50 protein-coding genes, 1 rRNA gene and 2 pseudogenes are annotated in these 48,124 nt (G+C 41.5%); 32 read left to right on the plus strand and 21 right to left on the minus strand.

The window, feature by feature from the left end; genetic code table 11:
- Positions 1–47: 47 nt before the first annotated feature.
- Positions 48–1,589: ribosomal RNA gene (locus CDZ78_RS02595) — 16S ribosomal RNA — on the minus strand.
- 481 nt (positions 1,590–2,070) lie between these two features.
- Positions 2,071–3,267, minus strand: coding sequence for a tyrosine--tRNA ligase (gene tyrS, locus CDZ78_RS02600; RefSeq protein ID WP_087868612.1), 1,197 nt, complete (start codon positions 3,265–3,267; stop codon positions 2,071–2,073).
- 134 nt (positions 3,268–3,401) lie between these two features.
- On the opposite strand from tyrS, the gene CDZ78_RS02605 reads away from it, so the two are divergent.
- Together CDZ78_RS02605 and CDZ78_RS02610 are read left to right on the plus strand one after the other, a co-directional pair.
- Positions 3,402–4,820, plus strand: coding sequence for a peptidoglycan DD-metalloendopeptidase family protein (locus tag CDZ78_RS02605; RefSeq protein ID WP_087868567.1), 1,419 nt, complete (start codon positions 3,402–3,404; stop codon positions 4,818–4,820).
- A complete protein-coding gene (locus CDZ78_RS02610) occupies positions 4,817–5,929 on the plus strand; it encodes an anhydro-N-acetylmuramic acid kinase (RefSeq protein ID WP_087868568.1) in 1,113 nt (370 codons plus the stop codon). The genes CDZ78_RS02605 and CDZ78_RS02610 overlap by 4 nt, the downstream gene beginning before the upstream one ends.
- Before the next feature lie 179 nt (positions 5,930–6,108).
- Here CDZ78_RS02610 and erpA read toward each other — a convergent pair whose 3' ends face one another.
- The 7 genes and pseudogenes from erpA to argC all read right to left on the minus strand — a co-directional run bounded on the left by erpA (position 6,109) and on the right by argC (position 10,019).
- Positions 6,109–6,441 (minus strand): iron-sulfur cluster insertion protein ErpA, encoded by a 333-nt coding sequence (gene erpA / locus CDZ78_RS02615; protein WP_087868569.1) that lies wholly within the window; start codon positions 6,439–6,441, stop codon positions 6,109–6,111.
- A 65-nt stretch (positions 6,442–6,506) separates the two neighbouring features.
- A complete protein-coding gene (locus CDZ78_RS02620) occupies positions 6,507–6,737 on the minus strand; it encodes a GIY-YIG nuclease family protein (protein ID WP_087868570.1) in 231 nt (76 codons plus the stop codon).
- Positions 6,738–7,044: 307 nt separating this feature from the next.
- Positions 7,045–7,203 (minus strand): annotated as a pseudogene (locus tag CDZ78_RS02625) (transposase); the annotation flags it as partial.
- A gap of 399 nt (positions 7,204–7,602) precedes the next feature.
- Positions 7,603–8,037, minus strand: a complete 435-nt coding sequence (locus CDZ78_RS02630; protein WP_087868571.1) for a type II toxin-antitoxin system VapC family toxin — start codon at positions 8,035–8,037, stop codon at positions 7,603–7,605.
- Positions 8,024–8,320: a FitA-like ribbon-helix-helix domain-containing protein gene (locus CDZ78_RS02635; RefSeq protein ID WP_307190447.1), complete on the minus strand. Its 297-nt coding sequence runs from the start codon at positions 8,318–8,320 to the stop codon at positions 8,024–8,026. Before CDZ78_RS02635 ends, CDZ78_RS02630 begins: the two co-directional genes overlap by 14 nt.
- A 248-nt stretch (positions 8,321–8,568) precedes the next feature.
- A pseudogene (locus CDZ78_RS02640) lies at positions 8,569–8,823 on the minus strand (N-acetyl-gamma-glutamyl-phosphate reductase); the annotation flags it as partial.
- Between the two features lie 161 nt (positions 8,824–8,984).
- Entirely contained in the window at positions 8,985–10,019 is a 1,035-nt protein-coding gene (argC, locus tag CDZ78_RS02645; protein ID WP_087868572.1) for an N-acetyl-gamma-glutamyl-phosphate reductase, read from the minus strand.
- Between the two features lie 245 nt (positions 10,020–10,264).
- On the opposite strand from argC, the gene CDZ78_RS02650 reads away from it, so the two are divergent.
- A complete protein-coding gene (locus CDZ78_RS02650; protein ID WP_087868573.1) occupies positions 10,265–11,263 on the plus strand; it encodes a DUF3300 domain-containing protein in 999 nt (332 codons plus the stop codon).
- Here CDZ78_RS02650 and CDZ78_RS02655 read toward each other — a convergent pair.
- Complete coding sequence (locus tag CDZ78_RS02655; RefSeq protein WP_087868574.1) at positions 11,249–12,481, minus strand: ISL3 family transposase; 1,233 nt, start codon at positions 12,479–12,481, stop codon at positions 11,249–11,251. The two genes, CDZ78_RS02650 and CDZ78_RS02655, sit on opposite strands and share 15 nt — an antisense overlap.
- A gap of 83 nt (positions 12,482–12,564) precedes the next feature.
- Between CDZ78_RS02655 and CDZ78_RS21010 the strand changes: the two genes are divergently transcribed.
- The 3 genes from CDZ78_RS21010 to CDZ78_RS02665 all read left to right on the plus strand — a co-directional run bounded on the left by CDZ78_RS21010 (position 12,565) and on the right by CDZ78_RS02665 (position 14,529).
- Complete coding sequence (locus CDZ78_RS21010; protein WP_140413850.1) at positions 12,565–12,795, plus strand: hypothetical protein; 231 nt, start codon at positions 12,565–12,567, stop codon at positions 12,793–12,795.
- Positions 12,796–12,857: 62 nt separating this feature from the next.
- Positions 12,858–13,787 (plus strand): DUF2950 domain-containing protein, encoded by a 930-nt coding sequence (locus CDZ78_RS02660; protein WP_087868575.1) that lies wholly within the window; start codon positions 12,858–12,860, stop codon positions 13,785–13,787.
- Positions 13,788–14,217: 430 nt separating this feature from the next.
- On the plus strand, positions 14,218–14,529 hold the full coding sequence (locus CDZ78_RS02665; RefSeq protein ID WP_087868576.1) for an FCSD flavin-binding domain-containing protein: 312 nt from the start codon (positions 14,218–14,220) through the stop codon (positions 14,527–14,529).
- 3 nt (positions 14,530–14,532) lie between these two features.
- On the opposite strand, the gene CDZ78_RS21625 is transcribed toward CDZ78_RS02665, so the two are convergent.
- Positions 14,533–14,805, minus strand: coding sequence for a hypothetical protein (locus CDZ78_RS21625; protein ID WP_147883736.1), 273 nt, complete (start codon positions 14,803–14,805; stop codon positions 14,533–14,535).
- On the opposite strand from CDZ78_RS21625, the gene CDZ78_RS02675 reads away from it, so the two are divergent.
- From CDZ78_RS02675 to CDZ78_RS02690, 4 genes are read left to right on the plus strand one after another with little or no spacing between them, the layout of a single operon-like run.
- Positions 14,795–15,592 carry an ABC transporter ATP-binding protein gene (locus CDZ78_RS02675; RefSeq protein ID WP_087868578.1) on the plus strand — a complete coding sequence of 266 codons (798 nt, stop codon included), beginning with the start codon at positions 14,795–14,797 and terminating at the stop codon, positions 15,590–15,592. The genes CDZ78_RS21625 and CDZ78_RS02675 overlap by 11 nt on opposite strands.
- Positions 15,589–16,368: a lipid asymmetry maintenance ABC transporter permease subunit MlaE gene (gene mlaE / locus CDZ78_RS02680; protein WP_087868579.1), complete on the plus strand. Its 780-nt coding sequence runs from the start codon at positions 15,589–15,591 to the stop codon at positions 16,366–16,368. Before CDZ78_RS02675 ends, mlaE begins: the two co-directional genes overlap by 4 nt.
- A 2-nt stretch (positions 16,369–16,370) precedes the next feature.
- Complete coding sequence (gene mlaD / locus CDZ78_RS02685) at positions 16,371–16,835, plus strand: outer membrane lipid asymmetry maintenance protein MlaD (RefSeq protein ID WP_087868580.1); 465 nt, start codon at positions 16,371–16,373, stop codon at positions 16,833–16,835.
- The gene (locus CDZ78_RS02690) at positions 16,828–17,142 is read left to right on the plus strand and encodes an STAS domain-containing protein (protein ID WP_087868581.1); all 315 of its coding nucleotides are present in this window, start codon (positions 16,828–16,830) and stop codon (positions 17,140–17,142) included. Before mlaD ends, CDZ78_RS02690 begins: the two co-directional genes overlap by 8 nt.
- A 19-nt stretch (positions 17,143–17,161) precedes the next feature.
- Here CDZ78_RS02690 and CDZ78_RS02695 read toward each other — a convergent pair whose 3' ends face one another.
- The gene (locus CDZ78_RS02695) at positions 17,162–18,442 is read right to left on the minus strand and encodes a DUF3344 domain-containing protein (protein ID WP_087868582.1); all 1,281 of its coding nucleotides are present in this window, start codon (positions 18,440–18,442) and stop codon (positions 17,162–17,164) included.
- Positions 18,443–18,482: 40 nt separating this feature from the next.
- Complete coding sequence (locus tag CDZ78_RS02700; protein ID WP_087868583.1) at positions 18,483–19,241, minus strand: IS1 family transposase; 759 nt, start codon at positions 19,239–19,241, stop codon at positions 18,483–18,485.
- A gap of 287 nt (positions 19,242–19,528) precedes the next feature.
- Between CDZ78_RS02700 and murA the strand changes: the two genes are divergently transcribed.
- The 11 genes from murA to CDZ78_RS02755 all read left to right on the plus strand — a co-directional run bounded on the left by murA (position 19,529) and on the right by CDZ78_RS02755 (position 28,450).
- Positions 19,529–20,794, plus strand: a complete 1,266-nt coding sequence (gene murA / locus CDZ78_RS02705; RefSeq protein ID WP_087868584.1) for a UDP-N-acetylglucosamine 1-carboxyvinyltransferase — start codon at positions 19,529–19,531, stop codon at positions 20,792–20,794.
- A 15-nt stretch (positions 20,795–20,809) separates the two neighbouring features.
- Entirely contained in the window at positions 20,810–21,436 is a 627-nt protein-coding gene (gene hisG / locus CDZ78_RS02710; protein WP_087868585.1) for an ATP phosphoribosyltransferase, read from the plus strand.
- Between the two features lie 6 nt (positions 21,437–21,442).
- Entirely contained in the window at positions 21,443–22,744 is a 1,302-nt protein-coding gene (gene hisD / locus CDZ78_RS02715; protein WP_087868586.1) for a histidinol dehydrogenase, read from the plus strand.
- Positions 22,745–22,987: 243 nt separating this feature from the next.
- On the plus strand, positions 22,988–23,182 hold the full coding sequence (locus CDZ78_RS02720) for a type II toxin-antitoxin system VapB family antitoxin (RefSeq protein ID WP_087868615.1): 195 nt from the start codon (positions 22,988–22,990) through the stop codon (positions 23,180–23,182).
- Positions 23,179–23,586, plus strand: a complete 408-nt coding sequence (locus CDZ78_RS02725) for a PIN domain-containing protein (protein ID WP_087868587.1) — start codon at positions 23,179–23,181, stop codon at positions 23,584–23,586. Before CDZ78_RS02720 ends, CDZ78_RS02725 begins: the two co-directional genes overlap by 4 nt.
- Before the next feature lie 37 nt (positions 23,587–23,623).
- Positions 23,624–23,953, plus strand: coding sequence for an ASCH domain-containing protein (locus CDZ78_RS02730; RefSeq protein ID WP_087868588.1), 330 nt, complete (start codon positions 23,624–23,626; stop codon positions 23,951–23,953).
- Positions 23,954–23,962: 9 nt separating this feature from the next.
- Positions 23,963–25,045, plus strand: a complete 1,083-nt coding sequence (gene hisC / locus CDZ78_RS02735) for a histidinol-phosphate transaminase (protein ID WP_087868589.1) — start codon at positions 23,963–23,965, stop codon at positions 25,043–25,045.
- Between the two features lie 193 nt (positions 25,046–25,238).
- The gene (gene petA, locus CDZ78_RS02740; RefSeq protein WP_087868590.1) at positions 25,239–25,838 is read left to right on the plus strand and encodes a ubiquinol-cytochrome c reductase iron-sulfur subunit; all 600 of its coding nucleotides are present in this window, start codon (positions 25,239–25,241) and stop codon (positions 25,836–25,838) included.
- Complete coding sequence (locus CDZ78_RS02745; protein ID WP_087868591.1) at positions 25,835–27,232, plus strand: cytochrome b; 1,398 nt, start codon at positions 25,835–25,837, stop codon at positions 27,230–27,232. Before petA ends, CDZ78_RS02745 begins: the two co-directional genes overlap by 4 nt.
- A gap of 1 nt (position 27,233) precedes the next feature.
- Complete coding sequence (locus CDZ78_RS02750) at positions 27,234–27,956, plus strand: cytochrome c1 (RefSeq protein ID WP_087868592.1); 723 nt, start codon at positions 27,234–27,236, stop codon at positions 27,954–27,956.
- Positions 27,957–28,099: 143 nt separating this feature from the next.
- A complete protein-coding gene (locus tag CDZ78_RS02755; protein ID WP_087868593.1) occupies positions 28,100–28,450 on the plus strand; it encodes a hypothetical protein in 351 nt (116 codons plus the stop codon).
- Between the two features lie 49 nt (positions 28,451–28,499).
- Here CDZ78_RS02755 and CDZ78_RS02760 read toward each other — a convergent pair whose 3' ends face one another.
- A complete protein-coding gene (locus tag CDZ78_RS02760) occupies positions 28,500–29,057 on the minus strand; it encodes a thioredoxin family protein (RefSeq protein ID WP_087868594.1) in 558 nt (185 codons plus the stop codon).
- A 157-nt stretch (positions 29,058–29,214) separates the two neighbouring features.
- Between CDZ78_RS02760 and CDZ78_RS02765 the strand changes: the two genes are divergently transcribed.
- Positions 29,215–29,415: a hypothetical protein gene (locus CDZ78_RS02765; RefSeq protein ID WP_087868595.1), complete on the plus strand. Its 201-nt coding sequence runs from the start codon at positions 29,215–29,217 to the stop codon at positions 29,413–29,415.
- On the opposite strand, the gene CDZ78_RS02770 is transcribed toward CDZ78_RS02765, so the two are convergent.
- The 5 genes from CDZ78_RS02770 to CDZ78_RS02790 all read right to left on the minus strand — a co-directional run bounded on the left by CDZ78_RS02770 (position 29,412) and on the right by CDZ78_RS02790 (position 32,350).
- Positions 29,412–30,086 (minus strand): Crp/Fnr family transcriptional regulator, encoded by a 675-nt coding sequence (locus tag CDZ78_RS02770; protein ID WP_087868596.1) that lies wholly within the window; start codon positions 30,084–30,086, stop codon positions 29,412–29,414. The genes CDZ78_RS02765 and CDZ78_RS02770 overlap by 4 nt on opposite strands.
- The gene (gene dnaQ / locus CDZ78_RS02775; RefSeq protein WP_087868597.1) at positions 30,074–30,784 is read right to left on the minus strand and encodes a DNA polymerase III subunit epsilon; all 711 of its coding nucleotides are present in this window, start codon (positions 30,782–30,784) and stop codon (positions 30,074–30,076) included. Before dnaQ ends, CDZ78_RS02770 begins: the two co-directional genes overlap by 13 nt.
- 56 nt (positions 30,785–30,840) lie before the next feature.
- Positions 30,841–31,317 carry an REP-associated tyrosine transposase gene (locus CDZ78_RS02780; protein ID WP_087868598.1) on the minus strand — a complete coding sequence of 159 codons (477 nt, stop codon included), beginning with the start codon at positions 31,315–31,317 and terminating at the stop codon, positions 30,841–30,843.
- A gap of 101 nt (positions 31,318–31,418) precedes the next feature.
- Positions 31,419–31,982, minus strand: coding sequence for a DNA-3-methyladenine glycosylase I (locus CDZ78_RS02785; RefSeq protein WP_087868599.1), 564 nt, complete (start codon positions 31,980–31,982; stop codon positions 31,419–31,421).
- Positions 31,979–32,350, minus strand: a complete 372-nt coding sequence (locus tag CDZ78_RS02790) for a YajD family HNH nuclease (RefSeq protein ID WP_087868600.1) — start codon at positions 32,348–32,350, stop codon at positions 31,979–31,981. Before CDZ78_RS02790 ends, CDZ78_RS02785 begins: the two co-directional genes overlap by 4 nt.
- Positions 32,351–32,724: 374 nt before the next feature.
- Here CDZ78_RS02790 and CDZ78_RS21630 point away from each other — a divergent pair, with 374 nt between their 5' ends.
- From CDZ78_RS21630 to CDZ78_RS02835, 10 genes are all read left to right on the plus strand, one after another.
- A complete protein-coding gene (locus tag CDZ78_RS21630) occupies positions 32,725–32,877 on the plus strand; it encodes a hypothetical protein (RefSeq protein ID WP_167374145.1) in 153 nt (50 codons plus the stop codon).
- Between the two features lie 2 nt (positions 32,878–32,879).
- The gene (rlmH, locus tag CDZ78_RS02795) at positions 32,880–33,347 is read left to right on the plus strand and encodes a 23S rRNA (pseudouridine(1915)-N(3))-methyltransferase RlmH (RefSeq protein WP_087868601.1); all 468 of its coding nucleotides are present in this window, start codon (positions 32,880–32,882) and stop codon (positions 33,345–33,347) included.
- Positions 33,348–33,349: 2 nt separating this feature from the next.
- Positions 33,350–33,925 carry a Maf family protein gene (locus CDZ78_RS02800; protein ID WP_307190448.1) on the plus strand — a complete coding sequence of 192 codons (576 nt, stop codon included), beginning with the start codon at positions 33,350–33,352 and terminating at the stop codon, positions 33,923–33,925.
- Entirely contained in the window at positions 33,918–35,372 is a 1,455-nt protein-coding gene (gene rng / locus CDZ78_RS02805; RefSeq protein WP_087868603.1) for a ribonuclease G, read from the plus strand. Before CDZ78_RS02800 ends, rng begins: the two co-directional genes overlap by 8 nt.
- A 245-nt stretch (positions 35,373–35,617) precedes the next feature.
- Positions 35,618–39,181 carry a YhdP family phospholipid transporter gene (locus CDZ78_RS02810; RefSeq protein WP_087868604.1) on the plus strand — a complete coding sequence of 1,188 codons (3,564 nt, stop codon included), beginning with the start codon at positions 35,618–35,620 and terminating at the stop codon, positions 39,179–39,181.
- Positions 39,174–39,995: a carbon-nitrogen hydrolase family protein gene (locus CDZ78_RS02815; RefSeq protein WP_087868605.1), complete on the plus strand. Its 822-nt coding sequence runs from the start codon at positions 39,174–39,176 to the stop codon at positions 39,993–39,995. The genes CDZ78_RS02810 and CDZ78_RS02815 overlap by 8 nt, the downstream gene beginning before the upstream one ends.
- A gap of 3 nt (positions 39,996–39,998) precedes the next feature.
- Positions 39,999–41,444, plus strand: coding sequence for a metalloprotease TldD (tldD, locus tag CDZ78_RS02820; protein ID WP_087868606.1), 1,446 nt, complete (start codon positions 39,999–40,001; stop codon positions 41,442–41,444).
- A 236-nt stretch (positions 41,445–41,680) separates the two neighbouring features.
- Entirely contained in the window at positions 41,681–43,012 is a 1,332-nt protein-coding gene (gene pmbA / locus CDZ78_RS02825) for a metalloprotease PmbA (RefSeq protein WP_087868607.1), read from the plus strand.
- Positions 43,013–43,622: 610 nt separating this feature from the next.
- Positions 43,623–43,940, plus strand: coding sequence for a hypothetical protein (locus CDZ78_RS02830; protein ID WP_087868608.1), 318 nt, complete (start codon positions 43,623–43,625; stop codon positions 43,938–43,940).
- A gap of 718 nt (positions 43,941–44,658) precedes the next feature.
- On the plus strand, positions 44,659–45,942 hold the full coding sequence (locus CDZ78_RS02835) for a transposase (protein ID WP_087868609.1): 1,284 nt from the start codon (positions 44,659–44,661) through the stop codon (positions 45,940–45,942).
- 630 nt (positions 45,943–46,572) lie between these two features.
- Here CDZ78_RS02835 and CDZ78_RS02840 read toward each other — a convergent pair.
- Positions 46,573–46,923 carry a cupin domain-containing protein gene (locus CDZ78_RS02840; RefSeq protein WP_087868610.1) on the minus strand — a complete coding sequence of 117 codons (351 nt, stop codon included), beginning with the start codon at positions 46,921–46,923 and terminating at the stop codon, positions 46,573–46,575.
- Positions 46,924–47,311: 388 nt separating this feature from the next.
- Positions 47,312–48,124: DNA ligase (locus CDZ78_RS02845; protein WP_087868611.1), on the minus strand; the 813-nt coding region annotated here is incomplete at its 5' end.

The following is a 48,124-nucleotide window of genomic DNA, read 5'->3' on the forward strand; positions in this document are numbered from 1 at the left end:
AATCAAAATAATTTGTTGTGGATACTCATAAAGCATTGCATGCTTTGTAAGGAGGTGATCCAGCCCCAGGTTCCCCTAGGGCTACCTTGTTACGACTTCACCCCAGTCATGAATCACAAAGTGGTGAGCGCCCTCCCGAAGGTTAGACTACCCACTTCTTTTGCAACCCACTCCCATGGTGTGACGGGCGGTGTGTACAAGGCCCGGGAACGTATTCACCGCGACATTCTGATTCGCGATTACTAGCGATTCCAACTTCATGCAGTCGAGTTGCAGACTGCAATCCGGACTAAGATCGGCTTTCTGGGATTAGCTTACTCTCGCGAGTTTGCGGCCCTCTGTACCGACCATTGTAGCACGTGTGTAGCCCTACCCATAAGGGCCATGATGACTTGACGTCGTCCCCACCTTCCTCCGGTTTATCACCGGCAGTCTCCTTAGAGTTCCCGACATTACTCGCTGGCAACTAAGGATAGGGGTTGCGCTCGTTACGGGACTTAACCCAACATCTCACGACACGAGCTGACGACAGCCATGCAGCACCTGTCTCAGAGTTCCCGAAGGCACTCTACTATCTCTAACAGATTCTCTGGATGTCAAGGGTAGGTAAGGTTCTTCGCGTTGCATCGAATTAAACCACATGCTCCACCGCTTGTGCGGGCCCCCGTCAATTCATTTGAGTTTTAACCTTGCGGCCGTACTCCCCAGGCGGTCAACTTAATACGTTAGCTCCGCCACTAAACCTGTATATAGGCCCAACGGCTAGTTGACATCGTTTACGGCGTGGACTACCGGGGTATCTAATCCCGTTTGCTACCCACGCTTTCGTTCCTCAGCGTCAGTTTTAGTCCAGGAAGTCGCCTTCGCCACTGGTGTTCCTTCAGATCTCTACGCATTTCACTGCTACACCTGAAATTCCACTTCCCTCTCCTAAACTCTAGTTACCCAGTTTTAAATGCAGTTCCCAGGTTAAGCCCGGGGCTTTCACATCTAACTTAAATAACCGCCTACGAACGCTTTACGCCCAGTAATTCCGATTAACGCTTGCACCCTCCGTATTACCGCGGCTGCTGGCACGGAGTTAGCCGGTGCTTCTTCTAAAGGTAATGTCAAGAGACGAGATATTATCCTCGCCTGTTTTCCTCCCAATTGAAAGTGCTTTACAACCCTCAGGCCTTCTTCACACACGCGGTATTGCTGGATCAGGCTTTCGCCCATTGTCCAATATTCCCCACTGCTGCCTCCCGTAGGAGTCTGGGCCGTGTCTCAGTCCCAGTGTGGCTGATCGTCCTCTCAGACCAGCTATAGATCGTCGCCTTGGTGAGCCATTACCTCACCAACAAGCTAATCTAACGCAGGCTCATCTATTAGCGCGAGGTCCGAAGATCCCCCGCTTTCCCCCGTAGGGCGTATGCGGTATTAGCATGGGTTTCCCCATGTTGTCCCCCACTAATAGGCAGATTCCTACGCGTTACGCACCCGTCCGCCACTCGTCAGCCAAGAGCAAGCTCCTGCTGTTACCGTTCGACTTGCATGTGTTAAGCATACCGCCAGCGTTCAATCTGAGCCATGATCAAACTCTTCAGTTTAAAATCATTTTGTAACAACATCAGATATGTTACCAATCTTTGCTCGATTGTCAGAATTTACGTTTGTTAATCCGAAGATTAACGGCTGTAGATTCTTATATCGATTATCTTTATCATGCTAATAATCTCTACAAGTACCCACAACAAATTATTTTGATTGTGTTTTAAAGAGCTCAGGGAGGAAGCGAGAAGCAATCAACCCTGCTGAGTTCGACCATTATACTGAGTCAGAACTCGTTGTCAATGTTTATTTTCAGCGGTTATTTTCAGAAGCAAATCTAAAAACAAACCAGAAAATCCACATCAACCGAACCCGAAGGCCCAACCTCAACTCTCGTTAAGGAGCCGACCATTATAACGTGTAACTCATATTGGTCAAGCTTTTATTTTTCAAGTCAGTTCAGCATAAAACCGCTAAACCAACCCCTCTTCAGCACATTGCCCTGAAGAGCTGACCATTATACAACGACATCATTCAACGTCAAGACTTTATTTTTACTTTAGCGAATTTTCTTTTACCAACCTGGTATACATGCTCCGTACCTGCCGAAACAACTAACTTTCCATCCATTAATTTCTGACTATCAATCTTTACTGCCCCCTGTTTTATCATCCGGTTAGAATCCGAAGTACCTGAGGTTAAACCCGCATCTTTAAGTAATAAAGCAATAGCGTATCCCTCAGTACCAGCAGTTAATTCTATTTCGGGTATATTATCTGGTATTGCACCACGCTTAAACTGCGCCTCAAAGTTTTCCAGCGCCTTTACCGCTGCAGCTTCATCATGAAACCTGGCAATTATTTCCTGCGCCAGCTTTACTTTATAGTTTCGCGGGTTTGCCCCTTCCCTGCACTCTTTATTCCATTGTGCAATTTCATCCATCGGCCGGAAGCTTAGCAATTCAAAGTAACGCCACATCAACTCATCTGATATAGACATGATCTTACCGAACATATCATCAGGCGCATCCGCTATACCTGTATAGTTATTTAAAGACTTAGACATTTTCTGCACACCATCTAAACCCTCTAATATAGGCACAGTCATAACAACCTGAGGCTTTTGACCATGCATTTCCTGTAATTGCCTACCCATCAACAAATTAAATTTCTGATCGGTCCCACCCAGCTCTACATCAGCTTTCATCGCCACCGAATCATAGCCCTGAATTAATGGGTATAAAAACTCATGAATCGCAATAGGCTGCCCACCCTTATAGCGCTTACTAAAATCATCCCGCTCTAACATTCTTGCCACGGTACTTTTAGATGCCAACTGAATCAAATCCACCGGACTCATTGCATTCATCCAGCTGGAATTAAACATAACCAATGTTTTGACTGGATCTAAAATTTTAAAAATCTGCTGTTCATAAGATTTAGCATTTTCAATCACATCATCTCGAGTCAGTGGCTTTCTAGTGACATTTTTACCGGTAGGGTCACCAATCATCCCGGTAAAATCACCGATTAAAAACAGAACCTCATGCCCCAGATCCTGAAATTGCTTTAATTTATTAATTAAGACGGTATGCCCCAGGTGCAAATCTGGTGCTGTTGGATCAAACCCTGCCTTAATACGTAATGACCGCCCTTCTCCCAGCTTTTTTACCAGCTCTGCTTCTACCAGAATTTCGTCTGTTCCACGCTTTAGCAACTCCAACACATCTTCTTGCAATTTTTTCACCTTTTTTCTTTATCGTTGTAGACCTGTATATCCTGCCCCATGAGGGCAGTTACACTCTGTTTATTCTTAATTTGACGTAATATAATATTAGGCATTAGCAAAAAAAACACCTTATAATTGTAGAAATGCGCTATCGAAATGACTTATACCAATCCACTAACCCTCCCGAAGACAAAAAGAATAACACGCCAAAGCACCTGTTTATTGGTATTGCTTGCGCCGTACTTGCAACAGCAAGCTACGCTTTCTTTTCAGAAAAAACTGAACCACTTACCCCTGAAACTATCGCCTTAACCATCCCTGATCTTACTACAAAAATCGAACAAACCGGGAAAAGGGACTCTTTAATTACCGAACCTGACATACCAGCAATCAATCCCATTGCCCAAGGCTCTTCCAACATACCTACACAAAGTATGCAAAGCTTAACAACCATTTGGCGAGAACATAAAGTTAAGTCCGGAGAAAGCCTTTCTGCAATTTTTTCCAGCAATGAGCTAAGTAAACTTGATTTGCATAACATAGTTCACAGCAATGATATTAGTTCTCAATTCGCCTCCATAATACCAGGCAAATCATTAATGATAGGCCATGACCTTTCTGGTGAATTTAGTCATTTAATCTACAAAAAAAATGCCTACGCGGAGCTTAAAGCAACAAAGCTTGACGATGGTAGCTTTAAAGTTGAACTGCTAGAGAAAGAGTTAGACCAGCGCATTAACACGGCAACGGGCGTTATTCATACCTCACTATTTATTGATGGAAAAAATGCCGGTCTTTCTGACAATATTATTATGCAACTCGCTAATATTTTTGCCTGGGATATTGATTTTGCTTTAAACCTCCATGAAGGCGACCGGTTTTCTGTTATTTATGAAAACCTATATATAGGTAGTGAGTTCATTGGACCAGGCAAGATTTTAGCTGCGGAATTTATCAATCAAGGTAAATCTATAAAATCTGTTCGCTACCAGAACGCAGAAGGCAAAGTTAGTTATTACAACTCTGGCGGTAATAGTATGCGCAAAGCGTTTCTACGTACGCCTATTGACTTTGCTCGTATAAGCTCACGCTTTAACTTAAAGCGCAAACACCCAGTACTCAATCGCATCCGGGCGCATAAAGGAGTTGATTACGCAGCTAAAACAGGCACCCCCATCAAATCAGCAGGTGATGGTAAAATTACTTATCGCGGACGCAATGGCGGATATGGTCGAGTTGTTATCGTTCAGCATGGCCAGAAATACAGCACTCTTTATGCGCATATGTCTAAATATAGAAAAGGACAACGTGTAGGCTCACGAGTTAAACAGGGCCAGGTTATCGGTTATGTCGGAAGATCAGGCCTGGCATCAGGACCGCATTTGCATTACGAATTTCGCGTCAATGGCGTGCACCGTAATCCGCTTACAGTAACTTTACCTAATGCAAATCCTATTCAGGCAAAGTATAAAGCTGATTTTTTAGAAAAATCCAGGATTCTTTTCCAGCAATTAGAACAGCTTGGCTCAACTCAAGTTGCTGTGACTAACATCCCGAAATGAGCAAAGAGTATTATATTGGACTTATGTCTGGAACCAGCATTGATGGTATAGATGCCGGCTTATACGACTTTGCCAATAATAGTACTCAAGTAATAGATTTTTACTACCAGCCTTACACAAACGAAATAAAACAAAAAATTCACAGCCTTTGTAAAAATTATCAGTCCATATCCTTGTGCGACTATGGCGCACTAGACACTCAACTTGGCTTACTCTACGCAGAGGCCTGCCTTAATTTAATGCGCCAGGCACAAGTGAACGCAAAAGACATCAAGGCAATAGGCAGCCACGGACAAACGCTTTATCACTCGCCTAACTCAGCTCTTCCCTTCACAATTCAAATTGGCGATGCCAATATTATCAGCCAGAAAACAGGGATCACTACCATCGCTGATTTTCGCCGCAGAGACATTGCTGCCGGTGGCCAAGGCGCCCCCCTAGTTCCTGCATTCCATCAGGCACAGTTCCAGACTGAAAAAGAAAATAGAGTAATTGTGAATATAGGGGGAATTGCCAATCTAAGTATTCTGGCAAAAAATAAGGCAAGCAAAACCATCGGTTTTGATACAGGGCCGGGAAATACACTTATGGATTACTGGGTTTCCACCCATAAGAGTAACTCTTATGATAATAATGGCGATTGGGCAGCAACAGGACAGGTACAAACTGAACTGCTCAAACACCTAAAAGATGACCCATACTTTTCCACCCTTCCGCCAAAGAGTACTGGTACAGAGTATTTTTCAACTGACTGGCTTACCAAAAAACTGGCTTCACTACCGAATTTTAGCCCAGAAGATGTGCAACGTACCTTATGCCAATTAACTGCAGAAACAATTGCCGAGGCCATACAGAAATCCGCCCCGGAAACAGAGCAAGTATTTCTTTGTGGTGGCGGCACACACAATCAAACATTGTTTAAGTCACTAAAACAGTTACTCGACCTACCTATTGCATCAACGAACACACAGGGCGAGCATCCAGATCAAGTAGAAGCCATGGCTTTTGCATGGCTAGCAAAACAGACACTTCAAGGTCTAACAGGGAATTTGCCAGAAACTACCGGGGCTAAAGAAGCCGTTATTTTAGGTGGGATATATCAGGCATAAGCTTTGCAGCAGCCTGATAAAACCAAAGTTTTTGCTATACCTTTCATATTTCCAAGCTGACTGGATTAGCTTTTCCAGTAAAGAATAAATAGCGTAACTCAACTCATTGCGATATCTTGTCGGATAACGTTTTTTAATGCTGCGCAATAAAAAATCTAATCCAACCTACGTGAAAAAGATTAAACTGAAAACGAAGAGCCACAACCGCAAGTTGTAGATGCATTAGGGTTACGAATAACAAACTGAGCTCCAGATAAATCTTCTTTATAATCTATTTCCGCACCATTCAGATACTGAATACTCATCGCATCAACTAACACAGTCACACCGCCATTTTCTACCTGCGTATCATCGTCCGCCACTTCTTCATCAAAAGTAAAGCCATACTGAAATCCTGAACAACCCCCACCTGAAATATACACGCGTAATTTCAGGTTATCATTGCCTTCTTCAGCAATTAAGCTGCCTACTTTTTTCGCTGCGCTATCAGAAAAAATAATTGGATCTGCCATATAAATACACCATTTAAAATTTGTTAACTGTGGATTATGACTTTACCTAGTGTTTTAGTCAAGAATTACGTTTCTTTCTTTTTTCGGCTCCAGCCTTGTACTTGTTTTTCTCTAAAATAAGCCTCATCAATTCGAGAAAACTCTTCCAGGAAAACAAGCTTCACTGGTAACCGAGTGCGAGTATGTTTAGCCCCCTGCCCACTTCGATGCTGTGCAAGTCTTAACTCTATATTTTGGGTACTGCCTGCGTAGTAACTACCATCTGAGCACTCTAAGATATACATATAGCCATTCATATTATTCTCCTACCCTGCCTTCCCTTCGACTACGCTCAGGGAACGTTCGGGTGGATCCCGTACCCTGAGCGTAGTCGAAGGGAAGGGAAAGCGTTTTGCATCATCTGTTGTAGGACCTTTTAAACCATAGTGAATTTCTTCACGATAAACATCATAAATAATTCTCATACAATAGACCCGCACCCGTACATCTTGAATAGCGTTTTTCCTTAGCTATACCAGCAGAAAGTTGATTGAAATTGTATAATGAAAGGTTCGTACTAATTCATTGTGTCTGCGACTCTCGGGTAATTACAAAGTCTTGGCTCTATGTGAAATACAGTGGGTAGTCGAATTTTAACTTACCACAAAGAAAGTAAATCATATTGATAAAATTATTAATATTGCGATAACCTCTTGCTCGTCGTTTGGCCAGTTGGACCTTGCTATTAATTCCCTCAAGAATTCCATTTGTAATCTTTGTTTCAGCGAAGTTAACTGTGGATTATGACTTTACCTAGTGTTTTAGTCAAGAATTACGTTCCTTCCCTTCGACTACGCTCAGGGAACGGAAACCACTCAATCGTTCCCTGAGCGTAGTCGAAGGGAAGGGAAAGCGTTTTGCATCATCTGTTGTAGGACCTTTAAACCATAGTGAATTTCTTCACGATAAACATCATAAATAATTCTCATACAATAGACCCGCACCCGTACATCTTGAATAGCGTTTTTCCTTAGCTATACCAGCAGAAAGTTGATTGAAATTGTATAATGAAAGGTTCGTACTAATTCATTGTGCCTGCGACTCTCGGGTAATTACAAAGTCTTTAGATAATGAGTAGCACTTATTAATTGAATCTAAGTTATTTTCATTAACTGCAATCAGTTAATGAGTTTCATTTTGGCATTTGAAAGGGTTGATCAATTTGACGCCCGTTCCAATAAAATCATCAATATTTCTGGTTACAACTGTTAAATCATAAGTGAGAGCAGTTGCTGCAATTTGTTTATCCAGTGCATTTTCGTGATTTTGAACTCTTAATTGCCCCCATACCTGGGCCTCTATCACGGTAAACTCCAGAACATTATCAGAATATTCCTCAAGAATGAGTTCTAACCATTTTTCCAGGATATTCGCTTGACGTTTGTCCCCTCGATGCCTAATCAGATTTACACCGCGCCTAAGCTCTCCAACAGTGATAACACTAATAAATAAAGAGAGTTCCTGTTCAACTGCTCTTGCAAAAAAATCTCTTACTCCTGAATTTGCATTATTTTTCTTTCTGATTTCACTAAGAACATTTGTATCAATCAAATACATTTTCTATAGAGCCTGCTTGTTCACGCTTAAAATCAAGGTCATCTCCAACATTAGGCATTGTTAAAAGAACCTCAGTAAAACTCTTTTTTTTAGGCCGCAATAGAACAGACTCAAGTATTTTTCGATGCTCTGCTTCTGCGCTAACACCATGTAAACCAGCACGCGCCTTTAGTGCTTTTACAACATCAGCATCAATATCACGAACAACTAAACTTGCCATAACGATCACAAAATTATTATCACCTTCTGGCATAGTCCAAATACAGTGCAAATGATCAGACATTAAGACCCAGGCATCAATATCAAAAGGATGCGTTTTACGTGTTGTTGTAATCGCCTCTCGTAAAACAGGCCCAGATCATCATTACATAAAATTTTTTGTCGCCGATGCATAACCACCGTAAAAAAATAGATGTTGCCCCCTGTATAGAGTCTTCGGTAATCTGACATAGTAGGGTACGCTCCACACACCATCATTAATAATCGGCAACACGTAAAAAGGTGCGTACAACGCACCCTCCGCTGATTGATCTACGGGTATAAAGCCATTGTTTGCAATCCTTGCTTTTCATTAAAAGCAAACATTAAATTCATATTCTGCACTGCCTGTCCTGCTGCGCCTTTTACTAAATTATCAATGACCGACAAGATCACTACCGTGTTTCCACCCTGCGGCACGACTATAGAAACCTGACAATTATTACTTCCACGAACATTACGTGTATCAGGATGAACGCCTGCGGGTAAAACATCAACAAAAGGTTCTAGCGCATAGCGTTGCTCATAAGCATAGTTTCAATTTTACCATAAATAATTATTGGGAAACTTCAGTTTGTAATTTCATAAACCTTTTGGATTACAGTAATTTGAGCGCGGAATAAATATCTTTAGTTACTTTGTTATTTAAGCGAATGCCATTGCGTACAACGCTCCCTACGCTGATTGATCTACGGGTATAAAGCCATTGTTTGCAATCCTTGCTTTTCATTAAAAGCAAACATTAAATTCATATTCTGCACTGCCTGTCCTGCTGCGCCTTTTACTAAATTATCAATGACCGACAAGATCACTACCGTGTTTCCACCCTGCGGCACGACTATAGAAACCTGACAATTATTACTTCCACGAACATTACGTGTATCAGGATGAACGCCTGCGGGTAAAACATCAACAAAAGGTTCTAGCGCATAGCGTTGCTCATAGATAGACTGCAACTGTGTAACATCGCCGCCTTCAAGTTGAGCATATAAAGTTGCATGAATTCCCCGGATCATAGGAACCAGGTGTGGCACAAAGGTTAACCCTACTTGTTTCCCTGCCGCCATAGATAAGCCTTGAGTTATCTCGGGTAAATGCCGATGACCTGACGATGCATAGGCTTTAAAACTCTCCCCTGTTTCACTCATCAAGGTAGCAACACTCACTTTACGCCCTGCACCACTGACTCCTGACTTCACGTCCGCAATTAAATGGCTGCTGTCTATCAAGGCTTGCTCAATTAACGGTAAAAAACCTAGCTGCACAGCAGTCGGGTAGCACCCAGGGCAGGCTAATAAATTTGCATCAGCAATTTGAGCCCGATTAATTTCCGGTAGACCATAAACCGCTTCACTTATTAAATCAGGGCAAGCGTGTTCCATGCCATACCATTTTGCCCATTCTGCGGCGTCTTTAATTCTGAAATCAGCTGATAGGTCAATTACTTTCACATTACGCGCCAATAATTGTTCTGCCATTAGCATTGCCGTACCATTAGGTGTAGCAAAAAATACGACATCGCAGCCTGCCAAAGACTCCACATCCGGCTTGGTAAAACAAATATCTATATTGCCACGCAAACTTGGATACAAAGCATCTACTCGCATTCCGTCATCAGAGCGTGAAGTGACCACAGCAACTTCAACTTCTTCATGCAATGCCAATATACGAAGTAACTCTACCCCTGTATAACCTGTTCCTCCAACAATACCCGCGCGAATCATAAACCACCCTATTCTAAAATATAATAATTGCTCGCTATTTTAACCGAGAAAGACAATCAATTTTGGCTAAAACAGACATAACTTAGGAACCAGACAAAATAAAACCCGAAACTTTAGATCCTAGACTTACTGCACATAAATAACTGAATACGTAATTTCTCCAAAAATACAGTACTTCCACATTTGCTATCGTACAAGTACAATCTTACCAAGGCACCTTAAGTCCAAACCAAGGAGAATGACTTATGAGAAAACTGTTAGCAATTTTTGGCAACACCTTTCTTACAGTTCTGATTTGCGTAACATTTGCAACGGCACAAGCAGAGGACAAAATCTTCAGTGAAGCTGAACTCGATCAGATGATGGCTCCGATCGCATTGTATCCAGATTCATTGCTTTCCCAAATCCTGATGGCCTGCACCTACCCTGCTGACATAAACGACGCCATCCAATGGTCAAAGAACAACCCTAATCAAAAGGGTGACGCTGCTGTTAACGCAGTGCAGGATAAATCGTGGGACCCCAGCGTGATGTCCCTGGTTGCTTTTCCACAGGTATTAGCCATGATGGAAAAACAACCCAGCTGGATACAAAATGTAGGCGATGCATTTCTAGCGAATTCCGAAGGGGTGATGGATACTGTCCAGAAGTTACGTAATAAAGCGAAGGATGACGGGAACCTCAAAACAACAGAGCAACAAAAAGTAACCGTCGAGGAACAGCCCTCAGAAACCATTGTCATCATAGAACCAGCCGATCCCCAAATAGTTTATGTGCCAGTCTACAACACCACAGTCGTCTATGGCACCTGGTGGTGGCCACATTACAGACCCTGGTATTACTACCCACCAGGCTACAGGTATGGCTCTGCGGTAATGAGAGGAATAGGCTTTGGCATAGGTATCGGTATTACTCATGCTCTATGGGGCGGTTGCCACTGGGGACGTGGCCGCGGTAGCGTCAACATTAATGTTAATAAATATAATAATATCAACGTCAATCGCAATAAAATAAATTCTAATAACAAGAACTCTAACTGGAAACACAATGCAAATAATCGTCGTGGCACGCCTTATCGAGATAGCAAAAGTAGGGAACAGTTTGGAAATAAACGCAGCGGCGCAGATAAACGTCAGAATTATCGAGGCCGTGATACCCAGCGCGATAAAGCGCGCTCAACTTTAGACAAACGAGCTATCAGCCCTTCAGATGGCCGGAAACAATTGGCTCTATGTGAATCCTAATGGGTAGTCGAATTTTAACTTACCACAAAGAAAGTAAATCATATTGATAAAATTATTAATATTGCGATAACCTCTTGCTCGTCGTTTGGCCAGTTGGACCTTGCTATTAATTCCCTCAAGAATTCCATTTGTAATCTTTGTTTCAACGAAATGAATAATGCCAGACCAATGGCTCCGAACGGTCTTTACAAACTTCATAAATGCTGAGATTTTAGATTTTTCTACTTCTTCACACCACTGCTTTAGAAAGGCTTCAGCCGATACTTTATCGGGCATTGACCATAAGTCATTAAAAAGCTCTTTCAATCGATATGCCTGCCCTAACGTAGGATATAGGTCAATCATTTCAGCTAATGAAACTTCTTGTTTATTGGTTAAGTTTTCTCGGTTCCTTAAAAAAGTATATTTGTGTCCTTTGAGTGCATCATGCTCTTTACGCTCACTAATCCTGACTTGATTCATTGCTTCATTTAATAATTTGACAACATGAAACCGATCGAAGGTTATCTCTGCTGATGGAAAAGCCTCTGCGGCTCCAGCAATGAAGGATGGCGATAGATCCATACTTATTTGTTCAATTTGTTCTTTCTCTACCCCTTTGTTTTCAAGGTGTTCCTGAAGGTTATGCAAAGTGGCTTTACCTTTACCCTCAGTGACAAAAATAACACGAGACTCTTCTAAATCGACACCTAAAGTGACATATTTGTGACCTTTTTTTGAGGAGGTTTCATCTATACCAAGTTGAGTAATGGATGAAACATCATCCGCTATTTTAGCTTTGCCGATCCAGTGATTAAAGATCGTCCAGATTCGCTGTGGATTCACCTTTAACATTTCAGCAACCCGATTGACGGGCATTTCTCTTTCAATCAGTGCCCATGCCATGGCTTCAAATAGCAGAGTGAAACCACTGCCGGGGCGAGCCCAAGGGACTTCTACAGTACGAACTTTCCCGTCCGTTGTTGTGATGCGAGGAACAGAGCAATGTAGATAGCAAGAATGCTCAAAGAAGCTCAAGTGTTGCCATTGCCGATCGACTGTATCATGCACTGGGCAGAGAACCCCCGATTCATCAGCAAAACGGGCGCCTGGTTCAAAACCTATCTGCAAATGAAGTTCATTCTGTTCTAAAATATTGTCGTTTGAAAAGATAATTTCTTCCACTTTCCAAGGCGATTGTAAGCCTAAAGCCATACTAAATAAAGATTCATTATTCATGGTATTATTATCGCACTACCCACTAGGATTCACATAGAGCCAAACAATTACAGGGTTCAGATGGTTATAAAGCACGAGATTCGGTGAATAAGGCAAATCGAGATTTTTCTCAGAAAAATAACACCCGACAATCAAGTAACTATGGCAATAGATCTAATCGTTCACAAAATAATGCACTCAGAGGTGCTGGGAATGCAAACAGATCTCGCCAGAATATAAATCGTGGTAATTCAAGTAACCGATCAATGCAAAGACGTAGCAGTACTCACAGCTCAGGTGGTTCCCGTGGTGGTGGCGGTGGACGCAGGCGATAACTGGAGAAACATATGTATTACTTTAAAAAATTCAAATAACTATTGCCCGTCAGTTACCCACTATGACTAAATACTTTATTAACTTGCTTGCTATCAGTACACTATTATTCACTCTATCTTGTTCAATCCCCGGACGACCGGCTGCAGAACTAAAGATGGATCCCTTGCTTCATCAAGCTATCTTTAACAATCCGGAAGATGCGGCCGATGCTTTCGCACATGCTGTTAAAAACACTGATTCAGAGCAATTTAATAAATTGTTAGGTGCTGATTTTCGTGAACTCCTGCCTATAGACAAGGTGAGCTATGAAGATCTTGATAACTTCAATAATGCCTGGGAAAAGCATCACAGCTTATTACCAGAGGGCAATAAAAAAATGCTAATCGCTATCGGAGAGAACAACTGGACATTACCTATTCCTATTGTCTCTGGCACATCGGGTTGGTATTTTGATGTAGAAGAGGGTCATGAACGCATACGTATCAGGCGCATAGGTAGAAACGAACTGGCTACCATGCAAGCCGTACTTGCCTCTTGCGATGCACAAATGGAATATGCCATGCTAGATCATAGTAGTAACGGTGCATTAGAGTATGCACAAAAATTTATCAGCACACCCGATAATCATGACGGGCTATACTGGGATACTGCTCCGGGTGAAGCACTCAGCCCATTAGGTTCATTACTAGCCGACCGTTCACCAGAAGGTGGTTATCATGGCTATTTCTTCCGCATATTAAAGGCGCAAGGTAAAAATGCTAAAGGAGGAGCTTACAGTTACCTGATAGGTAAGTATATGAGTGCAGGATATGCTGTAATCGCCTGGCCCAGAGAGTATGGAGAAAGCGGCATTATGAGTTTTATTGTCAGTCATGCTGGCATAGTCTATGAACAGGATCTAGGACAGGAAGGTGCTAATATTGCGGAAGCAATGTCAACTTATGATCCTGACCAGAACTGGCTACCTAGTACAGAAGTAAATCCACAGTAGAAAAATATTCGGGGAGTCGCTATTTTTGCGAAAGCTTGTTTTGGGCATCCCAGCCCAAGCAAGCAGCAAAAACTTAACGCGACCACTTATGCCTCCGGCGGCCCCGATTCGTCCTCGTCACCTCGTCCCGACCCAACAAGGGGTCGGAACATAGGCTCCAAATGACTTGACGCCGTGTCGGATGGCCTTTTATTTTGTCTCCACCTTCGCTAACGCTCAGACTCCGACAAAACAACGGCCCTACGGCTATCGCGGACTAAAAATCATCACTTCGCTTAGGCTACGTTTCCCTGATTTTCAGCGAAGGAATATGAAGAAATGATTGAGGGAAAGTTGCCTAAATTTTCTTTATAATTTTATCCAACTGTAAATTACGCTGAGTAGTTACATCGGGGATTCAAATAGTAGTGGTCAGCCAAAATCTGGGCATATGGCTAATTCGCAGGCAAAAGTTTGTGCCGATGTGATTATTAGAGAAATTGCCAGCAAATCATCAACAACAGACTTTGTCCATGACCCAGCTAGATTAGCAAAAATTAGAACTAATTCTGCCTGTTATAGTCCAATTACTTATGATCAGGCTTCCTGGCTTACTGCAGTTTTTGCCTATGAGACGACTAATAACAGCATGAAACTGGTTCAAGATTCTTTTGCCAGTTCACACTCACCGCATTGGAGCAAAGATAATTTTGAAGACATGTTTGAGTGGTCTCAAAGCCTATTCAGTAATTCGTTTAGCTAATGGTTAGGACTTAATAACCTGGGCAATTCTGGGGCGCAGATATTTAGAGACTTGAAAGTACTCTATTTTAGTACCTACCCTCTTGAAAAGCACTGCCTTGAGCGAGTCTTTGATAAATCCAACCTCTCTCTTAACTAAGAGCGAGAATTCAATAATACCCGAGCCTGACTTGTCTTTTGGCTCCACAGCCGTACTATAAAAATAGCTGCATACACCTGTTTGCACTATAATAAACTGCTTTCTGCGGCTTTTTTCCACCTTTATCATGATTTCCATTCGTAATTTAACTTTCTCACGTAGCGACAGAAAAATTTTTGACGATATCTCACTGGAGTTTAGTCCTCATAAAATTACAGCGATTATGGGACCTAGTGGTACTGGTAAAACAACTTTATTAAAGCTGATCGCCGGACAACTTAAACCTGATAGTGGCACGATTTTAGTTGACCAGCAAAATGTGCATCACCTTTCCCGCAAAGACTTATATAAACTGCGTAAAAAAATGGGCATGCTGTTTCAAAGCGGTGCCTTATTAACTGATATGTCGGTGTACGACAATATTGCCTTTCCTATCAGGGAGCATACTCAACTCCCAGAATCGATGGTTCGCACACTTGTGCTAATGAAGCTTAATGCCGTTGGCTTGCGTGGTGCACGACATCTAATGCCTAACGAACTCTCCGGGGGCATGGCAAGACGAGTAGCAATGGCTAGGGCACTGGCATTGGACCCTGACATGATCATGTATGATGAACCTTTTACCGGACAAGACCCCATTTCTCTGGGCGTATTAGTTAAACTTATTCAAACCTTGAATCAAACCTTACATTTAACCAGCATTGTTGTTTCTCATGATGTGCAGGAAACAGCCTCCATCGCTGATTATATTTACCTTATTTCAGAGGGTAAAATTGCCGGGCAAGGCACTCCTAAAGAACTTTACAATTCAGAGTCAGACTGGGTCAAACAATTTATGTATGGCGATGCAGATGGCCCCGTGTCATTTCATTATCCCGCAAATAACTTTAGCAGTGATCTGTTCGCGCGTGATTCGACATTATGAAACTATTCCAGTCCATTGGACATTCCAGCTTAGACTTTCTGGCAAAATTAGGGCGTAGTAGTCTGTTTCTTTACTCTATTTTAACTGGGCTAGGATATACTTTAAGCCGTCCAGGCTTGCTAATCAAACAACTATATAATATCGGTGTGCTTACTTTCTGGTTAATTGCAATTTCCGGGCTCTTTGTTGGTATGGTGCTTGGCTTACAAGGCGTTTATACTTTATCCACCTTTGGTGCCGAATCTTCTCTTGGCATTATGGTCGCGGCTTCATTGGTTAGAGAATTAGGCCCGGTCGTTAGTGCTTTATTATTTGCCGGGCGTGCTGGATCTGCTTTAACAGCGGAGATAGGCTTAATGAAAGCTACCGAGCAGCTTTCTGCAATGGAAATGATGGCTATTGACCCGCTAAAATATATTATTGCACCGCGTTTTTTTGCGGGCTTTATTTCTTTACCATTATTAGCTGGTTTATTCAGTGCTGTGGGGATTATGGGTGGGCACCTGGCTGGAGTAGACTTATTAAATGTTGATTCTGGCTCTTATTGGTCACAAATGCAGAGCGCCATTGATTATCATGATGATATTATTAATGGCATAATCAAAAGCATTATTTTTGCCTGGCTCGTGTCCTGGATTGCCTTATTTGAAGGTTATGATGCCGTCCCAACTTCTGCCGGCATTAGCCGCGCGACTACTCGTACTGTGGTTAACTCTGCTTTTGCTATTTTGTTTTTTGACTTCTTATTAACCGCCCTTATGTTTGGAGCAAACTGATTATGCAGTGTAAATCTATAGAAATTTTAGTCGGTCTGTTTATTAGCCTCTGTATTGCTGCGCTTTTTTTTCTCGCTTTACAAGTCAGTAATTTTAATGATTTACAAGATAATGGCAGTTATACAATAGTCGCACATTTTGAAAATGCAGGTGGCCTTAAAAGTAAAGCGCTTGTTTCTATGGCGGGCGTTCCTATCGGTCGTGTTGCTGACATTAGTTTTGATACTGATAATTATGACGCTCTGGTTAAAATGCGTATCGATGCACGCTATACCAACCTGCCCAGCGATACCTCGGCAAGTATTTTAACTGCCGGCCTTTTAGGCGACAAATACATAGGTTTAACACCTGGCGGATTAGATGAATTTTTACAGGAAGGCGATACTATAGAGCTCACACAATCTGCACTGGTATTGGAACGATTAATTAGTCAATTTCTATTCAATTCATCAGATAAAGATGAATAAACCTTTAGAAATCCTGTCCCTATCAAAGGGTAACTATATAATCAAGGGTGATTTAACCTTCAGTACCATTGATAAATCAGCAATTAAAGCTTTAAAGCTTGAGCAATCAGACACAGCTATCAATATAGACTTACAGCAACTGCGTAAAATTGATAGCGCTGGCTTAGCTTTACTTATAGAATGGATAAAATTTGCCCGTACCTATCAAATAGATTTAAAATTTGAGCATATCCCTGCACAACTGTTTGCTCTCGCAAAGCTGTGTGATATGACTGAAATCGACTTATTTACACTAAAGAATACATAAAATACCATGGATAAATTACTCATAACTGAGTATGTCCATTTGATGAAATAGGGTTGATTAAATTAAGGTTAATACCATGTACAGTACCTAGATTAATACTTGTGCTTAGGTCAGTAACAGCGCTATGTTTATTTGTGGACGTGCTTGCCTTGAGCAACCAAGGAATTACTAAGCCGTGATGAGAGATTACCATGGTATTCCCATCTAAAGAATGAAGCCTATTATTTTTAACCCCAAGATATAAGTTTGACTCTCGATAATAACGCGCATAATATCCATCCATATACATAGATTTCACATCATGACCAGGGAATAACGGAGTATGATTTCCTGACAAAGCCAACATTCGATCAATTTCCTCAGTTAAAGTAAATAGCCTATCAATTGCTTTATAACTAACTTTCCCCACATAAAAAGTAGCTAAAAAGATGTTATCATTATCCGTTGCACCGTTTTTTGTATTTATCTCAATGCTTGTGTCACCCTCACTAATAAAGCTAGAAATATTATACCGCTCATGATCTTCTTCATAGCTAGGGCTGGCCGGAGAAAATGGATCATCAAAGCTTCCGACAGTGAGTAATTTACCCTCCTGTTGTGTGTGTTTATCACCAATAGTGTCATTCCCATCACCTGCATTACTCGTTAATAATTGGCCGTTAACCATAACAGTTGATTTCTGATTACAACAACTATAGCTTATACCTAAAGACATTTCAGAAAAAAAATGCATTTCACTAGGATTTAAACGATTAGTAAAGTTTATAGAGAAGGTCTCGCCATTGACATCTGCGAAACCATCAAAAATAGCAACAGTTGCCTCAGGTAAAGAGGGATGTTCATAAACAACAACTAATGCTTCACCATCGATCTTATTGGCGTTAAAGTTTTCTAAGACGCTGAAGTTATAAACACCGCCAGTACCTACATCAATAATTGGTTTTACAATATTTGTAACATCAGAACGAGATATCCCTAACTCTCCAGCATTGGACGTATTCATTAATACAAAGTTATTACGGAAATTAGAGACACCTTTACCAAAAGTAACGGGAGCGCCATTTAAGTTGATAAGCACGAGGACCCCCTTATAGTGTGATCCGATATATAAATAAGCCGCTTTTACTGTGGCGCCTTCAGGTACGGATGCTGAAATGATACCAGAGCCTGTTTGGCTACCGAAACCATCAGTCGAAATAGCTACTTTTCCATTATAGACCTTAAATTGATTTAGAGCGGCTTGTACACTCGAGGCAAGAAATACAGCAGTCAGAAACGAAGATAATAATATATTTTTCATATGATACGCTTAAAAATCGGGTGGTGGGTTAAATCTGTTATTAGGCATGAATATCTCGTCCAAATTCGACTTTATTAATTAATAGTCCAATGACAATATCATGCATTTGTTCTATTTTGGAAAAACAGATTGTTCGACGCGTTAAGCGTTTAACCCATGTTCTAAAATTTAGGTTTTTTCGTTCAATTTTTTGAGTGTTTTGTTTGCCTATTTCATGTTCATTTACATCTAAGTTTCGCTCATAAGCCCCCCAGTCATCTGTATAATATCTGCTTATTTCAAAAGGAGTCAGTAAGGCTTTTAGCTCTTTGAAAACATCATCTTTACGCTTGCCAAATACATAAGCAATGACTGTATTAGTCGCATGATCAACAGCATGCCATAACCATCGCTGATTCGACTTTTTACCTACAAATGACCATTGTTCATCAATCTCAACTTCTTCGCAAACAAGCTCCAGCCGAACGTCTAAAGGTGTTTCTGATTTTTGAGATAGAAAAATAGGATTTACCTGTACAAGGCTATCTTCTTTGCTTTTCAGGATGCTGATGACTGTATTTTTATTGATTTTCAGAACCCGTGCGGTGTCTCTAATACCACTGCTATTAATAGCCATTTCGACGACTTTTTCTTGGACTCCAGGCACACATGCATTATAGCGATAGTACAGCATAAATGTTTGAGTTTGGCAGGCACTATTTTTGCAGCGATACCGCTGTATATTTTGAGCATTCTTTCCTGATTTCATGATAGTGCTACAGCGACAATTTGGGCAACTTACTTCTTGATAACATTTCATTCGAGGAATTATGATGTAAACCTTTTACTTCTCCTAATTATTTAAGTGAAATAACAGATTTAACCCACTACCCTTTTTTCCAGTGGCTGTCTAGGGAGACTGGGTATAAGTCCCGCATTCCGTATGCCGATACCGACTATTTCAATTTATCCGAAAAAGACGTTCGTATTGCAACTGCACGGAGGGAAAAGCCCGGTGCTACAGTAGATCAAATTAAGCATGTTATTGAGAATATGCCAAATAATTCAGCTATAGAGCAATTTACACTAAAGAATACATAAAATACCATGGATAAATTACTCATAACTGGCGGTAAGCAACTGTCTGGTACATTGACTGTATCGGGGGCCAAAAATGCAGCACTTCCGATTTTAGCAGCGACTCTGCTCAGCGACACTCCGGTTTTAGTTGGTAACATCCCGCATTTGCATGATATTACCACGACTATGGAACTACTCGGCTGTATGGGCGTAGAACTATCAGTTGATGAAAAACTGAATATTGAAGTCAATAGTAGCACCATTAATAAACTTGAAGCTCCGTATGAACTAGTTCGTACTATGCGTTCTTCAATTTTAGTTCTAGGTCCCTTATTAGCGCGTTTTGGTCAGGCCGATGTTTCTCTTCCCGGTGGTTGTGCCATTGGTGCACGCCCAGTGGACATTCATCTTAATGGTCTGGCAAAAATGGGCGCTGATATTAAAGTTGAAAATGGCTATATTCATGCCAAAGCCAAACGCCTAAAAGGTTGTCGCCTAGTTTTAGAACAAGTCACAGTAACAGGTACAGAAAACCTGCTAATGGCTGCTACCCTGGCTGAAGGAAAAACCATTATTGAAAATGCTGCTCGCGAACCCGAAGTCAATGATCTTGCTTATTTCCTTAATAAAATGGGTGCAAAAATCACCGGCATCGGTACTGACATTCTGACAATTGAAGGGGTTGAGCGTTTAGGTGTTAAAGACCTGCACTACAATGTCCTTCCTGATCGTATTGAAGCCGGCACTTATCTAGTTGCCGCCGCCATGACTCGCGGAAAAATCAGACTAAATAAGATACAACCAGGATTACTTGACGCAGTATTAGACAAGCTCAGTGAAGCAGGCGCACAAATAACTACCGGAGAAGACTGGATCGAACTGGATATGCTGGGCAAACGCCCTAAAGCTGTTTCAATTCGTACTGCACCTTTCCCCGCATTTCCAACTGATATGCAAGCACAGTTTACGGCAATGAATGCGATTGCAGAAGGTGTCAGTACCATCACTGAAACCGTGTTTGAAAATCGTTTTATGCATGTTCAGGAAATGCAGCGCATGGGAGCCAACATTAAATTAGAATCTAATACCGCTATTTGCACAGGGGTTGATGGCTTAACAGCAGCGCCTGTCATGGCAACCGACTTACGGGCTTCGGCAAGCTTAGTGCTTTCTGGCCTAGTCGGTGAAGGCGAAACACTGGTTGATCGTATCTACCATATAGACCGGGGTTATGATCATATTGAAGAAAAACTTTCCCAACTCGGCGCGACAATTCGCCGCATTCCAAGATAACACAGGCTTTTATTCATGCTAACTATCGCCGTTTCAAAAGGCAGAATATACGATGAAGCACTTCCTTTACTGGCAGATGCTAACATCGTTCCGATTGACGACCCTAAAACCAGTCGCAAACTGATTCTTAAAACCAATCATGATGATGTACAACTAGTCATCATACGCGCAACTGACGTTCCTACCTTTGTTGAGTATGGCGCAGCAGATTTAGGTATTGCAGGTAAAGATGTACTGATTGAACATGAATCTGACAATCTATATGAACCTATAGATTTAAAGATTGCCTGTTGCAAATTGATGACTGCCGCACCTACCGATGCACCTGATATTTCAGGGCGTGTACGTGTGGCCACAAAATATGTCAAAACAGCAGAGCGTTATTTTGCCAGCAAGGGTATACAAGCTGAAATCATCAAACTCTATGGTGCAATGGAGCTTGCTCCGATTGTTGGCCTGGCAGATTGTATTGTTGATGTTGTTGATACTGGAAATACTCTAAGAGCTAATGGCCTGGAACCTCGCGAATTGATTATGAATATCAGCTCTCGTCTGGTGGTAAATAAAGCCTCTATGAAAATGAAGCATCAAGTTATCCAGCCTTTGCTAGATCAATTTGAAAAAACACTTGCGACAAGATAAGTTCATATGACTCAAACTATCACACGCCTTAATAGCTCTGATTCTGATTTTCAGGCTCAACTGAAAAAGTTACTTGCTTTTGAAGAGAGTTCGGATCATGAAGTTCACCAGCGCGTTCTGGATATTATTGCAAATGTGCGAAAAAATGGGGACCAAGCCGTACTTGAGTACACCAATCAGTTTGATCAATGCTCCCTGAGCAAAGCATCTGAACTAGAATTCTCGCAAGAACAATTAAAATCTGCCTGGGATAATCTGCCTAAAGATAAAGCTGATGCATTACAAACAGCTGCGAACCGTGTCCGTGCCTATGCTGAAAAGCAGAAAATGGAATCCTGGCAATATACTGAAGCCGACGGTACCGTCCTGGGGCAAAAAATCACCCCTTTAGATCGAGCAGGCCTATATGTGCCAGGTGGAAAAGCCGCCTACCCTTCTTCGGTATTAATGAATGCTATTCCAGCAAAAGTGGCTGGCGTACGTGAACTCATTATGGTTGTACCTACTCCGAAAGGTATCACTAACTCTCTGGTTTTAGCAGCTGCGCATCTTGCCGGTGTAGATCGCGCCTTTGCTATTGGTGGCGCTCAAGCAGTTGCCGCTTTAGCCTATGGTACAGAAACTATTCCTGCCGTCGAAAAAATCGTCGGCCCTGGAAATATTTATGTTGCTACCGCAAAAAAACTGGTTTTTGGCCAGGTGGGAATAGATATGATTGCCGGTCCGTCAGAAATATTAATTATTTGTGATGGAAAAACCAATCCCGACTGGATTGCCATGGACTTATTCTCTCAAGCAGAACATGATGAAGATGCCCAGGCTATCTTATTGTCTGATGATGCTGATTTTCTGGATGCTGTTGCGCTAAGTATTGATAAATTACTTCCGGAAATGGAGCGTGCCGATATTATTAAAGCCTCATTATCTGGGCGCGGTGCTCTGATAAAAGTTGAGTCATTAGAGCATGCAGCTGAAGTTTCTAATTCCATTGCCCCTGAGCATCTCGAATTATCAGTGGAAGACCCCGAAGCTCTCTGTGAACAGATCCGTAATGCCGGAGCAATTTTTATGGGGCGCTATACAGCTGAAGCCTTAGGTGATTATTGTGCAGGGCCTAATCATGTTTTACCTACTTCAGGGACAGCACGGTTTTCTTCACCTTTAGGGGTTTATGACTTCCAGAAACGTTCTAGTCTGATTTTCTGCTCTGCTGAAGGCGCTAATACACTTGGAAAAACAGCGTCAATATTAGCACGCGGTGAAAGTTTAACAGCGCATGCTCGTTCGGCGGAATACAGGTTAAAATAGGAGTTTTTTCAATACTGCTTTTACCAACCGATCACCTTACCTCTTTGGAAATAAGGAATTGAGAATAAACTATGCAAATTACTGTCGAACTAGCCAGCTAACTATAGACTAAAAAACGTTACAGGTGCTGTTACTAGCTTTATTACTTAATTATGGGGCTTAATATTCTCTACCTGAATTGAGATTTTTATTTGCTTTTCAGTTACACTTCACATGTGTGAATCAATGTGTATAAAAATAATTATGGCGACTAACTTAGCTCTGGATAATAGCCTACTCAACTTGGCGTTACAGGTAGGCAGTTTTAAAACTAAAAAAGATACTGTCAATGCTGCACTTAAAGAGTTTATTGAGAGACATAAGCAACTTGAAGTTATTGAACTATTTGGGGAGCTTCCGTGTGACACTGATTACGACTATAAAAAAGGGCGCAAATGAAAGCAGTGCTTGTGGATACCTGTATTTGGTCCCTTGCTCTACGTGGAAAATCTCCTCGTAATGCTAGCATTGCAAAAGAACTCACGGCACTTATTCATGCTGAAAAAGCAACAATAATAGGCCCCATTAGGCAAGAGCTTTTATCGGGTTATAGCGACTTTGAGCAATTTAATAAGCTCAAGAATAAGCTAATATACTTCCCCAACGAGCCCATTATTGATGAGGACTACGAAACTGCTGCTGAATTTTCAAATCGTTGCAGAAACAAAGGAATTCAAGGTTCACACATTGATTTTCTAATTTGTGCTGTAGCCCATAGGCTAAAACTAAGTATCTATACGAGAGATAAAGATTGTAGTTTTTACTCTCGAATTATCCCAGTATTATTATATTCAGAAAGCTAAAAATCTCCCTACCCATACTATAACAAGAGAAAATAAAATGACTGACCTACCTGAAAAAACCTGCGGTATAGAGCGCCTGGTAACACACCCTAAATTAGTTGAAGCGGCTCTTAGCGGCAGAAAGACCCAGCAACGCCGTGATGGTGTTTATGCCTACCCTAATGAAACTTTTACTCTGGAAGGACAGGAGTTTATTGTTACTGATTTAACCAGAGAAACCCTTGGTGATATGGGTGATGCTGGAGCTCAGGCAGAAGGCTATCCCTCTCTAGAAATGTATAAAAACCTGATTCTAAAAATGCATAAAGGTATGGAGTGGGATGAATCCGCACCAGTCTGGGTACATCATTTCAAGCGTGTTGATTAATTTATCCGCATGTCTGAACAAGAAGCCCTTATCTCTGCAGTAATACGCCCTGAAATTAGAGCATTAACAGCTTATAAAGTTGCTGATGCGGCGGGATATATTAAACTCGATGCGATGGAAAATCCGTATACATGGCCTGAAGAGATTAAAGCAGAATGGCTAAAAATCATTCATAAAGCAGAAATTAATCGCTATCCTGATCCAGAAGCGAAGTCTCTTTGCCAGGTCTTAAAAGAGTACAATCAGATTCCTGCACAGAGTGAAATCTTATTAGGCAATGGCTCTGATGAAATTATTCAACTACTGCTGATGGCTTTACCTGCTAATTCAACAGTAATGGCTCCAGAGCCTAGCTTTGTTATGTACAAGCAAATTGCTCAGTGCCTAGGCTTAAATTATCAGGGCCTACCTTTATTAGCTGATAACTTTGAACTGGATCTGGCGGTTACCCTGGCGACCATCAAAAGCCAGCAACCTGAAATTATTTTCCTTGCCTACCCTAACAACCCAACGGGTAATTTATTTGATAGCGATGCCATTGAACAAATTATCCAGCAGAGTAAGGGCTTAGTAATTATTGATGAGGCTTATGCGCCCTTTACCGATTTTAGCTTTATCAATCGCCTAACAAAATATACAAATTTACTGGTCATGCGCACAGTTTCCAAACTTGGTCTGGCTGGTTTACGTCTGGGCTTTATCGCTGGGGATAGCTCGATAATTAATCAGCTTAATAAAGCAAGATTGCCATATAATATTAATATTCTCACCCAATGCAGCGTTGAATTTGCTTTAAGTCATCCAGATATGTTTGACCAGCAGACCGAGATATTGTGCCATGAACGGGCACGTATGTTCTTACAACTAAGTACCCTAAAAGAAATTGAACCTTGCCCAAGTGCGGCAAATTTTATTCTTTTCCGCACAGCTAAAAATAAAGCGACTGATATTTTTAATTCCTTAAAAGAACAAGGAGTTTTAATTAAAATTCTATCTCCACAAAAAGGTCTACTGAGTGACTGTTTGCGTGTGACCATTGGTAAACCTGAAGAAAACAATGCTTTTATTAAAGCATTAAAAAGCGCTATATAAATCGTAACAAGATAAGGCATGTTTTCGCTAGCCTTCTCCTGTATCTATTGAAATATAGGCGAACTAAAGCATCAAAAAATAGAACAATTAAAAAAGTTTATTAAAACAAGCTTCAAAAGAGCGCGGCTCTCATGTAATATTGAGCCCAATAATAAAGAAAAAGCAGAACAAAACACAACGAGGAGCGTAATAAATGAGCGAACAAGGCGTCGATAATTCAAAACGCCAATTTCTAACAACGGCTTTAACAGTCGTTGGTGCAGTGGGTACTGGTTACATTGCCGTACCTTTTCTGTCGCAAATGCAGCCAAGCACCAAGGCGAAAGCGGCAGGAGCTCCAGTAGAAATTGATATTAGTAAATTAGAAACAGGCCAGTTAATCCGCGCGGCGTGGCGTGGCAAACCTGTATGGGTTCTTAACCGCACTCCCGATGTTCTGGAAATTCTGGCAAGCAATACCGATAATTTGGCAGACCCTGACTCCCAGGAGTCTAATCAACCGACATCCAGCCAAAATGAATTTCGCTCCATTAAGCCTGAAATTTTTATTGCAGTTGGACTTTGTACTCACCTTGGCTGCTCTCCCACATTTCGCCCTGAAACCGCTCCCAATGATTTAGGCCCTGACTGGAAAGGAGGGTTCTTCTGCCCTTGTCATGGGTCAGGCTTTGATCTTGCAGGGCGAGTTGTCAAAGGCGTTCCAGCACCAACAAACCTAGATGTACCACCACACCATTATATTACAGATACTCTCGTTTTGATTGGCGAAGACACTGTGGAGGACAGCGCATGAAAACAAATTACGTAGCAAATTGCGGTACTTGGTTTCTAGACCGCTTTCCACTCACTAAACTGTGGAATGAACACATGGCGCAGTATTACGCGCCGAAAAACTTTAACTTCTGGTACTTCTTTGGTTCATTAGCACTACTGGTTCTGGTCAATCAATTTATCACTGGTATTTTACTAACCATGAACTACAAGCCTGACGCTAGTTTGGCGTTTGACTCTGTAGAATACATTATGCGCGAAGTCCCCTGGGGCTGGTTAGTGCGATACATGCACTCTACCGGTGCATCAGCCTTTTTTATCGTGGTCTACCTACATATGTTTCGTGGACTTATATACGGCTCTTACAAACAGCCTAGAGAGCTGATCTGGATTTTCGGCATGCTACTCTTCGTTGCTTTAATGGCCGAAGCATTCATGGGTTATTTACTACCTTGGGGACAAATGTCTTACTGGGGAGCACAGGTAATTATATCTTTATTCAGCGCAATTCCCGTGATTGGTGATGACTTATCACTATGGGTGCGTGGTGACTATGTTATCTCAGATGCAACGCTAAACCGCTTCTTTGCTTTCCATGTTATCGCTATTCCACTGATTTTAATCATGCTGGTATTCCTGCATATTATTGCCTTACATGAAGTAGGGTCAAATAATCCTGACGGCATTGAAATCAAAGACTCCAAAGATCCCTGGGGCCATCCTGTTGATGGTATCCCGTTCCACCCATACTACACAGTAAAAGATATTGTCGGTGTCGCCGTCTTCCTGTTCTTTTTTGCCACGGTACTCTTTTACATGCCAGAAATGGGCGGTTACTTCCTGGAACATGCGAACTTTATACCCGCAGACCCATTAGCTACACCCGAGCATATTGCCCCAGTCTGGTATTTCACACCATTCTATGCAATTTTAAGGGCGATACCGGATAAATTTGCCGGAGTCATCGCGATGGGTGGTGCAATTGTCGTATTATTCTTGTTACCGTGGTTAGATCGTAGTCCAGTTAAATCGATCCGCTATCGTGGTGGCATCTACAAAAAAGCTCTATTTCTATTCGTCATTAGCTTTTTAGGCTTAGGTTACCTAGGTATGCAGGCTCCTACTGCAGGCGCTACAATGATGGCCCGGGTTTTTACCTCAATTTATTTTGCCTTCTTCTTATTGATGCCGATTTATACACGCTGGGAAAAAACCAAACCGGTTCCCAAGCGAGTTAATCAGCCAGCAAGTATCGAAGATCATATTCCTGCTATCAAAGAAAGCTTTGCAGCAATGACCCTAGAAGTTAGCGAGCAAAAAAATGGGCACACGGTGAAACATACACGCCCTAATCCCTCTGGTATTGCTCACGAATTAAGCAAACTTGTTAAAAAAATGAAAGGGAGCCTAGACTAGTATGAAAAAATTATTACAAAGCTGTCTATTACTCTTGATGCCACTAGGAGTATTCGCCTCAGCAGGTATGGAGCTAGACTCTGCAGGTATTGATTTAACAGATAAAACATCATTAGAAAATGGTGCTCACCTTTATGTTCAATACTGTTTGGGGTGTCATTCAACAAAGTATATTCGCTACCTGAACCTGGCAGATGATTTTGATATTGATGAGCAAGAGATTTTAAATAAAGTCGCACCAGAAGGCGCGGGTATTTATGACAAAATGCTCACTGCCATGAACGAACACGATGCTAAAAAATGGTTTGGCACACAACCACCTGATTTATCATTAATCGCTCGTTCAAGAGGCGCTGACTGGCTATATAGTTACCTTAAAGGTTTCTATGCTGACCCTAAAAAACCTTTAGGTGTCAACAATGCTATATTTCCGGATGTCGGTATGCCTAACCCACTATGGAAGCTTCAGGGCACACAACGTCCTGTCTATGAGACTGTTGATGGTCAGGAAGTGATTACTGAGCTTGAGCTCGAAGAAAATGGCACAATGAGTGCTGATGAATTCGATAAGTCAGTAAATGATATTGTTAACTTCCTGGTATATGCTGGCGAGCCAGCCCAGTTAAAACGTGAAAGCATGGGGAAATATGTTTTATTCTTTATCTTTATGTTTGGTGTAATTGCTTACTTGCTGAAAAAAGAATACTGGAAAGACATACATTAAGCAGAAATAGGTAAACTGTAGAGCGGACACTATAATAGTCCCGCCCTACCCTAAAACCTGTTTTTATAAAGTATCTTTACAGACACAAAAAAAGCGCTATTTCCTTCGAACTAGCGCTTTTTTTATCTCACCCTAAAATAACAATGAAAAAATATCTACTACTGACCCTGCTAACCTGCTTTTTCTTTATCCAGCCGGCACAAGCGACCGAAAAATCAGCACCAGAATATACTAAAGATAAAGATTACAGCCCTCTTTTTGTACCCTTTGATCTTTTAATATTTCGCCCTATAGGCTTAGCAACAACCGTAGTCGGTACAGCACTATTTATAGGTCTGTCTCCACTCACAGCTTTAAGCTCAATTGCTCCGCCTCATGATGCGTTTGAGCGTGTTGCTGATGTATTTATTATTGTGCCAGCAACCTACACCTTTCTTCGTCCAATGGGAAAAGTTTTATGCCCTGGAGACTGCCGTCCGGCAGACATTAAATAACCTCTTTCTATAGAGCGGACTTAAGTCCGCTCTTGTATACTTTTCATTTTTATTTCCACTTGATATTACACCCTATACTAGGAATTTGTTCCTCTAAGATAGCCCCGCCCGCTAATAACCCATCCAGAGCATTACGTAAATCACGCCCCGTCAAAGGAACATCATTCTTAGGTGTTGCAGCATCAAGCCGGCCTCGATAAACACAGGCCAGATCCTTATCAAATAAATAAATATCCGGAGTACAGGCGGCTAGGTAAGCTTTTGCCACCTCTTGGGTTTGATCATAACAATAGGCGGCAAATGGGTTCCCCCACTCAGCCATCAGTATCTTCATCTTATCAGGCGCATCCTGAGGATAATTTTCTATATCATTGGCACTAATTGCAATAGTAGTTATTCCTTGCTTTGCATAACTCTTTGCAATATCACATAGCTGCTCCTTTATATGAATAACATAAGGACAGTGATTACAGATAAACATCACTACCGCCCCCTGCTTTCCTTTTAAGCTGGAAAGGCTTTTTCTCTCCCCTGAAATGCTATCAAGCAAAGTAAACTCAGGTGCTACCGTGCCTAAAGGCATCATATTAGAAGGTGTTGCTGTCATTATAACCCTCACAAAAAATATTGTTAATAACCCAGTAAAAAACTCGGTTATGTGACATTGTCACTGATAATAGTTTTACGATACTCTAATATACACCCTGAGCCGTGTCGTCACGACATATTATTTGCGCACTAGCGCTTTCACAAAAGGGTGATTTATGATAGATTTTTTCTTAGGTATTTTTTCTACTATGTTCCAAATGAATATGCGCGACCATCACGAGATGCCATTTGCCATGCCATTAATGATGGCCTGCCTGGTCGGTGGCCTGGTCGGTTTTATTATCGTCAAATATGTAGTTAAAGAACAAGAACAAAAACAAGACTCAGAGCAATCCAAAATTAGTTCCGTACGTTAATTTTGTTTAGTCGCGACATTTAATAGCGCATTGGCATTAAGTATGTTGACTGTCCCTCTATTTAGACTAACCCAGCCATATGCTTCAAAGCGCTTTAAATGCCTGGAAATTACTTCACGAGCTGAGCCTAATGTCGTGGCCAGCTCCTGATGAGTGAGGAGAATCACATCAGATTCTTCCGCTAACAATGCCTTAGCTAAACGTGTATCTATAGCATTAAAAGTCACATCCTCTAACAACGCAATAACCCCCGACAAACGTGCCGAGAATTTCTTAAACACAAATTCACGAAAAAAAGCAGACCGCTCCATACAACGATAAAAAGCGTGTGATGAAATAGCAAAGGCCATAACCTCGCCTTCAGTAATACCTTCTGCCGGATACTTATCCCCACTTAACAGACAAGACGTAGTCAACACACATGACTCACCTGAACAAACCCGATAAAGCAGCATCTCTCGACCACCTTCTGAAATAATCTGAGCTTTGACACTGCCCTTCAAGACTAATAAATATTGCTCGCAAGCAGCTCCCGGGTAAAAAACCTGCTGCCCGGCTGGCAACTCAACTAATTTTGCAGAAGCCATCAGGCTATTAAGGCCCGCTTCTCCAGCCTTGATAAACTCAGGGAAATTAGTTTCCCATAATTGCTGTGCACTTATTGATTCCATAAACACGCTCCACTCGATTTTTCCAGCATTGCCAAAGTTTTCTGATGCTCCACTAACTCATCATCAGAGCATTGAATCACTGTCAAAGGGAGCCTGTCACTACTTAACCGCTGAATCACTTGCTCCTGCCCTGCTCCACTTGCATCATCTTCTTCCAGCATTGAAAGCTGCCCACCTGTCATTAACAGATAGACATCAGATAGAATTTCCGAATCGAGTAAAGCCCCATGCAAGTCTCGATGACTATTGTCTATGCCATAACGTTTACACAAGGCATCCAGACTATTTCTCTGCCCCGGATGTTTTTTTCTCGCATAGACCAGGCTATCAAATACCGTACATATATCGCTTATCTGCTTAACATTTGAATTAACTAAAGAAAATTCATTATCAATAAAGCCGACATCAAACGGAGCATTATGAATTACCAGCTCTGCACCACGAATAAAGTCCAGGAAATCATCGACTACCTCTTTAAATAAAGGCTTATCCTGTAAAAATTCATTAGTGATACCATGTACCTCAATAGCCCCCTCATCAACAACACGCTCCGGATTGATATACATATGAAATTGTCGATCTGTCAGTCGCCGGCTAACCAGCTCCACACAGCCAATTTCAATAATCCGGTGCCCTTCTTTAGGGTTCAAGCCCGTTGTTTCTGTATCTAAAACAACCTGCCGGCCTTTTTTCCGCATAATATTAACCTAATTCTGTAGGGCGTGGCTTTAGCCCGCCATTGTCAAAAGGCGGGCTAAAGCCACGCCCTACGCCTAATCTTAATAAACCACCCAGGCAGCACCCAATGCGAATATTCACCTATCGTCTCAACCAATCCAGCACGTAACGGATTTGCCACAATATACCGCGCCGCCGCTCTTAAATCTTCTTCTTTTCTAAGTGCATGATCATAAAACCCCCGTTGCCAGAAAGCACCATTATGGTGAAAGGATTTTTTAAAATCAAAACTGCTTTTCCCCTTAAATATCCGCACCACTTCAGATAGCTCTGTTTCATTTACAACGAGTAGCCAATGTAAATGGTCTGGCATCAAACCCCAGGCCAATGACTCTAATAACCCACTATCATGCACAGTTCGCATTTCATTAATTAAATATCGTGCCTTGGCAAAGTCGTTAAAATGAGGAATGCGTCTATCAGTTACCATGGTTAAAGAATAAGCCCGGCCTGTTTCAGAATATCGCCCTGTCGTTAGATTCTGATAACTCATCCCCCTTCTCCTTATAATATATAAACACCGTAGGGCGCGGCTTTAGCCCGCCATTATTAATGCAATTCTGTTTTACCAAGGCGGGCTAAAGCCGCGCCCTACTAATGATTGACATCATTATATCTTGGGCAGTTCACTAAGTGATCATTCACCATACCCACTGCCTGCATATAGGCGTAGCAAATGGTGGTTCCGACAAATTTAAAACCTGCTTTTTTTAGGCTTTTGCTCATTACATCTGATTCTGGAGTATTTGCTGGGACTTCTTGCATGGTCTGCCAGGTGTTTTTAATCGTCTGGCCATTTACAAAAGACCAGATATAAGCATCAAAGTTACCATATTGTTCCTGTATGGCAATAAAGGCTTGCGCATTTGTCACAGCCGAACTTATTTTTAATTTATTTCTGATAATGTCAGGATTGTTTTGTAATTCCAGTTGCTTCTGCTCACTGTAGCTGGCAACTTTGTATATATCAAAATTATCAAATGCCTTACGATAGCCCGCGCGTTTTTTTAATACCGTGGACCAGCTTAAACCTGCCTGTGCACCTTCTAAAATCAGGAATTCAAACAATAGCCGATCATCATGTACGGGCACACCCCACTCAGTATCGTGATAGAATTCTTCAAGGTCGCTGCCAAGCGCCCAGGGACAGACTCTCATTTTTTCAATAGATCGCCTAGGCCAGCAAAGGGATTATGTGAGCCACCTGAGTGATCCTTAGTCTCTTCTTTGCCACTGCCAAAGCGCATTTCTTCGTATTTTGAATGTTCATTATCATGACAGTAAAGGCATAATAATTCCCAGTTACTACCATCTGCGGGATTATCATCATGATTATGATTTTTATGATGTACGGTTAATTCCTGTAAATTTGCATTGCTAAATTCCCTGGAACAACGTCCGCAAACCCAAGGATACATTTTTAACGCTTGCCCCCGATAGGTTTTTTCACGATCTGTTTGATGTTTACGCGCCTCAGCAACGAGTCGTTCACTCGCGCTCATATTTTGTTGATTATTGCTTGCCATAACGCTTATTTATCTAAATCTAAAATTACGCATTATATACTTCAGATAATTTTTGTTGTGAAATTTTCAGTCAATTTTTCAGGCGTGGCTGGAACACACTTTTGTCCAACTTCCAGCCATCAGCAAACTGATATCAACTCTACAGTTTTATATTTCACGATTAATCACGCCCTTGAGGCTAGGTAAAATAGCTGTATACCTAAATTCATAATAGAATAGAGCATGAAACCTTTATCAACTTCACAGCCTATTGTTGCCTTATGATTCTCCGTCCTATACTGCTCTTTGTGCTCCTAAACCTGTTCATACAAACCTGTTCAGCCCAGGCTATTAGTGTTGTCAGTAACCAATGACCGCCTTATGTTGATGACTCTTTGCCAGAAAAAGGCTTAGCCGTAGAACTAGTTAATAAGGCATTAGAACGCAAAGGCTACCAAATGACATTACACATTTATAACTGGCAACGCGCTCTAGAGATGCAGCAAGATGGTAGTTATGACCAGATTCTCAGTAAATACAAGAACTAACCATGCAGATATATTTAATTACCATCGGCCAAAAAATGCCTGGCTGGGTCAAGCAGGGATATGAGGAATATGCTAAACGCATGCCTCGTGAGTGCGCATTGATTGTTAAAGAAATTGCTGCGGGTAAGCGCGGTAAAAATAGTGATATTAAACGTATTGTATGTGATGAAGGTGAAAGAATGCTGGCAGCTATCCCTAAAAACTGTCATATCGTCACTCTCGATGTGCCGGGCAAAGCATGGAGTACAGTAGACCTGGCAGATGCGATGCGCGCCTGGCTAGACAGTGGGCAGGATATTGCTTTAATGGTTGGCGGACCTGAAGGTTTAGCTGATTCAGTTAAACAGGCAGCAAAGCAATCATGGAGCTTATCTAAACTAACCTTCCCTCACCCTCTCGTGCGTATCGTGGTAGCTGAACAAATCTACCGTGCCTGGAGTGTTATCAATAATCACCCTTATCACCGTTAATTATGCCAGCGTTAATTTTAGCTTCAGCCTCACCCCGCCGAAGTGAGTTACTAAAACAACTAGGCCTCACACATACAATACAGGTGGCAGATATTGACGAAACACCTTTGGCCAATGAAACGGCGGCTGATTATGTATTACGTGTCGCACATGCAAAATCTTCTGCCATCCACCCGCATGGCCCTGAAGATTCTGTCATTCTAGGCGCAGATACTTCCGTTGTTATGGGTGATGAAATCATGGGTAAGCCTGAAAATCTGGAGCATGCCATCGAAATGTTAAGTCTGTTATCGGCTAGCACTCATCAGGTTTATAGTGCCGTCTCACTACGCGGTCAGCAGACTCAGCAAATATTAAGTGTATCAAATGTCACTTTTCGTGCCATTTCCAGACAGGAAATTATACAATACTGGCACACAGGTGAACCTACTGATAAAGCAGGTGCATACGCTATTCAAGGATTAGCCAGTATCTTTATAGAAACTATTAACGGTAGTTTTTCAGGCATTATGGGGTTGCCCTTGTTTGAAACTGCACAACTATTAAGCAATGAAGGAATAAAAATTTTCAATGAGTGAAGAAATTCTGATTAATGTTACCCCGCCGGAAACCCGTGTTGCCATCGTTGAAAATGGAGTCGTTCAAGAAATTATTATCGAACGCACCCGCCAGCTTGGTTTAATCGGTAATATCTATAAAGGTGTTGTTTGTCGTGTATTACCTGGTATGCAGGCAGCCTTTGTAGAAATCGGACTGGAACGAGCTGCTTTTTTACATATTTCCGATTTATCCAGTAAGGAACTAGAGGAAAAAGGCTCAGAAAATATTGAACATTACTTAATTGAAAACCAGCATATCATCGTTCAGGTTACCAAAGACCCTATCGGCAGCAAAGGGGCTCGCTTAACCACGGAAATATCAATTCCATCCCGTTATCAGGTCTATATGCCTTATGCCGAGAAAGGCGGCGTTTCCCAGCGTATTGAGCATGAACCAGAAAGAGCACGGTTACGCACTTTCCAGGATACATTCCAGCAAGAACATCAGTCCGGGGGATTTATTGCAAGAACAGCAGCCGAATGTATCGCTGAGCCTATCTTAGAATCGGATATGCTATTTCTTTTACAGTTATGGGATTCAATTCAGGAAAAAATTTCATCAGCAGAGCCCCGCTCACTTATTCATTTTGATTTACCATTAAGCATCCGCACTTTACGTGATTTATATAACGAAAATATTGAGAAAGTTAAAGTTGATTCACGAAAAACACATAAGCGCCTGATAGAGTTTGCCGAAGAATTTGTCCCCGATATTGTACCTATCATTGAACATTACACTCGTGAGCGTCCTTTATTTGATATTTATAATATTGAAGATGAAATCGAAAAAGCACTAGACCGAAAAGTAGGCTTAAAATCGGGCGGACATCTTGTCTTTGACCAGACTGAGGCAATGACTACGGTTGATGTGAATACCGGGGGCTATGTCGGTGGAAAAAGCCTGGAAGAAACTATTTTTAAAACTAATCTTGAGGCTGCGCAAGCTATTTCTCGTCAATTAAGACTGCGGAATCTAGGCGGCATTATCATTATTGATTTTATTGATATGCAAAGTGAAGAGCATAAGGCACTGGTTTTGCAAGCTCTGGAAAAAACCCTGGAAAAATGTCATTCAAAAACTAAAATCACTGAAGTTTCAGCTCTGGGTCTGGTTGAAATGACTCGTAAACGCACCCGTGAAAGTCTAGCGCATATATTATGCGAACCCTGCCCTACCTGCTCTGGAAAGGGTGAGCTTAAAACCGCAGAAACGATATGCCTGGAAATTTTCCGAGAAATTATTCGTGAAGTTAAGCAGTACAACGTAACTGAAATTCTAGTCTTAGCCTCGCATCCCGTGGTAGAGAAATTGCTGGATGAAGAAGCCGATGTGTTAGCTGAATTAGAGGCTTTTTTAAATATTCGAATCAAGTTCAGGTCTGAATCAGAGTATAGTCAGGAACAGTATGATGTTGTCTTGCTTTAACCTAGAATCCGCAGTTGACCGTTATAAAGCACTATAAGCGACTGAAAGAAAACCTAATGATCGTAGATACCTTTCACCTGTTGGTTGAGAATAACCCACTTCACAGTTTTGTGAATAAATCTGAGCACGAAATGCTGCGTTACAGCTCTTGCCAAGGGACGGCCACTGCCTGCGATCTGTGCCTTGCCTTTTACACTCAGATTTTCCACAAGCACGTGTTCAACGGCGGTTTCTAGGTTTAAATAATGATAAAGCTTATTCGGTACGGTAGCATCCGTTTTATATTCTGGGCAATACTATTAATTGCTATTAGTATTAGTGGCCTGCGCTATGCTCTTTCTGAACTAGATCTATATAAAGCCGATATCGAAGCCCTGCTAAGTCAACAATTAGATGCACCCGTCACAATTGCACGCGTACAAGGTGTAATAAACGGTTTCCGGCCTGAACTAGCCTTACATGATATTCAAGTGTATTCCCACGCTGACAATACACCGACAGTACAGTTTCAGGAAATACGCCTGGGTATCAATTTACTCGCAGCGATAGAACCATTTATTGAAGCCATACAAGTTTCCATAATCAAGGCAAAGCTCTCTGTGACTCGTTTGTCTTCAGGCGCAATCCAGATTGAGGGGTTGCCAAATAGCGATAATGAACAGCCTGACTGGATTATGCGCGGCAAACAATACAAGCTGATAAATAGTGAAATACTATGGCATGATCAAAAACGCAATGCAGATCCAGTGCTACTAAAGCATGTCAATATTGCCCTATATAACGATGAAGAACAGCACAAAATATTTATTAAAACCGACCTTCCTGAATCACTAGGCAAATCACTCCACTTAGCAATGGATTTTACCGGTAATATATTTGTCCCAAACAGCATTAATGCCCGATTATTTGTTCAGGGAAAAGATATTCAACTAGCAAAGTTTATTACCGGCGATTTACCCTTTGAGTTTTCATTTACCAGAGGGAGTGGCAATTTTAGTATCTGGAGCAGATGGCAAGCCACACAGATGACTCAAATGAGCGGTGCAGTAGATTTGCATGATGCGACCATAAAAAACAAGCAAAATGCTCAATTCCCTATAGACCAGTTAGACCTACAATTTAAATTACTAAAACACCAGCAACAATGGCATATTGCCCTGCAAGACTCCACACTCAGTTCACAAAAAAACACGGTTGAAATAAATCAATTAGCCCTTGCTTTAGAACGAGATGCAGAGGGCAACTTAATTCATATCGCACTAAATTCCCCTCAGTTAACACTAGGTCCTTTAAGTAAACTTATCCTGAGCTTTAAAATCCTGGCTACAGACTTACATAAACAGTTAAAGAATATTGCTTTACAGGGCGAAGTAAAAGACCTGTTATTGCTGGCTAATCTAAGTCAGGAAACCTTTGCTATTAGTGGTCAAGTGCTGCAAATAAAATCCCAGCGACTAGGTGAAATCCCAGGTATTGATGGCTTATCAACCTATTTTAAAGGAACAGAGCAGCAGGGGTTAATCCAGTTAAGCTCACAACAGCTTAACTTTGACGCACCTAATCTGTTTCGAGAAACGCTAAATTTCAACCATGTTCTGGGGGAAATACATTGGCAACACACTGATGCATGGACACTCAGTAGCACTCTATTAGAACTCAACTCAGAGCATTTCAAAACTAGTAGTAAATTTACACTAACCCTTCCTCAAAATGATCAGCCAGCGTTTATGAGCTTGCGCAACTCTTTTGATATTCTGGATGCTACACAAGCACCACACTTCCTACCCACCGGGGTCATTAATGAGGAAACCACAAACTGGCTAGACCACGCATTTGTTGCCGGCCATGTAAAGCAAGGGGGAATCTTATTACACGGGGCATTGCCTAATTACCCTTTCCGCCAGCATAAGGGTGTTTTCGAAGTATTGTTTACCGCAAACGACGCAGAGTTACACTACGCACCCGATTGGCAAAATATTCAGGGAACATTTGCAGAAGTGCGTTTCTTTGTAGATAGTATGAATATTAACATTCTTCAAGGTCACTCCCTAACTAATCAAGCGACGATAAAACATGCAACTGTCAGCATCGACTCCCTTAAATCAAGCAAGCATATAAGTATTCAGGGAGAAATAGAAAGTGATCTGCCTGCAGCAATTAGTTTTTTAAAGCACTCCCCTTTCAAGCACCTAGCCACTGCTATCCATGATGCAGTCGACATTCAAGGCTCTGCAGATATAAATCTGGATTTAGAAATCCCTCTTAGAGGACAGGCATTTAAAGCTAATATTAGGGCTCATACACAAGGTGCAAAAGCCAGAATCATCCCTATAGACCTTGAAGTTTCAGATATAAATACTGATTTACACTTTACTGAGTCCGGAGTCTCTAGTGAGCAACTTAGCGCATTTGCCTTAGGCTTTCCATTCAGCGCAAAACTTAGTAGCAATGAGCAGGCTGTAGTGGCATCGATTACTGGACAAATGGACATTGCACATTTGGCAGAACATTTCCCTAATCCTCTATGGGGCTATCTTGATGGTACCAGCGACTATCAGTTTCAGTTAGAGTTTCCCCAAAAAAGCTCACAAATCTGCGACATCCAGATAAGCTCTGATTTAGTGGGTACATCAATTAATTTCCTTCCCTTTTTCAAGGCTGAAGCAAAAGCCCATCCCTTTTCTTTAAAACTAGGTATAGACCCCTCAGGTATCAACACTTTTAATACTACTTATGAAAACCGTTTAGCGCCGCAAAACAGATTAGATATCAAGCTGAAAAAAATTGCACCCCATTGGCAGGGGCTGATTCATAGCCCAATAGCAAGCGGTAGTGTTTTTATACCTATTGAATTTAATAAAAACTCTGAAATAAGTTTATCTTTAAAAAAATTAGATTTATCTGCATTTAAAGAATTTCATTTCGAAAACGATAAGTCTCCCATTCTAATAAAAAACCTGCCCAGCATAAGTATAGACAGCCAGGCGCTGTACTGGGATAACTATAATTATGGCAGCCTGCAACTACAGACAGAACCAACAAACGAAGGTTTGTCTATTAAACAATGTATAATTTCTTCCAGAGAAAATTCTTTATCTTTTTCAGGTTTCTGGCGGCAACATAAGCAGCAGAATTCAAGTTCTATTTTCGGGGAATTACTCAGTCAGAATTTTGGCGCCTTATTAAAACAAACTCAGCTGTCAAACAATATTGTCGACACTACAGCAGAACTTCATTTTGTTCTCAACTGGCCGGCGGCTCCCTATGAAATATCCACTTCAATACTTTCTGGCTCCATAGATTCACACCTGACCAACGGGCGTATTTTAGGTGTAGATCCAGGCTTAGGACGAATCCTGGGGGCACTAGATACCTGGAAACTAGGTAAACGCCTACTCTTCGATTTTTCTGATATTACCGAAGAAGGCTTAAGTTTTTCTGAATCCACCGCCCTGCTCTCGATAAATAAAGGCTTGGTCAGCTCAAGTGATATTTATATCAATGCCATGCCAGCAAAAATTTACCTCTCTGGCTCCACCAGCCTAACAACAGAACAAGTTGACCTTCAGGCAACAGTCCTGCCGAAATTTCCAATTGCTGGTACAATTATCGGCAATATTGCTAATGCCGTGTCAAAAACATTTATTGGCAATGAGCCGGCTGGCGGCCTTATTGTCAGCTTGCTATATAAAATAAAGGGCACTTGGGAAAATTTTGAAATTAATCGCCAGTTTAGTTCAAACTTAAGCAAGATATCCATCCCTTCTCCCGATGAAGACCACCGTTATTTGAGAAAGTTAAATGAGTAAATGTGCCGCCATTCAAATGGCATCCAGTCCTAATATCAGTTCTAATTTGATAGAAGCCGAACGTTTAATTGCCGATGCGAGTAATGCAGGTGCAAAATTAGTTGCTCTACCTGAAAACTTTGCTTTAATGGGACAGCATGAACATGACAAGATAGAGCAGAAAGAACAAGATGGCTCCGGCCCCATTCAGGATTTTCTAGCTAATACTGCTAAGAAGTATGCCGTCTGGATTGTTGCTGGTACCTTGCCCCTTGCAGACCCAAATAATGCAAACAAAGTTATGGCAGCCTGTCTCATATACAATGAGCTTGGTGAACGCGTTACCCGCTATGACAAAATTCATTTATTTGATGTTCACGTCCCCGGAAGTGACGAGGTATATCGCGAATCTGATTCTATTTCCAAAGGCAACGTCCCTTTAGTTATTGACAGCCCCTTTGGTAAATTAGGCATTGCAGTGTGCTACGACCTGCGTTTCCCAGAGCTGTTTCGCACGCTGCAAGAGCAAGGCATGGAAGTACTTATTATTCCTTCTGCTTTTACACAAAAAACAGGGGCTGCACATTGGGAATTATTGCTCAGAGCACGTGCGGTAGAAAATTTATGTTATGTAATTGCCCCTAACCAGGGAGGTTTCCACGTTAATGGTCGACAAACTTATGGCCACAGCATGATTATTGACCCCTGGGGGACTGTTTTGAATAGCCAAAAGACCAATGCTGGTTTTGTGGAGGCAGATATAGACCTTGCGCGTCTACATAAAACACGTACCAGCTTTCCCGTACTTCAGCACCGTCAAATTGTTTGTGGATAAATAATGGACAACTCAGCATTTCAGCTAGCAAAACAGGCTATTCTCGTTCCCTCCGACCTACAGGAAAGTGATATTCATCGAGTAATGGATCAGCTATTAAATGGTTCAGTCGATAATGGAGATATTTACTTTCAATCCAGCCATTATGAATCCTGGGTGCTGGAAGATGGAATTATTAAAGAAGGCAGTCATAATATTGAACAAGGTGCTGGCGTACGCGCATTATCAGGCGAGAAAACCGGATTTGCCTATAGTGACAAAATTGACCTGCCTGTACTGTTATCCGCCGTTAAAAATGTGCAAGCCATTGCGCGACAGGGCCAGACAGCAAAAACCTCTCTGCCCGGTCGGACTCCTTACCCTGCATTATATGCCCCTATCAATCCTTTAAGCTCATTAAGCGATCAGGAAAAGGTGGATTTCCTACGTAAAATAGATGCCGAAACCCGCAAGTTAGATCCGCGCATCGAACAAGTCATCATCAGCCTGGTCGGAGTACAAGACCATATCCTGATTGCCAACCAGGGAAGTTCTTTAGTGGGCGATGTACGCCCTCTGGTACGTATGAATGTTAGTGTCATTGTCGAAGAAAAGGGTCAACGAGAGCAAGGCAGCATGGGTGGTGGCGCTCGTTCTGATTATCATTATTTTCTTGAGCAAGACAGAGCATTAGGCTTTGCCCGGGAAGCCGTCAGACAGGCCCTGGTTAATTTAGAAGCAATTCCCGCTCCTGCAGGCAGTATGCCGATCGTCTTAGGTTCAGGCTGGCCAGGTATTTTATTACACGAAGCAATCGGCCATGGCCTGGAAGGTGATTTTAATCGTAAAGGGACCTCGGCTTTTAGTGGTCGAGTTGGCGAACGCGTTGCGTCATCACTATGTACTGTAGTGGATGATGGTACTTTGCAAGACCGTCGAGGCTCTTTGTCTATTGACGATGAAGGCACTCCGACACAGTGCACAACCTTAATAGAAAACGGCATACTGAAAGGCTATATGCAGGACAAGCTTAATGCTCGTTTGATGGGGGTTCAACCCACCGGAAATGGCAGGCGCGAATCCTATGCTCATACTCCGATGCCGCGCATGACTAATACCTATATGCTACCGGGTGAAAGTGATCCTGAAGAAATCCTGCAATCGGTTAAGAATGGTTTATACGCGAAAAATTTTGGCGGCGGACAAGTAGATATTACTTCAGGTAAGTTTGTTTTCTCAGCCAGTGAAGCCTATTTAATAGAAAATGGCAAAATCACTCACCCTGTTAAAGGCGCGACACTGATAGGCAATGGACCTGATGTACTAACACGTGTCAGCATGGTGGGTAATGACCTGGCTTTAGATAGTGGAGTCGGCACTTGCGGCAAAGAAGGGCAGAGTGTCCCAGTAGGTGTGGGCCAACCAACACTAAAAATTGATGCCTTGACCGTTGGTGGTACCAACGTTTAACCTGTAAAGCAAACTTTAGAGGCTGTGAAAGTATGTGATTTTAGCCTCCCCCCTTGAGAAGGGGGGATTGAGGGAGGATCGTATAAAAACATATGTCATTGATATTACGTGATTAGTTGAAATACTGGGTTACGTTTTTTTGCTATACTCAAAAATCTAATCCAACCAATCAATTCAAAGTTGATGGGACACTAGTACAATAATATAAAGCCTTTATTTTCAAACTTATTAGATTTATGCAAACTCAACAAGAAATCACTCGTCTGCAAACCACGATTCATGAATTATTACTGGAAGCAAAAAATCAGGGTGCCAGTGCGGCTGATGCTGGTTTAAGTATAGATAATGGCTTATCGGTAAATGTTCGCCTGGGTGATGTTGAAACCATCGAGCATCATTGTTCTCAAGGCTTAGGCATCACTGTTTATTTTGGCCAGAAAAAAGGCTCTGCAAACAGCACTGACCTATCCGAAAAATCAATAAAAGAAACGGTGACTGCAGCGTGCAGCATTGCCCGCTATGCTAGTGATGATCCCTACGCAGGCTTACCCGATCCAGACAGGCTAGCTTCTGAATTTAAGGACCTGGAACTCTATCATCCATGGGACCTCAGCCCTAATGATGCTATAAACCTTGCCCTAAGTTGCGAAGATACCGCACGTCAGTACCACCCCGATATTAGTAATTCTGAAGGGGCATCGGTGGATACTTATCAGGGTATCCGTGTGTTTGGCAATAGTTTAGGCTTTTTACACGGCTACGCCTCAACTCGTCACTCAATTAGCTGTTCGGTGTTAGGTGAGCGTGATGGCAATATGGAACGTGATTACTGGTACAGTGTTGCACGTAATCATAAAAACCTTGAAAGCCCTGAATTAGTAGGAAAAAAAGCAGCAGAAAGAACTGTACTACGCTTGGGAGCTCGTAGTTTAACTACCCGGAAAGCGCCGGTATTATATTCTGCCGAGGTTGCTAGCGGGCTTATCAGCTCATTTCTAGGAGCTATCAGTGGCGGCAGTCTATATCGTAAATCCTCTTTTCTACTAGATAGCCTGGGGACAAAAGTTTTTCCTGATTTCATCAATATTTATGAACAACCACACTTATTGGGTGCTTTAGGTAGCGCCTGTTATGATGCCGAAGGAGTCACAACTAAAGCCAATAAGATTGTCACTGACGGCATACTTGATTCCTATCTATTAAGCAGTTATTCAGCGCGGAAATTAGATATGCAGTCTACTGGTCATGCGGGTGGGGTACATAATTTATGTATTAGTGCAGGGGAACAGGATTTTCAGCAATTACTCAAGCAAATGGATACCGGCCTTTTAGTCACAGAATTGATGGGACAGGGTGTCAACCCCGTAACTGGTGACTATTCCCGAGGTGCCTCAGGCTTCTGGGTAGAACAAGGAGAAATTCAATACCCGGTACAGGAAATTACTATTGCTGGTAATCTAAAAGATATGTTTCAACATATTCTGGCAGTGGGTAATGATATAGATTATCGCGGTAATATTCGCACGGGTTCTATTTTGATCGAAGAAATGGCAATTGCAGGTGAATAACTACAGGGCGTAAACTAATAGCATCATAAAACTGACAGAAACCAGTTTGATTTTTCTAAGCTTAATGATGACTGAAAAGAGTCATAATATCGAAAGGTGGGCTAAGAGCGAGAATTCAATAATACCCGAGTCTGACTTGTTGTCAACGGCGCTCAAAACCCGCGTAACTATGGCGAGTATCGCCACTTATAGCCATCCAGTCTGGCGAATATCATCAAACCAGCATTCTATCCGAGGTTTTTTACCAGAAAATCGCGATTCATCATATTGGTTATTTTGACTTTACAATCTTCAAAATTCTCATCCATAAAGATTCAATAAATGAACTCATATTCCCTGAGGGGGAATGATTGTGCCATTCTTATTGAGTGGGTTTAAGTGGCTACAATATTGATACATTCGGGAGAACTCGCATAAAGTTAAAGCAGAAACTTTACTCAGCAGGCGCCTGTATGTTGAAGTAAGCAGATTGGTAGAGAACTGTTGTGATACCGGCCAATAGATTCGCGTCAAACGTCCGGCACCACAACACCCACCGTGCTTTCGCACAAGCGGTTCAAGTATCGCACTTGTCTCGCCTTTTTTCCAGTTCTCTCTGACTGGAATTCTTATGTGTCGTTCTGCCCGTCTCTATAACTGTGTTCTCTGTCACCGCCAGGTGATTATTTGCAGTCACGGCAATAGTTATTGTTCTGGCAAATGTTCTGCACAATCTCGCCAGGAAAAACAACGAGAAGCCTGCGATCGCTATCAATCCAGCTCAAAAGGACGTCATTTACATGCCTTGCGTCAGCGACATTATCGCCAGCGGAAAAAAGAAAAAGTGACGCATCAGGGTTCACCCGGATTAGTCCCTTATGATTTACTGATTGTCGAGCTAAAAAGAGTGACGACGAATCAAAAACCATCATTTTCGACAAATAACTAGGGTCAGAGTAATGTTAAATGTGATAAATTTACCCCTAAGAATCCAAAAACTTATTTCAGAGGGAAATTAATGGCTAGGCTCCCGAGAATCACGCCAGTAGGTGTGCCAGTGCATCTCTCTTGTACAGCTAGGAAATAACGGCAGGCCTGTTATGGTTCACAATTGATAATGACTACTTTAAGGAGCAAATGACTACGTTTACAGGAAGGAGGTTAGTACGTGAGAAAGGCGGCCGCCAATTGGTTGGCGAAAGACTAAGAACAGGGTTTAACTTTACTCTGACCCCAATTATAGACCCCAATTATACTTGCATAGATGTAATTTCAATTTCATACACAGCTGTTTATTAAAGTTGATATTTGTAACCAGCGGACTGAAGTCCACTCCACGTAATGATAGTAGGGAGGCTGTTACTACGCTATATGAAATAGCTTTTTCTTGATCAACCCGATTGATTAACCGAACCTTTGTTTTTGTAGATTAGTCATCAGTGTTTCCATTGAAAGATACAATAGCCAAGAAACTTAGACAGTATGCCTTATTTTATAAGCAGTATAGGGCTATCTTGCCTTAATCCTCAATTTTTGGCCAATCCTAAAAATTAGTAGTAGGATAAGCGCATGAAAAATAAACGAAAAAAGTTGAAATAAAGCTTGCAATGGCGAAAAAAAATTTTTTAGAAATTTCCGTTTTATAAACCTTATAATCGGAAACTCCCATGTACGAATCCCGGACACTGAATGACTTTATCTTTGATCACTGCAACAAGAGTATGGAAAATGCCATATCCGCAGAGCGTCACCCGCTGTGGAAACGGTCATGCCCCGAACTGAACGATGTTGACTTTATTCGTCTTGGGATATTACGTTGCATTAGTTCGGTGGATAGTGGCCGCCATTTCTTACAGACAGCAGAAGAGATTCATAACGAACAACGTCCTCTTTCAACCTATTTTAAATCACTCAAATCATCGAGACGAGTGAGCATGCTCGAAGCTGTTGAGCAGCAAAGCTACGGCCTATTCAGTGAAACCTTGTCATCCCACGGTATTGATTATCTAAAGTCATTCCCTGAACTGAAGGACTATACCGTATTGGCAGCTGATAGGCACTTTATTGATCATGCCTGTCATACAGAAAAAGGCCGCAATGGAAAAGTCTACGCAGCAGGATTTATCTACACTTTAAATTTCAGAAATGCTTTGCTCAGACCTGTTTCGCTTATTACAAATGGAACTCGGCGGCATCAGGAAATCCCCGTACTGCGCGACCAACTCAATAGACAAAACAAAATCAAAAATAGCGCCCAAAAGTGCCTTTACATCTATGATAAAGCGGTCACTGATTATACTTTCTGGAATAGCCAAGTAGAGCACGGGAATTTGATGATTTCAGTGTTAAAGGAGAATTCAGTCGCCACTTTTGTTGAATCAATTCCCTTCGATACCAACCATAGACTTAATACTGGGGTTGAAAGTTACAGTATTTATGAAAATAACGGTATCAGGTTTAGTATTGTCAATTATCGTGATCCCGAAACAAGAAAACTTCACCGCTTTGTTAGCACCTTACCTGAGTCAATCAACCCTGGAACGATTGCCATGCTGTACTACAAGCGCTGGACGATTGAGAAAGCATTCAATAACAGTAAAAGTAATTTGAAGGAAACAAAAGCATGGTCTTCTGATAATAACGCACTCAAGAACCAGATGCGCCTGACAGCCATGAGCTACAACTTATTACGCATGGTTGAAGAACTTTCTAAAATTCAAGACCCAGAATTGATTCACCCCTCGGATAAAAAGTATACCGAAGCACTTGAGAAAAGGCAGCAAGCTGCACAAAAAAGGGGAGGATTTGTGAATCCATTATTTTTTAATGAAAGAATCGTACGTATAAGCTCCTATACTATTCGGGCCATTCAAAATGCAATAATTACCGAGAAGTCGCTGAGTAGCTTTATCAATGCGCTTGTCGCCAAGTTAGTTCCGAGGGTACAGTAAATAGGGGAACACTGATGAGATTAGTTGAACTTTAAGAGTTGTTCTTTGTGTCAACTCCCAAAGTTCAATTATTGAAGCCTTTTTCGCCTTAGTCCCCGGTTTTAGTCCAATCCAATTTGCTGCTACTCTGGGTGATGGTGTATAAATTTACATAAGCGCCAGTAACTCCAGCGTTTATATCGGCACGAGTTGAGAGATAATTTCTACTCTCGGTATTTTATACGTCCCACAGTCACTGCCCCACCACAACACGCGCAACTTAATTGCGTTTAGTGTGTAATAGGCTAATGCTGTATACAATAAACTGAAGTTTCCCAATTATTGAGTAGCTGAAATACACAATATGAAATACACAATGCTGGTGTATCGAGGTTTATTTTAGGTGGTTTTGCCATGTTTATAGCAAACCCCTACTTAATTCCCCTTAGGCAATAGCATTTGAAACGAATGAAAAGACTATTTTTTTCATATAGTTGTAGCATAGTTTCAATTTTACCATAAATAATTATTGGGAAACTTCAGTTATTGGGAAACTTCAGTACAATAAAGAAGGTGATTTTTATTCATCTTCAGAATACGAACTTGTCAAAGTATCAGAAGCCATTATTATGGGAGTAATGGAAGTGAACTTTATTTCATGATTGATTTAGTGCGATTTATCACTCTGGTCAAACCGTTAAAAAAGCGTTTTTTAATATCACCTTCACTGTGCATGTAGCGCTTTTTAAGTGCTTTTTTCACTTCCCAAGTGCCTTTATAGCCTAATGGAAATACCACTAAGTCACCCGCTTTGAAAATAGTTGAAGGGCCGCCATCTGCAGGTGTCATTTCACATTCACCTTCTTCAATAAGTGCTGTTTCTGTAGTAACGAATTCCCATGGGAATACAGATACTTCTTTTTCCCATGTTGGCCAGTAAACAACACCCATTTCTTTTAAAAGTGCTTCACTTGGATTGCTATCAACTGTAATTTCTTTCATGTGAATTCCTATCGTTAGATTTATGCCCAGAATCAGAATGATTTGGGATGTGCCATAGTATATTGTTTATTCTCTTTTGCCTACATTTTAAGAATAATCATATCCATTTAGTGCTAATATCTGAAATAGCTGTTGAATCTTTATAGAGAAAATAGCCGCTAGAAACCTGTAGTGGTGGCCGTGCGAAGTATAGGTATTGATTTATCGTTTAGTAACTGACAGCATAGTCGTACTGCTTTTAATGCTCCAGATCAAAGTTTCGTTACTCATATTCACCTCTAATGACATTATAAATCAGCTTTTAGAAGTGTCCGCTTTATTAGACTATTACAAATAACTTTTTTGCCATAGGGGAGGTAGGGATTCTTGCGGACTACTCCACTATGGATTATGGCTCATTACGGACTCTGATGAAAACCGCAAATCTTGGAATTCCACTATCTGTTAATCCTTGATGACGAAAGCTAATAGTACTTCCAATTGCCGGAGGATTTTCCCTTTCTTTATGGCTAAACCCACTGCCAATATAAAAAACCTTACCAGTATCTGATTTAACTTTTATTGCTCCCATTTTACCCGTAAATTTTCCTTTACCTGCACGATAATCAAGAGCGGTCGCTTCAGCATCAGTAAAGAGTTTTAATTTTAATAAGTCATTACTTCGGCCACGATGATACAGCCCTAATTTATGATGCAACATTAGCCCTTCACCACCTTGATCGGTAATGGCATTAAGCTGGAGCATAAGTTCTTTATTGGAACCTAGCTGATATTGAGAAATGAAGCCTAGATAGGTGGATTGAATTTGTATGTTCAAATCTCGCATAGCTGCAACCCTATCTGAAAAAATACCCAGATGTTCTGGTAAGTCAAAGACCATAAATTTAACTTGCTGCCAACCTGAATGTGCCTTCTGTTTTCTAATAATTGAAACTGTTTTCTGGTATTTTCCTCTGGCAATCCATAACTCCCCATCTAATGAAGTATTTGGAAAATCTATTACAAACCAACTGGGTACAATAAGTAAGATGCCGCCACGGGATATTAGCTGATGACCATTCCAACGGGCACGGACACCATCCAGTTTCTCACTAACCCAGTAATCAGTTACCTTAACGGATGGCTGGAACACTTTAGCTAGCATAAGTTCTGGCTTATCAATAGCACGAGAAGGTAACGATAAAAATAAGCCAAGAAAAAA

The organism is Bathymodiolus platifrons methanotrophic gill symbiont (assembly GCF_002189065.1).
In the GTDB taxonomy this organism is placed as follows: Bacteria; Pseudomonadota; Gammaproteobacteria; order Methylococcales; family Methylomonadaceae; genus Methyloprofundus.

Bases quoted from the DNA above. Each gene is read 5' to 3' on its own strand.
- CDZ78_RS02745 (WP_087868591.1), top strand. From the start codon at position 25,835: ATGAAAACAAATTACGTAGCAAATTGCGGTACTTGGTTTCTAGACCGC.
- CDZ78_RS02660 (WP_087868575.1), top strand. From the start codon at position 12,858: ATGACTAAATACTTTATTAACTTGCTTGCTATCAGTACACTATTATTC.
- CDZ78_RS02800 (WP_307190448.1), top strand. From the start codon at position 33,350: ATGCCAGCGTTAATTTTAGCTTCAGCCTCACCCCGCCGAAGTGAGTTA.
- CDZ78_RS02620 (WP_087868570.1), bottom strand. From the start codon at position 6,737: ATGAATGGCTATATGTATATCTTAGAGTGCTCAGATGGTAGTTACTAC.
- CDZ78_RS02690 (WP_087868581.1), top strand. From the start codon at position 16,828: ATGAATAAACCTTTAGAAATCCTGTCCCTATCAAAGGGTAACTATATA.
- rlmH (WP_087868601.1), top strand. From the start codon at position 32,880: ATGCAGATATATTTAATTACCATCGGCCAAAAAATGCCTGGCTGGGTC.
- CDZ78_RS02785 (WP_087868599.1), bottom strand. From the start codon at position 31,982: ATGAGAGTCTGTCCCTGGGCGCTTGGCAGCGACCTTGAAGAATTCTAT.
- hisG (WP_087868585.1), top strand. From the start codon at position 20,810: ATGCTAACTATCGCCGTTTCAAAAGGCAGAATATACGATGAAGCACTT.
- CDZ78_RS02630 (WP_087868571.1), bottom strand. From the start codon at position 8,037: ATGTATTTGATTGATACAAATGTTCTTAGTGAAATCAGAAAGAAAAAT.
- CDZ78_RS02730 (WP_087868588.1), top strand. From the start codon at position 23,624: ATGACTGACCTACCTGAAAAAACCTGCGGTATAGAGCGCCTGGTAACA.
- CDZ78_RS02605 (WP_087868567.1), top strand. From the start codon at position 3,402: ATGCGCTATCGAAATGACTTATACCAATCCACTAACCCTCCCGAAGAC.
- CDZ78_RS02755 (WP_087868593.1), top strand. From the start codon at position 28,100: ATGAAAAAATATCTACTACTGACCCTGCTAACCTGCTTTTTCTTTATC.
- CDZ78_RS02610 (WP_087868568.1), top strand. From the start codon at position 4,817: ATGAGCAAAGAGTATTATATTGGACTTATGTCTGGAACCAGCATTGAT.
- CDZ78_RS02815 (WP_087868605.1), top strand. From the start codon at position 39,174: ATGAGTAAATGTGCCGCCATTCAAATGGCATCCAGTCCTAATATCAGT.
- mlaD (WP_087868580.1), top strand. From the start codon at position 16,371: ATGCAGTGTAAATCTATAGAAATTTTAGTCGGTCTGTTTATTAGCCTC.
- CDZ78_RS02750 (WP_087868592.1), top strand. From the start codon at position 27,234: ATGAAAAAATTATTACAAAGCTGTCTATTACTCTTGATGCCACTAGGA.
- CDZ78_RS02700 (WP_087868583.1), bottom strand. From the start codon at position 19,241: ATGAAATGTTATCAAGAAGTAAGTTGCCCAAATTGTCGCTGTAGCACT.
- CDZ78_RS02835 (WP_087868609.1), top strand. From the start codon at position 44,659: ATGTACGAATCCCGGACACTGAATGACTTTATCTTTGATCACTGCAAC.
- CDZ78_RS02635 (WP_307190447.1), bottom strand. From the start codon at position 8,320: ATGTCTGATCATTTGCACTGTATTTGGACTATGCCAGAAGGTGATAAT.
- CDZ78_RS02650 (WP_087868573.1), top strand. From the start codon at position 10,265: ATGAGAAAACTGTTAGCAATTTTTGGCAACACCTTTCTTACAGTTCTG.
- CDZ78_RS02765 (WP_087868595.1), top strand. From the start codon at position 29,215: ATGATAGATTTTTTCTTAGGTATTTTTTCTACTATGTTCCAAATGAAT.
- CDZ78_RS02720 (WP_087868615.1), top strand. From the start codon at position 22,988: ATGGCGACTAACTTAGCTCTGGATAATAGCCTACTCAACTTGGCGTTA.
- CDZ78_RS02695 (WP_087868582.1), bottom strand. From the start codon at position 18,442: ATGAAAAATATATTATTATCTTCGTTTCTGACTGCTGTATTTCTTGCC.
- pmbA (WP_087868607.1), top strand. From the start codon at position 41,681: ATGCAAACTCAACAAGAAATCACTCGTCTGCAAACCACGATTCATGAA.
- CDZ78_RS21625 (WP_147883736.1), bottom strand. From the start codon at position 14,805: ATGGAAATCATGATAAAGGTGGAAAAAAGCCGCAGAAAGCAGTTTATT.
- CDZ78_RS02790 (WP_087868600.1), bottom strand. From the start codon at position 32,350: ATGGCAAGCAATAATCAACAAAATATGAGCGCGAGTGAACGACTCGTT.
- CDZ78_RS02760 (WP_087868594.1), bottom strand. From the start codon at position 29,057: ATGACAGCAACACCTTCTAATATGATGCCTTTAGGCACGGTAGCACCT.
- erpA (WP_087868569.1), bottom strand. From the start codon at position 6,441: ATGGCAGATCCAATTATTTTTTCTGATAGCGCAGCGAAAAAAGTAGGC.
- CDZ78_RS02655 (WP_087868574.1), bottom strand. From the start codon at position 12,481: ATGAATAATGAATCTTTATTTAGTATGGCTTTAGGCTTACAATCGCCT.
- CDZ78_RS02770 (WP_087868596.1), bottom strand. From the start codon at position 30,086: ATGGAATCAATAAGTGCACAGCAATTATGGGAAACTAATTTCCCTGAG.
- rng (WP_087868603.1), top strand. From the start codon at position 33,918: ATGAGTGAAGAAATTCTGATTAATGTTACCCCGCCGGAAACCCGTGTT.
- petA (WP_087868590.1), top strand. From the start codon at position 25,239: ATGAGCGAACAAGGCGTCGATAATTCAAAACGCCAATTTCTAACAACG.
- mlaE (WP_087868579.1), top strand. From the start codon at position 15,589: ATGAAACTATTCCAGTCCATTGGACATTCCAGCTTAGACTTTCTGGCA.
- CDZ78_RS02840 (WP_087868610.1), bottom strand. From the start codon at position 46,923: ATGAAAGAAATTACAGTTGATAGCAATCCAAGTGAAGCACTTTTAAAA.
- CDZ78_RS02810 (WP_087868604.1), top strand. From the start codon at position 35,618: ATGATAAAGCTTATTCGGTACGGTAGCATCCGTTTTATATTCTGGGCA.
- CDZ78_RS02780 (WP_087868598.1), bottom strand. From the start codon at position 31,317: ATGAGTTATCAGAATCTAACGACAGGGCGATATTCTGAAACAGGCCGG.
- CDZ78_RS02725 (WP_087868587.1), top strand. From the start codon at position 23,179: ATGAAAGCAGTGCTTGTGGATACCTGTATTTGGTCCCTTGCTCTACGT.
- CDZ78_RS02665 (WP_087868576.1), top strand. From the start codon at position 14,218: ATGGCTAATTCGCAGGCAAAAGTTTGTGCCGATGTGATTATTAGAGAA.
- argC (WP_087868572.1), bottom strand. From the start codon at position 10,019: ATGATTCGCGCGGGTATTGTTGGAGGAACAGGTTATACAGGGGTAGAG.
- dnaQ (WP_087868597.1), bottom strand. From the start codon at position 30,784: ATGCGGAAAAAAGGCCGGCAGGTTGTTTTAGATACAGAAACAACGGGC.
- hisD (WP_087868586.1), top strand. From the start codon at position 21,443: ATGACTCAAACTATCACACGCCTTAATAGCTCTGATTCTGATTTTCAG.
- CDZ78_RS02830 (WP_087868608.1), top strand. From the start codon at position 43,623: ATGTGTCGTTCTGCCCGTCTCTATAACTGTGTTCTCTGTCACCGCCAG.
- murA (WP_087868584.1), top strand. From the start codon at position 19,529: ATGGATAAATTACTCATAACTGGCGGTAAGCAACTGTCTGGTACATTG.
- tldD (WP_087868606.1), top strand. From the start codon at position 39,999: ATGGACAACTCAGCATTTCAGCTAGCAAAACAGGCTATTCTCGTTCCC.
- CDZ78_RS02675 (WP_087868578.1), top strand. From the start codon at position 14,795: ATGATTTCCATTCGTAATTTAACTTTCTCACGTAGCGACAGAAAAATT.
- hisC (WP_087868589.1), top strand. From the start codon at position 23,963: ATGTCTGAACAAGAAGCCCTTATCTCTGCAGTAATACGCCCTGAAATT.